52 protein-coding genes, 1 pseudogene and 1 riboswitch (1 of these 54 running past the window's edge) are annotated in these 57,671 nt (G+C 27.2%); of the genes and pseudogenes, 46 read left to right on the top strand and 7 right to left on the bottom strand.

The features are described from left to right. The 10 genes and pseudogenes from cls to ABFX13_RS08575 form a co-directional block, all read left to right on the top strand. Positions 1–105: the 3' end of a cardiolipin synthase gene (gene cls / locus ABFX13_RS08625; protein WP_346044980.1), read on the top strand. Its footprint begins 1,386 nt before the window's first position; only the last 105 of its 1,491 coding nucleotides appear in the window; its start codon lies beyond the left edge, outside the window; its stop codon occupies positions 103–105. Positions 106–295: 190 nt separating this feature from the next. Then, positions 296–580 (top strand): co-chaperone GroES, encoded by a 285-nt coding sequence (locus ABFX13_RS08620; RefSeq protein WP_346044978.1) that lies wholly within the window; start codon positions 296–298, stop codon positions 578–580. Between the two features lie 20 nt (positions 581–600). Continuing rightward, entirely contained in the window at positions 601–2,223 is a 1,623-nt protein-coding gene (gene groL, locus ABFX13_RS08615; protein ID WP_346044976.1) for a chaperonin GroEL, read from the top strand. A gap of 194 nt (positions 2,224–2,417) precedes the next feature. Beyond that, positions 2,418–3,161: a nickel pincer cofactor biosynthesis protein LarB gene (larB, locus tag ABFX13_RS08610; protein WP_346044973.1), complete on the top strand. Its 744-nt coding sequence runs from the start codon at positions 2,418–2,420 to the stop codon at positions 3,159–3,161. A gap of 25 nt (positions 3,162–3,186) precedes the next feature. Then, positions 3,187–4,358: pseudogene (gene larC / locus ABFX13_RS14765) on the top strand (nickel pincer cofactor biosynthesis protein LarC). 63 nt (positions 4,359–4,421) lie between these two features. Then, positions 4,422–4,523, top strand: a riboswitch (purine riboswitch). A gap of 236 nt (positions 4,524–4,759) precedes the next feature. Beyond that, positions 4,760–6,223, top strand: a complete 1,464-nt coding sequence (gene guaB, locus ABFX13_RS08595) for an IMP dehydrogenase (protein WP_147547366.1) — start codon at positions 4,760–4,762, stop codon at positions 6,221–6,223. A gap of 3 nt (positions 6,224–6,226) precedes the next feature. Further along, entirely contained in the window at positions 6,227–7,765 is a 1,539-nt protein-coding gene (gene guaA / locus ABFX13_RS08590) for a glutamine-hydrolyzing GMP synthase (RefSeq protein ID WP_147547364.1), read from the top strand. A gap of 114 nt (positions 7,766–7,879) precedes the next feature. Further along, complete coding sequence (locus ABFX13_RS08585; protein WP_346044964.1) at positions 7,880–9,211, top strand: NCS2 family permease; 1,332 nt, start codon at positions 7,880–7,882, stop codon at positions 9,209–9,211. 359 nt (positions 9,212–9,570) lie between these two features. Then, a complete protein-coding gene (locus tag ABFX13_RS08580) occupies positions 9,571–10,968 on the top strand; it encodes an MFS transporter (protein ID WP_346044962.1) in 1,398 nt (465 codons plus the stop codon). 236 nt (positions 10,969–11,204) lie between these two features. Beyond that, positions 11,205–12,539, top strand: a complete 1,335-nt coding sequence (locus ABFX13_RS08575) for an NCS2 family permease (RefSeq protein ID WP_346044960.1) — start codon at positions 11,205–11,207, stop codon at positions 12,537–12,539. 78 nt (positions 12,540–12,617) lie between these two features. On the opposite strand, the gene rbr is transcribed toward ABFX13_RS08575, so the two are convergent. After that, positions 12,618–13,199, bottom strand: coding sequence for a rubrerythrin (gene rbr, locus ABFX13_RS08570; RefSeq protein ID WP_346044958.1), 582 nt, complete (start codon positions 13,197–13,199; stop codon positions 12,618–12,620). A 219-nt stretch (positions 13,200–13,418) separates the two neighbouring features. Here rbr and ABFX13_RS08565 point away from each other — a divergent pair, with 219 nt between their 5' ends. The 17 genes from ABFX13_RS08565 (at position 13,419) to ABFX13_RS08485 (ending at position 33,029) form a co-directional block, all read left to right on the top strand. Continuing rightward, the gene (locus tag ABFX13_RS08565) at positions 13,419–13,778 is read left to right on the top strand and encodes a hypothetical protein (RefSeq protein ID WP_346044954.1); all 360 of its coding nucleotides are present in this window, start codon (positions 13,419–13,421) and stop codon (positions 13,776–13,778) included. A 75-nt stretch (positions 13,779–13,853) separates the two neighbouring features. Continuing rightward, complete coding sequence (locus ABFX13_RS08560; protein WP_270647423.1) at positions 13,854–13,985, top strand: hypothetical protein; 132 nt, start codon at positions 13,854–13,856, stop codon at positions 13,983–13,985. Positions 13,986–14,223: 238 nt separating this feature from the next. After that, complete coding sequence (gene purE, locus ABFX13_RS08555) at positions 14,224–14,700, top strand: 5-(carboxyamino)imidazole ribonucleotide mutase (RefSeq protein WP_346045105.1); 477 nt, start codon at positions 14,224–14,226, stop codon at positions 14,698–14,700. A 5-nt stretch (positions 14,701–14,705) separates the two neighbouring features. Then, positions 14,706–15,401 (top strand): phosphoribosylaminoimidazolesuccinocarboxamide synthase, encoded by a 696-nt coding sequence (gene purC, locus ABFX13_RS08550; protein WP_346044952.1) that lies wholly within the window; start codon positions 14,706–14,708, stop codon positions 15,399–15,401. Between the two features lie 16 nt (positions 15,402–15,417). Continuing rightward, positions 15,418–16,788 carry an amidophosphoribosyltransferase gene (gene purF, locus ABFX13_RS08545; RefSeq protein ID WP_346044950.1) on the top strand — a complete coding sequence of 457 codons (1,371 nt, stop codon included), beginning with the start codon at positions 15,418–15,420 and terminating at the stop codon, positions 16,786–16,788. Beyond that, positions 16,782–17,810: a phosphoribosylformylglycinamidine cyclo-ligase gene (gene purM, locus ABFX13_RS08540; protein WP_346044947.1), complete on the top strand. Its 1,029-nt coding sequence runs from the start codon at positions 16,782–16,784 to the stop codon at positions 17,808–17,810. The genes purF and purM overlap by 7 nt, the downstream gene beginning before the upstream one ends. Further along, positions 17,804–18,397: a phosphoribosylglycinamide formyltransferase gene (gene purN, locus ABFX13_RS08535; RefSeq protein WP_346044945.1), complete on the top strand. Its 594-nt coding sequence runs from the start codon at positions 17,804–17,806 to the stop codon at positions 18,395–18,397. Before purM ends, purN begins: the two co-directional genes overlap by 7 nt. After that, positions 18,390–19,922: a bifunctional phosphoribosylaminoimidazolecarboxamide formyltransferase/IMP cyclohydrolase gene (gene purH, locus ABFX13_RS08530; protein WP_346044943.1), complete on the top strand. Its 1,533-nt coding sequence runs from the start codon at positions 18,390–18,392 to the stop codon at positions 19,920–19,922. Before purN ends, purH begins: the two co-directional genes overlap by 8 nt. 11 nt (positions 19,923–19,933) lie before the next feature. Further along, positions 19,934–21,187: a phosphoribosylamine--glycine ligase gene (gene purD / locus ABFX13_RS08525; protein WP_346044939.1), complete on the top strand. Its 1,254-nt coding sequence runs from the start codon at positions 19,934–19,936 to the stop codon at positions 21,185–21,187. Positions 21,188–21,248: 61 nt separating this feature from the next. After that, on the top strand, positions 21,249–25,061 hold the full coding sequence (locus tag ABFX13_RS08520; RefSeq protein ID WP_428833870.1) for a phosphoribosylformylglycinamidine synthase: 3,813 nt from the start codon (positions 21,249–21,251) through the stop codon (positions 25,059–25,061). 250 nt (positions 25,062–25,311) lie between these two features. Continuing rightward, the gene (locus ABFX13_RS08515) at positions 25,312–26,160 is read left to right on the top strand and encodes a hypothetical protein (RefSeq protein ID WP_346044934.1); all 849 of its coding nucleotides are present in this window, start codon (positions 25,312–25,314) and stop codon (positions 26,158–26,160) included. A gap of 20 nt (positions 26,161–26,180) precedes the next feature. After that, positions 26,181–27,413 (top strand): glycosyltransferase family 4 protein, encoded by a 1,233-nt coding sequence (locus ABFX13_RS08510; protein ID WP_346044932.1) that lies wholly within the window; start codon positions 26,181–26,183, stop codon positions 27,411–27,413. A 101-nt stretch (positions 27,414–27,514) separates the two neighbouring features. After that, a complete protein-coding gene (locus tag ABFX13_RS08505; protein ID WP_346044930.1) occupies positions 27,515–27,877 on the top strand; it encodes a C-GCAxxG-C-C family (seleno)protein in 363 nt (120 codons plus the stop codon). Positions 27,878–28,003: 126 nt separating this feature from the next. Further along, positions 28,004–30,016, top strand: a complete 2,013-nt coding sequence (locus ABFX13_RS08500; protein ID WP_346044928.1) for a sigma-54 interaction domain-containing protein — start codon at positions 28,004–28,006, stop codon at positions 30,014–30,016. Positions 30,017–30,312: 296 nt separating this feature from the next. Then, entirely contained in the window at positions 30,313–31,050 is a 738-nt protein-coding gene (locus ABFX13_RS08495; RefSeq protein WP_346044925.1) for a gamma-glutamyl-gamma-aminobutyrate hydrolase family protein, read from the top strand. 29 nt (positions 31,051–31,079) lie between these two features. Beyond that, positions 31,080–32,387 (top strand): APC family permease, encoded by a 1,308-nt coding sequence (locus ABFX13_RS08490; protein WP_346044923.1) that lies wholly within the window; start codon positions 31,080–31,082, stop codon positions 32,385–32,387. Positions 32,388–32,651: 264 nt separating this feature from the next. Then, positions 32,652–33,029, top strand: coding sequence for a LytR/AlgR family response regulator transcription factor (locus tag ABFX13_RS08485; RefSeq protein ID WP_346044921.1), 378 nt, complete (start codon positions 32,652–32,654; stop codon positions 33,027–33,029). Positions 33,030–33,056: 27 nt separating this feature from the next. On the opposite strand, the gene ABFX13_RS08480 is transcribed toward ABFX13_RS08485, so the two are convergent. After that, entirely contained in the window at positions 33,057–34,190 is a 1,134-nt protein-coding gene (locus ABFX13_RS08480; protein ID WP_346044919.1) for an AI-2E family transporter, read from the bottom strand. Between the two features lie 158 nt (positions 34,191–34,348). Between ABFX13_RS08480 and ABFX13_RS08475 the strand changes: the two genes are divergently transcribed. The 6 genes from ABFX13_RS08475 to ABFX13_RS08450 all read left to right on the top strand — a co-directional run bounded on the left by ABFX13_RS08475 (position 34,349) and on the right by ABFX13_RS08450 (position 42,496). Continuing rightward, positions 34,349–35,275 (top strand): ROK family protein, encoded by a 927-nt coding sequence (locus ABFX13_RS08475; RefSeq protein ID WP_346044917.1) that lies wholly within the window; start codon positions 34,349–34,351, stop codon positions 35,273–35,275. A 196-nt stretch (positions 35,276–35,471) separates the two neighbouring features. Beyond that, a complete protein-coding gene (locus ABFX13_RS08470; RefSeq protein ID WP_346044915.1) occupies positions 35,472–37,184 on the top strand; it encodes a sensor domain-containing diguanylate cyclase/phosphohydrolase in 1,713 nt (570 codons plus the stop codon). A 57-nt stretch (positions 37,185–37,241) separates the two neighbouring features. Beyond that, entirely contained in the window at positions 37,242–38,834 is a 1,593-nt protein-coding gene (locus tag ABFX13_RS08465) for a diguanylate cyclase (protein WP_346044913.1), read from the top strand. A 94-nt stretch (positions 38,835–38,928) separates the two neighbouring features. Beyond that, positions 38,929–40,653, top strand: a complete 1,725-nt coding sequence (gene hcp / locus ABFX13_RS08460; RefSeq protein WP_346044911.1) for a hydroxylamine reductase — start codon at positions 38,929–38,931, stop codon at positions 40,651–40,653. A 174-nt stretch (positions 40,654–40,827) separates the two neighbouring features. Beyond that, positions 40,828–41,091 carry a hypothetical protein gene (locus ABFX13_RS08455; RefSeq protein ID WP_147547307.1) on the top strand — a complete coding sequence of 88 codons (264 nt, stop codon included), beginning with the start codon at positions 40,828–40,830 and terminating at the stop codon, positions 41,089–41,091. Between the two features lie 541 nt (positions 41,092–41,632). Next, entirely contained in the window at positions 41,633–42,496 is an 864-nt protein-coding gene (locus ABFX13_RS08450) for an ROK family protein (protein WP_346044907.1), read from the top strand. A 138-nt stretch (positions 42,497–42,634) separates the two neighbouring features. Here the strand turns inward: ABFX13_RS08450 and ABFX13_RS08445 are convergent, their stop codons facing one another. Further along, positions 42,635–43,084, bottom strand: a complete 450-nt coding sequence (locus ABFX13_RS08445; RefSeq protein ID WP_346044905.1) for a MarR family winged helix-turn-helix transcriptional regulator — start codon at positions 43,082–43,084, stop codon at positions 42,635–42,637. 270 nt (positions 43,085–43,354) lie between these two features. Here ABFX13_RS08445 and msrB point away from each other — a divergent pair, with 270 nt between their 5' ends. From msrB to ABFX13_RS08405, 8 genes are all read left to right on the top strand, one after another. Then, positions 43,355–44,308: a peptide-methionine (R)-S-oxide reductase MsrB gene (msrB, locus tag ABFX13_RS08440; protein WP_346044902.1), complete on the top strand. Its 954-nt coding sequence runs from the start codon at positions 43,355–43,357 to the stop codon at positions 44,306–44,308. An 84-nt stretch (positions 44,309–44,392) separates the two neighbouring features. Next, entirely contained in the window at positions 44,393–45,058 is a 666-nt protein-coding gene (locus tag ABFX13_RS08435; RefSeq protein ID WP_346044900.1) for a Bax inhibitor-1/YccA family protein, read from the top strand. A gap of 53 nt (positions 45,059–45,111) precedes the next feature. Continuing rightward, complete coding sequence (locus ABFX13_RS08430; RefSeq protein ID WP_346044898.1) at positions 45,112–45,573, top strand: metallophosphoesterase family protein; 462 nt, start codon at positions 45,112–45,114, stop codon at positions 45,571–45,573. A gap of 71 nt (positions 45,574–45,644) precedes the next feature. Further along, the gene (locus ABFX13_RS08425; protein WP_346044895.1) at positions 45,645–45,998 is read left to right on the top strand and encodes a hypothetical protein; all 354 of its coding nucleotides are present in this window, start codon (positions 45,645–45,647) and stop codon (positions 45,996–45,998) included. An 83-nt stretch (positions 45,999–46,081) separates the two neighbouring features. After that, positions 46,082–47,173 carry a putative NPN-dependent ornithine cyclodeaminase gene (locus tag ABFX13_RS08420; RefSeq protein ID WP_346044893.1) on the top strand — a complete coding sequence of 364 codons (1,092 nt, stop codon included), beginning with the start codon at positions 46,082–46,084 and terminating at the stop codon, positions 47,171–47,173. Between the two features lie 262 nt (positions 47,174–47,435). Further along, complete coding sequence (locus tag ABFX13_RS08415) at positions 47,436–48,275, top strand: DUF5685 family protein (RefSeq protein ID WP_346044891.1); 840 nt, start codon at positions 47,436–47,438, stop codon at positions 48,273–48,275. Beyond that, entirely contained in the window at positions 48,265–48,711 is a 447-nt protein-coding gene (locus ABFX13_RS08410; protein WP_346044889.1) for a tetratricopeptide repeat protein, read from the top strand. Before ABFX13_RS08415 ends, ABFX13_RS08410 begins: the two co-directional genes overlap by 11 nt. A 12-nt stretch (positions 48,712–48,723) precedes the next feature. Further along, positions 48,724–49,215 carry a hypothetical protein gene (locus ABFX13_RS08405; protein ID WP_346044887.1) on the top strand — a complete coding sequence of 164 codons (492 nt, stop codon included), beginning with the start codon at positions 48,724–48,726 and terminating at the stop codon, positions 49,213–49,215. Between the two features lie 68 nt (positions 49,216–49,283). Here the strand turns inward: ABFX13_RS08405 and ABFX13_RS08400 are convergent, their stop codons facing one another. Both ABFX13_RS08400 and ABFX13_RS08395 read right to left on the bottom strand, forming a co-directional pair. After that, the gene (locus ABFX13_RS08400) at positions 49,284–50,069 is read right to left on the bottom strand and encodes a hypothetical protein (protein WP_346044885.1); all 786 of its coding nucleotides are present in this window, start codon (positions 50,067–50,069) and stop codon (positions 49,284–49,286) included. 22 nt (positions 50,070–50,091) lie between these two features. Then, positions 50,092–50,820 carry an HAD family hydrolase gene (locus ABFX13_RS08395; protein WP_346044883.1) on the bottom strand — a complete coding sequence of 243 codons (729 nt, stop codon included), beginning with the start codon at positions 50,818–50,820 and terminating at the stop codon, positions 50,092–50,094. Positions 50,821–51,021: 201 nt separating this feature from the next. Here ABFX13_RS08395 and ABFX13_RS08390 point away from each other — a divergent pair, with 201 nt between their 5' ends. The 3 genes from ABFX13_RS08390 (at position 51,022) to ABFX13_RS08380 (ending at position 52,887) form a co-directional block, all read left to right on the top strand. Beyond that, a complete protein-coding gene (locus tag ABFX13_RS08390) occupies positions 51,022–52,104 on the top strand; it encodes an immunoglobulin domain-containing protein (RefSeq protein WP_346044881.1) in 1,083 nt (360 codons plus the stop codon). 80 nt (positions 52,105–52,184) lie between these two features. Then, the gene (locus ABFX13_RS08385) at positions 52,185–52,550 is read left to right on the top strand and encodes a YtxH domain-containing protein (RefSeq protein WP_346044879.1); all 366 of its coding nucleotides are present in this window, start codon (positions 52,185–52,187) and stop codon (positions 52,548–52,550) included. Between the two features lies 1 nt (position 52,551). Then, positions 52,552–52,887: an ANIS5 family metal-binding protein gene (locus tag ABFX13_RS08380; RefSeq protein WP_346044877.1), complete on the top strand. Its 336-nt coding sequence runs from the start codon at positions 52,552–52,554 to the stop codon at positions 52,885–52,887. Between the two features lie 140 nt (positions 52,888–53,027). On the opposite strand, the gene ABFX13_RS08375 is transcribed toward ABFX13_RS08380, so the two are convergent. Beyond that, positions 53,028–53,552: a hypothetical protein gene (locus ABFX13_RS08375; RefSeq protein ID WP_346044875.1), complete on the bottom strand. Its 525-nt coding sequence runs from the start codon at positions 53,550–53,552 to the stop codon at positions 53,028–53,030. 211 nt (positions 53,553–53,763) lie between these two features. On the opposite strand from ABFX13_RS08375, the gene ABFX13_RS08370 reads away from it, so the two are divergent. Together ABFX13_RS08370 and ABFX13_RS08365 are read left to right on the top strand one after the other, a co-directional pair. Then, positions 53,764–54,138 (top strand): ArsR/SmtB family transcription factor, encoded by a 375-nt coding sequence (locus tag ABFX13_RS08370; RefSeq protein ID WP_346044873.1) that lies wholly within the window; start codon positions 53,764–53,766, stop codon positions 54,136–54,138. A gap of 25 nt (positions 54,139–54,163) precedes the next feature. Further along, entirely contained in the window at positions 54,164–56,530 is a 2,367-nt protein-coding gene (locus tag ABFX13_RS08365) for a heavy metal translocating P-type ATPase (RefSeq protein WP_346044870.1), read from the top strand. A gap of 89 nt (positions 56,531–56,619) precedes the next feature. Here ABFX13_RS08365 and trhA read toward each other — a convergent pair whose 3' ends face one another. Beyond that, a complete protein-coding gene (gene trhA, locus ABFX13_RS08360) occupies positions 56,620–57,267 on the bottom strand; it encodes a PAQR family membrane homeostasis protein TrhA (RefSeq protein WP_346044868.1) in 648 nt (215 codons plus the stop codon). Between the last annotated feature and the right edge of the window lie 404 nt (positions 57,268–57,671).

Genomic DNA, 57,671 nt, shown 5'->3' with positions numbered 1-57,671 from the left:
GATATTGAAAATAGTGAAGAAATAAAATTAAAAGATTTTGAAAATAGACCATTTATAAAAAAATGGGTAGAATCTGTGGCAAGACTATTTTCTCCTATTTTATAAACATATTATACGAGGAGTTTTGTCAATACAAACAAAAATTCCTCGTATAAAAAATGTATAAAATCTGGTTAAAACTATTGAAAAATAAAAAAGTTTGAGATATTATAAAGTTGTTAGCACTCTAGTAAGTAGAGTGATAAAAAGCTAATAAAAAAATTTACATATATAAATTTCATTAGGAGGGATAATTATGAGAATAAGACCATTGGCTGACAGAGTAGTTATAAAGAAAATTGAAGCAGAAGAAAAAACTGCAAGTGGTATAGTTTTACCTGGGGCAGCTAAAGAACAACCTCAAATAGCTGAGGTAGTTGAAGTAGGACCTGGTGGAATGGTAGATGGAAAAGAAGTTAAGATGGAATTAAAAGTAGGAGATAAAGTAATATTTTCTAAATATGCAGGATCAGAAGTTAAATTAGAAGGTCAAGAATATACAATATTAAAACAAAGTGAAATATTAGCAGTAGTTGAATAATATTAGGGGAGGTATATAAAATGGCTAAAGAAATAAAATTCGCTCAAGATTCAAGATCAGCTTTAGAAGCTGGTGTAAATAAATTAGCAGATACTGTAAAGGTAACATTAGGACCTAAAGGAAGAAATGTTATATTAGATAAAAAATTTGGAGCACCACTTATAACTAATGATGGTGTTACTATAGCTAAAGAAATAGAATTAGAAGATAGATTTGAAAATATGGGAGCTCAATTAGTTAAAGAAGTTGCTACTAAAACTAATGATGTAGCAGGAGATGGAACTACAACTGCAACAGTTCTTGCTCAAGCTATAATAAGAGAAGGATTAAAAAATGTAACTGCAGGAGCTAATCCAATATTAATTAGAAAAGGAATACAAAAAGCTGTTGAAGTATCAGTTGAAGAATTAAAAAAACAATCAAAAACTATAGAAACTAAAGAATCTATATCTCAAGTTGCTTCTATATCTGCTGGAGATGAAGAAGTAGGTAATTTAATAGCAGAAGCTATGGAGATAGTAGGTAAAGATGGAGTTATAACTGTTGAAGAATCTAAGACTATGCATACTGAATTAGATGCAGTTGAAGGTATGCAATTTGATAGAGGATTTGTTTCAGCTTACATGGTAACTGATGTTGACAAAATGGAAGCTGTATTAAATGATCCATATATATTAATAACAGATAGAAAAATAACTAACATACAAGATATATTACCTGTTCTTGAGCAAATAGTTCAACAAGGTAAAAAATTATTAATAGTAGCTGAAGATGTAGAAGGAGAAGCATTATCTACATTAGTAGTTAATAAATTAAGAGGAACATTTGAAGTAGTTGCTGTTAAGGCTCCAGGATTTGGAGATAGAAGAAAAGCTATGCTTGAAGATATAGCAGTACTTACTGGAGGAACAGTTATATCTGAAGAATTAGGATATGATTTAAAAGAAGCAGACTTATCTATGTTAGGTAGAGCAGGATCTGTTAAAGTAACTAAAGAAAATACTACAATAGTAGATGGTGCTGGAGATAAAAAAGCTATAGAAGATAGAGTAGCTCAAATAAAACATCAAATTGAGCAAACTACTTCTGAGTTTGATACAGAAAAATTAATGGAAAGATTAGCTAAACTTGCTGGTGGAGTTGCTGTTATAAAAGTTGGAGCTGCAACAGAAGTTGAAATGAAAGAAAGAAAATTAAGAATAGAAGATGCTTTAAATGCTACAAGAGCAGCTGTTGAAGAAGGTATAGTTGCTGGTGGAGGTACTGCATTAGTTAGTGTTATCCCAGTTGTAGATAAATTAATAGAAGAGCTTGAAGGAGAACTTCAAGTTGGAGCTAAGATAATAAGAAGAGCTTTAGAAGAGCCATTAAGACAAATAGCTATTAATGCTGGTCTTGAAGGAGCTGTTATAATACAAAAAGTTATAAATGAAGATGCTGAAGTAGGATTTGATGCTTTAAATGAAAAATACGTGAATATGATAGAAGCTGGTATAGTTGATCCAACTAAGGTAACTAGAAGTGCATTACAAAATGCTGCATCTATAGCAGGCGTATTTTTAACTACTGAAGCTGCTGTTGCTGATCTTCCAGAAAGTGAGCCAGTGCCTGGAATGGGTGGAGGAATGCCTCCAATGATGTAGGTTGATTAATAGTAAGTTTTGAAATATTACTATTTAACTTGTTGTGGTAAAAGAAAAATAAAAAGAGATAATTTGGAATTAATTTTCAAATTATCTCTTTTTTATATGAGGATATTATATGAAACTGGGTGGCTGGAAAAGGTATGCTTAGTGTGTTAAAATTATTATTAAACAACCAATAATAGGGGGAACTTATGGATATTAGAAATTTATTAGAGAAAGTAAAAAATGGTGATATAGATATAGATTTAGCTATTGATAAATTAAAAGATTTACCTTATGAGGATATAGGATATGCAAATATTGACCACCATAGGCAAATAAGAAATGGATATCCAGAAGTTATATATTGTGAAGGAAAAAGTGATGAACATATATTAGGAATTATAAAAAGAATGAATGAAAAAGGTTCTAATATATTAGGAACTAGATGTAGAAAAGATACTTATAAAAAGATAAGAAATATATATCCTAATTGTGAATATGAAGAGTTATCTAGAATTTTAAAGATAGAAAATAAACCTATAAAGAATATAGGCAAAGGTAAAATTGTAGTTGTTACAGGAGGAACTTCAGATATTCCTGTTGCAGATGAAGCATACTATACAGCTAAATTTTTAGGAAATGAAGTAGAAAGGGTTTATGATGTTGGAGTAGCAGGGATACATAGATTATTAAATAAATTGAATATACTTAAGTCAGCTAGGGTATTAATAGTTATAGCAGGTATGGAAGGGGCACTTCCAAGTGTTGTAGGAGGATTAGTTGATGTACCTGTTATAGCAGTTCCAACATCTGTTGGATATGGAGCTAATTTTGGTGGGATTTCAGCTCTTTTAACAATGTTAAATAGCTGTGCATCAGGTATATCTGTAGTTAATATAGACAATGGATTTGGAGCTGGTTATTTGGCTGCTACTATAAATAAATTAGATTAACACTAATTAAATGGGAGTGTAAATTATGTTAGAAGAAAGAGTTTTATATTTTGATATAGTAAATGGTATTTCTGGTGATATGACTATGGCTAGTTTAATAAATGCAGGAGTTCCATCAGAAATATTTTTAGAAGAAATGAATAAGCTTAATCTAGATGATGAGTTTAGTATAGAAATAGATTATAAAAATGAAAGTGGTATAGTAGGGACAAAAGTTAATGTAATAGCAAAAGAAAATCATGATCATAGACACTTAGTAGATGTATTTGAAATTATTGATAATTCATCTTTAAAGGATAGTATAAAAGACAGAGCTAAAAAGATATTTATGACTGTAGCAGAGGCAGAAGCTAAAGTACATGGAACAACTATAGATAAAATACACTTTCATGAAGTTGGAGCTATTGATTCTATAGTTGATATAGTAGGCTGCTCAGTATTAATAGATTTATTAAATATAGATAAGATATATTCAAGTTCTGTACCTGTTGGTTCTGGTACTGTAAAGTGTGATCATGGCATTATGCCAGTTCCAGCACCTGCTACAATTGAGATACTAAAAGGAGTTCCAATTAAATTAAATACTGTAAATGGTGAATGTACAACTCCTACTGGAGCTGCAATAATAAAAACTTTATGTGATGAATTTGTAGATGTATTAGAATTTGAGGTAGAGCAAGTTGGTTATGGAATAGGTCATAAAAAATTTGAAATGCCAAATATGCTTAGAACTATAGTTGGTATAAAAAAAAAGAAGAATTAATTTATGAAATTAATGCAAATATAGATGATATGTCTTCTGAGATTTTTTCTTATTTATATGAAAAGTTAATGGAAGATGGAGCTTTAGATGTATATACACAAAGCATATATATGAAAAAAAACAGACCTGCAATCAAGTTATCTGTGTTATGTAATGAGATAGATTTAGACAAATTTATTGAAACGATATTGATAGAAACGAGTACCTTTGGAGTTAGATATCATATATATAATAGGGAAACTCTTTTAAGAGAGTTTGATAAAATACATTGTGAATATGGAGATGTAACAGTTAAAATAGGATATTATAAAAATAAAATTGTAAAAGTTACTCCTGAATATGAGGAGTGCAAAATGATAGCTAAAAGGGCTAATATATCCATAAAAACTGTATATGATAGCATAAACTGTTCAATAAAAAATAAATTCATATAAAAATGTTGACACAAGTAATAAAATTTGATAAATTAATAAACAACTTATTACAACGTGTATACAATATCGCAAATAAAAATCACTCATATATACTCAGAAATATGGTCTGAGAGTCTCTACCGAAGTACCGAAAATACATCGACTATGAGTGAAATTATTATAACAAAGTTCTATCATCGTAAGTAAATTTGTAGGCTGATACTAAATCCCTACAGGTTAGCTATAAATAAATGAACTTTGGGAATCTGTATAGTAATTTCACTTATATTAAAATAAGAAATTATTATACAGATTTTTTTTATATTTTTATAAGTTTAATATTTAATAGTTTTAAGCATAAAAATTTTTAATTATATAAAAATAATAAGTAAGCATAAAAAATAAAGAAGGGGGCAACTGATATGGCAAAAATATTAAAAGAAGGATTAACTTTTGACGATGTACTTTTAGTTCCTCAAAAGTCAGAAGTTTTACCTAAAGATGTTAACACACAAACTCAATTAACAAAAACTATAAAATTAAACATACCATTAATGAGTGCAGGTATGGATACAGTTACTGAATCTAAAATGGCGATCTCAATGGCAAGACAAGGTGGTATAGGAATAATACACAAAAATATGTCTATAGAAGAGCAAGCTCTAGAAGTTGATAAGGTAAAAAGAAGTGAAAGTGGAGTTATAGTTGATCCATTTTACTTATCAAAAGACCACACAATACAAGATGCTGATGATATAATGGCTAGATATAAAATATCAGGTGTACCTATAGTTGATGATAATAATAAGTTAATCGGAATAATAACAAACAGAGATATTAAATTTGAAGATGATTTTACTAAAAAAGTGGACGAGGTTATGACTAAAGAAAATCTTGTTACTGCTAGAGAAGGAATAAATTTAGTAGAAGCTCAACAAATATTAAAACAAAATAAAATAGAAAAATTACCTATAGTTGATGAAGAAGGTCATTTAAAAGGACTAATAACTATAAAAGACATAGAAAAGAAAATACAATATCCAAACTCTGCTAAAGATGCTCAAGGTAGATTATTATGTGGAGCAGCTCTAGGAATAAGCGCTGATTTAATGGATAGAGTAGAAGCTTTAGTAAAAGCTAATGTTGACGTAGTTGTACTTGATAGTGCACATGGACATTCTATGGGTGTTATAAATGCACTTAAGAGTGTTAAAGCGAAATACCCAAATTTACAAGTTATAGCAGGAAATGTTGCAACTGCTAAAGCTACTGAAGATTTAATAAAAGCAGGGGCTGACTGTGTAAAAGTTGGTATAGGACCAGGATCTATTTGTACAACAAGAGTTGTTGCAGGTATAGGTGTTCCACAAGTAACAGCAGTTATGGATTGTGCTGAAGTTGGACATAAGTACGGGGTACCAGTAATAGCTGACGGAGGAATAAAATATTCTGGAGATATAGTGAAAGCATTAGCTGCAGGAGCATCTGTATGTATGATGGGATCAATGTTTGCTGGAACTGAAGAAAGTCCAGGAGAAACTGTATTATACAGAGGAAGATCATATAAAACATATAGAGGAATGGGATCTATAGGAGCTATGGAAAAAGGTTCTAAAGATAGATACTTCCAAAATGATGCTAAGAAATTAGTTCCTGAAGGTGTTGAAGGAATGGTGGCATATAAAGGTAAAGCTGAAGATATAGTATACCAAATGATAGGTGGTATAAGAGCTGGCATGGGATACTGTGGAGCACCTACTATAAAAGATTTAATGGAAAATGGTGAATTTATAAAAATAACAGCAGCTTCATTAAAAGAAAGTCATCCACACGACATAACAATAACTAAAGAAGCACCAAATTACAGCACTCAAGGGGAGGTATAAAATATGAAAAAGCAACATGAATTAGTTTTAGTAATAGATTTTGGGGGACAATATAATCAATTAATAGCAAGAAGAGTTAGAGAAAATAACGTATATTGTGAAATATTACCTCATACAACAGATATCGAAGTAATAAAATCTAAAAATCCAAAAGGTATAATATTTACAGGAGGACCTAATAGTGCATATTTAGAAGAGTCTCCTAAGATAAGTAAAGAAATATTTGAGCTAGGAGTACCTATACTTGGAATTTGTTACGGAGTTCAATTAATGGCTCACTTACTTGGTGGTAATGTAAGAAAAGGTAACAACAGTGAAAAAGAATATGGTAAGACTTCTATAACATACAATGCTTCAAGTATATTTGAAGGTATAGATACAAACACTGTTTGGATGAGTCATACAGACTTAATAGATACTCTTCCTGAAGGATTTGAAGTTGCTGCATATACTACTGATTGTCCAGTTGCTGCGATGCATCATCCTGAGAAAAAATTATACGGAGTTCAATTCCACCCAGAAGTTGAACATTGTCTAGATGGAGATAAAGTTTTAAGAAACTTCTTATATAATGTTTGTGAAGTAAGTGGAGACTGGACAACAGATTCATTTATAGAAGAAAAAATAAAAGAAATAAAAGAAACTATAGGTGATAAGAAAGTACTTTGTGCATTAAGTGGTGGAGTTGATTCATCAGTTGCTGCTGTACTTGTTCATAAAGCCATAGGAGACAACTTAACTTGTGTATTCGTTGACCATGGATTACTTAGAAAAAATGAAGGTAATGATGTTGAAAGAATATTTAGAGATAAATTTGATATGAACTTAATAAGAGTTAACTGTGAAGATAGATTCTTATCTAAGTTAAAAGGTGTAACTGAGCCTGAAGCTAAGAGAAAAATAATAGGTGAAGAATTTATAAGAGTATTCGAAGAAGAATCTAATAAATTAGGAAAAATGGATTTCTTAGTTCAAGGAACTATATACCCAGACGTTGTAGAAAGTGGACAAGGAGAGGCTGCTACAATAAAATCTCACCATAATGTTGGTGGAATACCTGAAGATATAGAATTTAAAATAGTTGAACCTTTAAGAGAATTATTCAAAGATGAAGTAAGAAAAATAGGTTTAGAACTTGGAATAGATTATGATTTAATATATAGACATCCATTCCCAGGTCCAGGACTTGGAATAAGAGTTATAGGTGAAGTAACTAAGGAAAAATGTGATATATTAAGAGAAGCTGATGCTATATATATGGACGAGCTTAAGAAAGCTGGCCTATATAGCAAGATATGGCAAGCATTCGCAACTTTACCAGATGTAAAAACTGTTGGAGTTATGGGAGATGAAAGAACATATGCTTATTTAGTAGGTATAAGAGCTGTTACTTCTTCAGATGGTATGACTTCTGACTGGTATAAGATGCCATATGACGTATTAGAAAGAATATCTAATAGAATTGTTAATGAAGTTGATGGAGCTAACAGAGTAGTTTATGATATAACTAGTAAGCCTCCTGGAACTATTGAATGGGAATAAGAAGTTTATTCAAACACTTTATTAATAAAATATAAAAAAATAAAAAGCCTAGGCTTTTTATTTTTTTATATTTATAACAATTAATACTAAAATTATCAGCATCGGAGGAGCAATATGCAAAATACGAGTTCATCTAAAGTTAATAGTACTTTAGAAAAAATTTTCAAGTTAAGCGCAAATAATACGAGTGTTAAAACTGAGGTTTTAGCAGGAGTAACAACTTTTATGACTATAGCATACATATTAGTTGTAAATCCTAATATACTTGGACAAGCTGGTATGGATAAAGGCGCTGTATTTACAGCAACGGCAATAGCATCAGGTATAGGGTGTTTTATAATGGGATTACTTGCTAACTATCCTATAATCCTAGCGCCTAGTATGGGAATAAATGCATTCTTTACTTACACTGTAGTATTAGGAATGGGATATACTTGGCAATTTGCATTATGTGCCATGTTTATAGAAGGTATTATATTCGTATTATTAACAGTAACTAATGTTCGTGAAAAAATAATAGAGTGTATGCCGGATGTTTTAAAACATGCAATTACAGCTGGAATAGGATTATTTATAACATTTATAGGGCTTGTAAATGCAGGAATAGTGCAGCAAGGAGGAGCAATAATATCTTTAGGGAATATAAAATCTCCTGTAGTTTTACTTGCAATAATAGGTTTAATGATAGCTGCTACACTATTAGTAAAAAATGTAAATGGAGCATTTTTAATATCTATAATAATAACATCTGCAATAGGTATGCTATTTGCAATAGTACCTATGCCAACTGGTGTAATTGATGTACCACCATCTATACAACCTGTATTTATGAAAGTATTTGATGTAAGTCGTAGTCAAATATTTAGTTTAGATATGTTAGTTATAGTTCTTACATTATTATTCGTTAATATGTTTGATTCAATTGGATTTTTATTAGGAATAGCCCAAAGAGCTAATTTATTAGATGAAAATGGTAATATGCCAAATGTAAAAAAAGCATTATTAGCAGAGTCTGTTTCTACAACGATATCTTCAGTTTTAGGAACATCAACTTTAGCGACTACTGTAGAAAGTGGATCTGGAATAGCTGTAGGAGGAAGAACAGGTTTAACGGCTTGTATTACAGGAATTTTATTTTTTATATCACTGTTTTTCGCACCATTATTTGTATCTATACCTGCACAAGCAACAGCTCCAATACTTATACTAGTAGGATTTTTAATGGCAAGTTCTATATTAAAAATTAATTTTGAAGATTTTACGGATGCTATACCAGCATTTATAACATTTGTAATGATGCCCTTATCATATAGTGTAGCAGATGGAATTATGTTTGGTATAATAGCTTACACTTTCTTAAAATTAGTTAGTGGAAAAAAAGAAGAAACAAAAATTTCAATGATTATATTAAGTGTAATATTTATTTTAAAATTTGCATTTTTATAATATGATTAAAATCTATAAGTATATGTTAGTATGCTTATAGTTTTTTTTGATATTAAAAAATAAAAATAAAATTAAAAATATGATAAATATTTTATTTAAAATATAAAAAAATATAGTGTTTATCTTATAAATATAAAATGTATTTATAGAGGATATGATAATTAATATCAGTTTAAAAATCTTAGTTTCAATTCAGTATTTTCTTTATATTTAAAATTAAGAATAAGATTGTTAAAAATAAAACTATATTTTGAATATAATATATTTTTACGTAATGTAATAATTATGTAAACAAAAAACGCGAGGTTTTTGTCAAATATTGTTATATAATTATATAAAACAACTAAGGGGTGAGTTCTATGGAAGAGAAGTTAGTTGGTATAATTACAAGTAATGACAAGAATTGGGACAGCAGATGGAAATATAATTGTGCCATATTTATTGTTAGTTACATTTTTATGGGAGCTGTTACAGGTATAACAAATGATTCATATATATCATACCTAAATTTAACAGTACCGAATGTTGTAAAGGCTTTACCAATGTATACCTCAATAGCAACTTTCATCATGGCAATGACACTTTTATTAGTTCACAAATTAGGGTATAAGAAAATTATATTATTTGCACCAATAGCATTAATAGGTGCGCTACTATCTTGTATTTATAGTAGTAATGCGAAAGTAATTCTAATCTCAAACATCTTAGTTAACATAGGGGCTGGTATGTTCGACTTCATATATCCTCTAATGTTTACATCATACACACCAAAAGAAAAAAGAATTTCAATGTTTTCAAGAGTAATGTATTGCAACTTAATAAGTCAATCACTTTTAACATTTTTAAATGGGAAAGTGGTTGTTTGGAAATTTAGTAGATATTTAGGAATTGATTATAATCAAGCTTCAACTTTATCTGAAAATGCCAGTAAATTAAATTCAACTCAAATGAGTTATTATATAAATTCATATAGATTTGCTTTATGGATCGCAATAATATTTACTGTTTTAGCATTAATTTGTTTAGTTTTTTTAAGAGAAAGAGTTGAAGATTATAGAGAATCAGAAGAAGAGATAATTGCTAGAAAAGCAGAAAAGAAATTTGATTTTAAGATATTTCTTAATAAGCATATAATAATGTGGGTTGTAATATTTAGTATAATACGATTTGGAGCATTGCTTATAACTCCATACTTCCCAATATATTTAAATAACTTTTTACATATAAGTAGGGGTACAGTTTCAACAATAATTACATTACAAACTTTAGCTATGGTACTAGGATTTCTTGCTGCGCCATATTTAGAGAAAAAACTTGGATCTATAATAACTATATCAGCATCTATGATGCTATGTATACCACTTATGATAATAATGGCAAATGGAGCTATGCTTGGAGGAAACATAGCATGGATAATAGGAGGAGTTTTATTTTTAAGATCTGGATTTGCTAATGCATCAAATCCTATACAGCAATCACTGCCACTTACATTTGTACCTAAAAATTTGGCTCCAGCATATAGTTCATTTATACTTGTATCAAACTCTATAGTCGGTATATTTGCAGGTATATTTGCTAGATACTCATTATTAAAAACTGATGCAGGTTATGGTAGAGCATATTATATAGCAAGTGCGTTGTATTTTATAGCTTCAATATTATTATTGATTATATTTACTAAAAAGTATAATAGAGGGTTAAGTGAAAGTGAAATTAAAGAGCATGAAGTTAAAGAAGAGATTGTAGAAGCTAATTAAAAAATTATTATAAATAAACTATCTTGAGATATTAGATGTTATAAAACAAATATTTTAAGATAGTTTATTTTTTATTGTAGTAAATATCAATAAAATACGAATATAAAATAAAAATAATATTAAAATATTCGTAAAATAACTTGAAAAAGTATCCGTCATAAAATATAATTAGGGTATAAGGTTGGTAAAATACGAACGAAATTATAATTATATTTTATAAAAATAGGAGGAAGGATATGCAGATAGCACAAACTTCAAAGGGAAATAAATCTATTTTAGATAGGGTTTTTAAGTTAAGCGAACATAATACAACTGTTAAGACTGAAATTATAGCAGGAATAACAACATTTATGACAATGGCTTATATATTAGTAGTAAATCCTAGTGTATTAGGGGATGCTGGGATGAACAAAGATGCTGTATTTGCTGCAACTGCTATAGCAGCATTTATAGGAAGTTCTGTAATGGGACTATTAGCAAATTACCCAATAGCACTTGCGCCAGGTATGGGACTAAATGCATTCTTTGCATATACAGTAGTTTTACAAATGGGTTATAGCTGGCAATTTGCTTTATGTGCAGTTTTAATAGAAGGTTTAATATTTATCTTATTAACAGTAACTAATGTAAGAGAAAAAATAATTGACTGTATACCAAAAGTTTTAAAGCATGCAGTTACAGCAGGTATAGGATTATTTATAGCTTTTATAGGATTAGTAAATGCAGGAATAGTTGAAGGTGGAGGTGCGATATTACAATTAGGTAATATGCAAAGTCCAACGGTTTTATTATCTATAGCAGGTTTAGTAATAGCAGCTGTATTACTTTCTAAAAATGTTAAAGGTACATTTTTACTAGCTATGGTAGTTACTACTGCAATAGGAATTGTTGCTGGATTAGTTCAATTACCTTCAGCTATAGTTTCATCAGTACCATCTTTAAAACCAGTATTTTTACAAGTATTTTCAGTTCCAGTTAATCAAATATTTAGTTTAGATATGATAGTAGTAGTATTTACATTCTTATTTGTAGATTTATTTGATACAGTAGGGTGCTTAGTAGGAGTAGCATCTAAAGGAAATATGTTAGATGAAAATGGTAAATTACCAAAAGCTAAGCAGGCACTATTCGCAGATGCTATAGCAACTACAACAGGATCATTACTTGGAACTTCAACTGTTACAGCTTATGTTGAAAGTGCTTCAGGTATAGGAGAAGGTGGAAGAACTGGATTAACTGCAATAACAACAGGATTATTATTTTTACTTTCATTATTCTTTGCTCCGATATTTACTGCAATACCAGCACAAGCAACTGCTCCAGTACTTATATTAGTTGGAGTTATGATGGCAAGTTCATTACTTGAAATAGATTTTAGCGATTTTACTAATGCAATACCAGCATTTTTAACATTTGCAATGATGCCTTTAGCATATAGTATAGCAGATGGTATTATATTTGGAATAATATCATTTACAATATTAAAGTTAGCTACAGGAAAGAAAAAAGAAGTTAATTTATCGTTAATATTACTTTCAATAATGTTTATACTAAAGTTTATATTATTATAATATAGTATTTAAAAAATAAAATAAAAAAAGGTTAAATACACATTTTAATATGTATTTAACCTTTTTTTATACTTAGTTTTAGAAGTTTTCTGCTCTTACTTCATAGTATCCTTGTGGGTGTTTGCAAGCTGGACATACTTGTGGAGCTTCATTTCCAACATGAACATATCCACATACTGTACATATCCATTCTTGTGGTTCAGATTTTTCAAATACTGTTTTTTCTTCTATATTTTTAGCTAATCTTAAAAATCTATCTCTATGATGAGCTTCTATTCCATGTATATGAGTGAAAGAAGCTGCTATTTCCTCAAATCCTTCTTCTCTAGCTTCAGCAGCGAATTTTAAGTAAAGAGTATCTTCTTCATCTTCCCCTTTTGCTGCAAATTTTAAGTTTTCTAAAGTACTAGCCATTCCTACACCATATGATCCAGTTACTTGAACATCTTCTCCAGTAAAATCATTTAATAAGTATCTAAAAAATATTTTAGCATGCATTTCTTCATTATGAGCAGTTTCATCAAATACATCACCTATTTGAACAAATCCTTCTTTTCTAGCTATTTTAGCATAGAATTGATATTTGTTTTTAGCTTGTGATTCTCCTGCAAATGCATTCATTAAATTTTGTGCTGTTTTAGTTCCTTTTAAAGATTTCATCTTTAATTCATCTCCCTAAGTATAAATTATAAATTTTAATTATTTTATATAGATACCACATAAAATTAAATTAAAACAATTTAATTAGATTTCTTATATTTTCGTAATTTTAAGAATTAGTGAAAAATAAAATTATTTTATTAAGCTGTTACTGAATGAAAATGAGTTAACTTGTGAACTATATTAGATAGTAAATTTTTCATAATATGGAGGTAACCTATGAAATTATATAGTATTTTAGTAACTAGTATATTTCTTTCAGGATTTTTAATTATAGGTTGTGCTAGTAGTTCAGACAGTGATAAAAATTATAATAAAGAAAATTTAAAAGAAACATCAATTAATAATGTAGATAAGAAACTAAGCAAAAAAGAGGCTAGTGATTTAGTAAAAAAATATTTAGAAGATAAAAATTCTTATATACCCAATTTCATAGAAGTGGACAATGTTGATGGAGATAAATATATTGTTCATGCCTATGATGTTATAACAAATAAAGAGGAGAGTCATATAGCTACAAGTGGGTGGTTTGAGGTTAATATGTATACTGGAGAAATAGTTGATATAATGAATCAGTAATATTTTTAAAATTTAGAAAAATATAGATGTTAGGAATATAATAATATATATAATATATTTTAATAGGGTGATAATATGAACACAAATCTTAAAAAGAAATTCTTGTTTTGGGGAATTGATTTTGCCTATGCTATTGTATTTGGATTAATAATAGGTGTAGATTTTGGATTTGATGTAAGTAAAAGGTTGAATAAGTTTTTAGGATAATATAATGATTTTATAGAAGTCACATATTTGCTATAAATATTTTTGATAGCAAGTATGTGACTTTTTTTATTTAATTTATAAGATTAAAAGCTTATATAAAAAACTCGAACAAAAAATAAATATATGGTTGATAAAATACGTATAATAAGATACTATTTAAATATAAAGTTCGTTATATAATACGTATGTTTTAAAATATCAAAAAATATTAAGTACGTAAAAAGAGGGGGGAGTTATGATGAAAATAGCAGTAGTTATGGGTTCAAAGTCAGATTATCCAAAGTTAGAAAAAGGAATTGAGATTTTAGAAAAGTTCGGAATAGAAATTACAACACGAGCATTATCAGCTCATAGGACACCGAATCAACTAATGGCATTTTTAAAAGAAATAGAAAATGACACAGATGTAATAATAGCAGCTGCAGGAAAAGCAGCACATTTACCAGGAGTATTAGCATCACATACTTTAATACCGGTTATAGGGTTACCAATAAAGTCATCTACAATGGATGGTTTAGATTCACTTCTTTCAATAGTTCAAATGCCACAAGGAATACCTGTAGCTACTGTAACTATAGATTCTGGAGTAAATGCAGCATTAATGGCTGCTCAGATAATGAGTATTAAATACCCAGAAATTAAAGAACAATTAAAGAACTATAGAAAAGAGATGGAATTAAAAGTATTAGAAGATGATCAAAATTTAAGGGGGTAATCAAAATGTTATTATATGAAGGAAAAGCAAAACAAATATTTAGTACAGAAAATGAAAATGAATATCTAGTTTACTACAAAGATGATGCGACAGCATTTAATGGTGAGAAAAAAGCTTCAATAAATTCAAAAGGGATATTAAACAATAAAATATGTACAGCTATGTTTGAAATGTTAGAAAAAGAAGGTATAAACACTCACTTTATAAAAGGTATTTCGGATAGAGAAATGATAGTTAAAAAAGTTGAAATTTTACCACTTGAAGTAATTGTAAGAAATATAACAGCAGGTTCATTTTGTAAAAGATATGGAATAGAAGAGGGTATAGTTTTAGAAGAACCAATATTTGAACTTTCATATAAAAACGATGATTATGGAGATCCAATGCTAAATGATGATCATGCAGTAGCTATGAAACTTGCAACTAGAGAAGAATTAGCATTTTTAAGAGAAGAAACTTTAAAAATAAATGAAATAATGAAGAAATTTTTCTTAAATATGAACTTTAAGTTAGTAGATTTTAAATTAGAATTTGGAAAAGATGTAAATGGGAATATAATACTAGCTGATGAAATATCTCCAGATACTTGTAGACTTTGGGATGTAGATACAAATGAGAAATTTGATAAAGATAGATTTAGAAGAGATTTAGGAGATTTAGTAGAAGGATATACTGAAGTTCTTTCTAGAATAGAAAATTAATCAGGGGGATATTTAAATGTGCGGTGTGGTAGGAATATGCTCAAATAAAGATATATCAAAAGAATTGTATTACTCATTATACTCTATACAGCATAGAGGTCAGGAAAGTTGTGGGATATCAGTTTTAAATAGAAACCAAATAAATTTTAAAAAGGATATGGGACTTGTAGGAGATGTTTTTAAATCTAGCGAGCTAGAAAAACTAAAAGGAAATATAGGAATAGGGCATGTAAGATATTCTACAGCTGGAGGAAGTAGTTTATCTAATTGTCAGCCATTAGTAGGAAGATGTAGAAAGAGACAATTATCTATAGCACACAATGGAAATCTTGTTAATGCAAATTATTTAAGAAACATGTTAGAAGAAGAAGGATATATGCTTCAATCAAATTCAGATACAGAGGCTATACTTTGTATACTAGCAAGATATTATAAAGGGGATATAGTTGAAAGCTTAAAAATAACTATGGATTATATAAAGGGTGCTTATTCATTAGTCATAGCAAGTAGTGAAAATGAACTTGTAGCTGTTAGAGACCCTCATGGATTTAGACCATTATTATTAGGGAAAAAAGATGACACATATATAGTAGCCTCTGAAGACTGTGCAATTAATATATTAGGAGGAGAAGTTTTAAGGGATATTGAGCCAGGAGAGATTGTAGTAATAAAAGATAACGAACTAAAATCATATCACTATAGAGAAAACTATAAACCAATAAAAGCAAGTTGCATATTTGAACATATATATTTTGCTAGAAATGATGCAACTATAGATAATGTTAATGTATATGAGTTTAGAGTAAAGTGTGGAGAAATTTTAGCTCAAGATGAAAATATAAAAGCAGATATAGTTGTTCCTGTACCTGACTCTGGATGGGCTGGAGCTATAGGGTATTCAAATGCTAGCAAAATTAAACTTACAGAAGGACTTGTTAAAAATAGATATGTTGGAAGAACATTTATAAAACCTACTCAAGAAGAAAGAGAAATAGGAGTAAAAGTAAAATTAAATACACTAACCAATGTAGTAAAAGATAAGTCAATTGTTTTAGTAGATGATTCAGTAGTAAGAGGTACAACTTCAAGACAAATTGTTAAATCATTAAGAGATGCGGGAGCTAAAGAAATACATTTAAGAATAACTTCACCTGAAGTAACTCATTCTTGTTACTATGGGATAGATACTCCACATCGCTCTAATTTAATAGCTTCAAAATATGATTTAGAAGAAATAAGAAATTATATAGGGTGCGATACACTTAAATTTTTAAGTATAGAAGGAACTTTAGAAGCAACAGAAAATAAATCAACTTTCTGTAAGGCATGTTTTGATGGAAAATATCCAGTTGAAAAAATCGATGAGGGGGAACTTGTATCATGTTAACTTATAGAGATTCAGGTGTAGATATAGATGAAGGAAATAGAGCTATTGACCTTATAAAAAATAAAATAAAAGGGACTTATGACAATAATGTTATAGGTGACTTAGGAAATTTTAGTGGATTATATAATTTAAAAGACTTTATGAGCATGGAAGAGCCAGTACTTCTTTCATCCACTGATGGAGTTGGAACTAAACTAAAACTAGCTCAGATGCTAAATATTCATAATACAGTAGGGATAGACTTAGTAGCTATGTGTGTTAATGACCTTATATGCCAAGGTTCTAAGCCTTTATTTTTCTTAGATTATATAGCTACAGGTAAGTTAGTACCTGAAAAAATAGATGATATAGTTTCGGGAATAGTTAAAGGATGCAAACAAGCAGGATGTGCACTTATAGGTGGAGAAACGGCTGAAATGCCTGGAATGTATTCAAAAGAAGATTACGATTTAGCTGGATTTTCAGTTGGTATAGCAGACAAAAGTAAAATAATAAGTGGTCAAAATGTTAAAGCAGGAGATACTTTAATAGGAATAGCCTCAAGTGGAATACATAGTAATGGATATTCATTTATAAGAAAGATTTTCTTAGAAGAATATAAATATGAATTAGATCAGTATATAGAAGAATTAGAAATGACATTAGGGGAAGCACTTCTTGTACCAACTAAGATATACGTGAAACTTGTTATAAATTTAATAAAAAAATATGACTTAAAAGCAATAGCACATATAACAGGTGGTGGAGTTATAGAAAATATACCTAGAGTAATACCAAAAGGCTTAGGTGTAAATATAAATAAAAATTCTTGGGAAAAGCCAGCTATATTCAAAATGATAGAAAACTTTAATTCTATAGATGAAATAGAACTACACAAAAGTTTTAATATGGGGATTGGACTTGTAATAGTTGTAGATTCAGATAAATCAGAAGAGATAACTAAATTTATAAATGAAGGGGAAGATAAAGCTTTTATAATTGGTGAAGTTGTAGATAGCCATGAAGGAGTAAAGCTATGCTAAACATTGCAGTTTTAATATCCGGAGGAGGAAGCAACTTACAAAGCATTATAGATGGTTGTGAAAGTGGATATATAAATGGAAAAGTTAAGCTAGTTATATCTAATAAAGATGGAGCTTATGGTTTAGAAAGGGCTAGAAAACACAATATAAAAGCTATAGTTGAAAAAAATGAAGATGAAGTTATTAAATTATTAAAGAGAGAGAAAGTTGCTTTAATAGTTCTTGCTGGATATTTAAAAATTATAAGTCCAAACTTTGTAAAAACTTTTAGAAATAAAATTATGAACATTCATCCATCATTAATACCAGCTTTTTGTGGAGAAGGCTATTATGGGAAAAAAGTTCACAAAGCTGTTATAGATTATGGAGTAAAATTAAGTGGTGCTACTGTACATTTTGTTGATGAAGGTGCAGATACAGGGCCTATAATAATTCAAGAAAGTGTAGAAGTTAAGTTTGATGATACACCAGAAACTTTAGCGTCAAGAGTACTAGATGTAGAACACAAAATTCTTAAAAAAAGTGTAAAACTATATTGTGAAAATAAATTAACTGTTAATGGAAGGGGAGTAATTATAAATGACTAGAAGGGCATTAATAAGTGTAACTGATAAGACTGGGGTAGTAGAATTTGCTAAAAATTTAAATGATTTAGGATATGAAATAATATCTACAGGAAATACATTTAAAACTCTTAAGGAAAAAGGATGCAAAGTTATACAAATAGATGAAGTTACAAACTTTCCAGAAATACTTGACGGAAGAGTTAAAACATTAAATCCATATATACATGGAGGAATACTTTATAAAAGAGATAATGAAGACCATGTTAAAACTGTGAAAGAACATAAAATAGAAGCAATAGATTTAGTTGTTGTTAACTTATATGATTTTGAAGGTAATTTAAAAAATAATAAAGAACATGATGTAATGATAGAAAACATAGACATAGGTGGACCATCAATGATAAGATCTGCGGCTAAAAATTATAAAGATGTTTTAATAGTAGTTGATGTTAAAGATTATGATTTTATAATAGAGAGCTTAAGAAATGGAGAAATATCATTAGAGGATAGAAAAAAATTAGCATATAAAGCATTTGCAACCACAGCAAGATATGATACTTTAATATCTAATTACTTTAGAGGAGAATTAGATGATAAATTTCCAGAATATCTAACTATGACTTTCCAAAAAGAAGATAGTTTAAGATATGGTGAAAATCCCCATCAAGAAGCAGTACTTTATGCTCAATCTAATGCTAAAAATCCAATATTAAACTATGAACAATTAAATGGAAAAGAACTTTCATTTAATAATATAAATGATTTACATGGATGTTTAGAAATAATGAGAGAATTTAAAGATAGTAAAAATGTAGTTTGTGTAGCCGTAAAACATACTAATCCATGTGGAGTTGGAATTGCAAATAATAGTTTTGATGCTTATAAAAAATGTTATGAGGCTGACAAGGTTTCAATATTTGGAGGAATTGTAGGATTTACTTCAACTGTAGATGAGGAAACTGCTAAAAAATTAAATGAAATATTTTTAGAAATAGTAGTAGCTTACGACTTTACAGAAGAAGCCCTTGTAGTTTTAAAACAAAAGAAAAACTTAAGAGTATTAAAGCTTTCAAATATAGAAGATAGTCTTCAAAGATTTGATTTAAAATACTTAGATGGAAAATTATTAGTTCAAGACAGAGATGAAAAATTAGTTAATGAATATAAAAATGTTACAGTAAATGAAGCTGATGAAAGAATGAAAAAAGATATGGAATTTGGAATGAAAATAGTTAAAAATATGAAATCAAATGCTATAGCTATAGTCAAAGATGGGCAAACATTAGCACTTGGATGTGGTCAAACATCTAGAATATGGGCATTAAAAAATGCTTTAGAAAATAATAAAGATAAAGATTTTAAAGGAGCAGTACTAGCATCGGATGCATTTTTCCCATTTGATGACTGTGTAACTTTAGCTAGTGAGTACGGTATAAAAGGTATAGTTCAACCTGGAGGATCTATAAAAGACCAAGACTCAATAGATGCTTGCAACAAAAATGATATGGTAATGGTGTTTACAGGAATAAGACACTTCAAACACTAGGAGGGAAATATATGAGAGTTTTAGTTGTAGGTTCAGGAGGAAGAGAACACGCTATATGTTATAAGTTAAGTCAAGAAAAGAAAGTTGAAAAAATTTATTGTGCACCTGGAAATGCTGGGATTAGTAAAATTGCTAAATGTATAGATATAAAAGATGATGATATAAATAAACTTCTAAGCTTTGCTAAAGAAAATGAAATTGATTTAACTATAGTAGGTCCTGAAGCTCCCTTGGTAGAAGGCATAGTTGATGAATTTGAAAAAGAAAATTTAAAGATATTTGGACCTAATAAGGAGTGTGCAAAACTTGAAGGGAGCAAAGCTTTTTCAAAAGAATTTATGATAAAAAACAACATTCCAACTGCAAAATATAAAGAATACACAAATATAGATAAAGCTATAAAAGAGATTGATTTATTTGGATATCCAGTAGTTATAAAGGCTGATGGATTAGCAGCTGGAAAAGGTGTAATAATAGCACAAAATCATGAAGAAGCGGTAAGTTCTTTAGAAGATATGATGAGTGATAAAAAATTTGGAAGCGCTGGAAAAAAAATAGTAGTTGAAGAATTTTTAAAAGGAGTAGAAACTTCTATACTTGCTTTCGTTGATAATAATACAATTGTCCCAATGGAAAGTGCAAAAGACCATAAAAAAGTATATAACAATGAAGAGGGGCCAAATACTGGAGGAATGGGAACCTTCTCTCCAAGTAATATATATGATGATGAGTTATCAACAATAGTAAAAGAAGAAGTTTTAGACAAAACATTAAAAGGGTTTAAAGAGGAAAACTTAAATTATAAGGGAATATTATTTATCGGTCTTATGATAACAGAAGATGGACCTAAGGTTCTTGAGTATAATGTTAGATTTGGAGATCCCGAAACACAATCAGTACTTTTAAGATTAGAAACAGATTTAATTGAGATAATCGAATCTATTTTAAATAATAAACTAGATGAAGTTAAAATAAAATATGATGAAAAACATGCAGTATGTGTAATGCTAACTTCAGGTGGATATCCTGAAAACTATGAAAAAGAAAAAGTAATAAAAGGACTTGAAGATTTAGATGAAGATATAGTTGTTTTTCACAGTGGAACAAAAATATTAGATAACCAATTAGTTACAAATGGAGGTAGGGTTATTGGCATAGCCACAAAAGGAAAGTCTCTTGAGGAAGCAAGTAAAAAAGTTTACTCAAATATTGAAAAATTAAATTTTGAAGGAATGCATTACAGAACGGATATAGGAATTTCATAAGAAGCTATGACTTATATAATGAGAGACTAAACCAATTCATTTAATGGGGGTAAATACTATGATGTCTATCACTAACTTAGCATCTTCTGTAAGAAGAATATTAGTTGAGAAAAAGCAAGGATTTGACTTAGAAGCCAAGCATCTAAAATTTGATTTAGAAGAAAGTTTGAATATAGATACAATAGAAAATTTAAGGATTTTAAATAGATATGATATAGAAAAAATAGAAGATGAAGTATATGAAAAAGCAATAAATACTGTATTTTCAGAGCCTAATACAGATGATGTATATAAAGAGTATGTAGAATTAAGCAAAGAAGATAGAGTATTTGCTATAGAATATTTACCTGGCCAATATGACCAAAGAGGTGATTGGGCATCTCAATGTATACAAATTATTAACGAAGGAATAAGACCTATTATAAATACAGCAAAAGTTGTAATTCTTACAGGAAACATAACCGATGAACAATTTAAGAAAATAAAAACTTATTGTATAAATCCTGTAGATAGTAGAGAGGCAATATTAGAAAAACCTAAAACTTTAGAAGTTGATACTGAAATACCAACATCAGTAGATATATTAGAAGAATTTATAAATTTAGAAGAAAATCAATTAAAAGATTTAGTGAATACTTTAGGTCTTGCAATGACTTTTGACGATTTACTTCATGTACAGAAATATTTTAAACAAATAGAAAATAGAAATCCTACAATAACAGAAATAAAAGTTTTAGATACTTATTGGTCAGATCATTGTAGACATACTACTTTCATGACAAAAATAGAGGATATAGTTATAGAAGAAAGTAAATATACAAATGTAGTAAAAGAGGCTTATGATCTTTATTTACAATCAAGAAAAAATGTTTACGGTGAAACAAATAGAGATGTTTGTTTAATGGATATAGCAACAATAGCTATGAAAGAATTAAGAAAGATAGGAAAACTAGAAGACTTAGATGTAAGTGAAGAAATAAATGCTTGTAGTATAAATGTTGATGTTGAAATAGATGGGAAAAAAGAAGAATATTTAGTAATGTTTAAAAATGAAACACATAACCATCCAACAGAAATAGAGCCATTTGGAGGAGCTGCAACTTGTTTAGGAGGAGCTATAAGAGATCCACTTTCAGGTAGAAGTTATGTGTATCAAGCAATGAGAGTTACAGGAAGTGCTGACCCTAGAACTTCCTTAGAAGATACATTAGAAGGAAAGTTAATGCAAAAGAAAATAACTACTCAAGCTGCTAATGGATATAGTTCATATGGAAATCAGATAGGACTTTCTACAGGTCAAGTTACAGAATTATATGATGAAGATTTTGTGGCTAAAAGGATGGAGATAGGGGCAGTGATAGCAGCAGCACCAAAAGAAAATGTAATAAGAGAAACTCCAGAAAGTGGAGATGTAGTTATATTACTTGGAGGAAAGACTGGTAGAGATGGATGTGGAGGAGCAACGGGTTCTTCAAAAGAGCATAGTGAAGAATCTTTATTTACTTGTAGCGCTGAGGTACAAAAAGGTGATGCTCCAAATGAAAGAAAGATACAAAGATTTTTTAGAAATAAAGAAGTAGCTCAAATGATAAAAAGATGTAATGATTTTGGAGCTGGTGGGGTTTGTGTAGCTATTGGTGAGATAGCAGAAAGTATAGATATAAACCTAGATTTTATTCCTAAAAAATATGAAGGATTAGATGGAACAGAGTTAGCTATATCAGAATCTCAAGAACGTATGGCTGTAGTTATAAAAAAAGAAAACATAGAAAAGTTTATAAATATGGCTAGAGAAGAAAATTTAGAGGCTACTTATGTTGCTGATGTAACTGATAGTAAAAGAGTTAGAATATTTTGGAATGGAAAAGCTATAGTAGATATGGCTAGAGATTTTATAGAAACTAATGGAGTTAAACAAACTACCAAGGTTAGAGTTAAAGCTATAGATGATATAAAAATAAATAATAAAGTAAAAGAAAATAAATTTGAAGTAGTAGATAAAGAAATAAGTTTAAAAGATAAGTTTGTAGAAACTATGACAGATTTAAATGTTTGCTCAAAAAAAGGACTAGTTGAAAAGTTTGATAATACAATCGGAGGAAATACAGTGTTATTACCATTTGGAGGTAAATATCAAGCTACTCCAACTCAAGGAATGGTGGCAAAAATTCCTGTTCTTAATGGAGAGACAGACACATCTACTATAATGACATATGGATATAACCCTAAGATAGGAAAGTACAGTCCATTTCATGGAGCTTTATATGCAGTAGTTGAATCTGTGTGTAAAGTTGTGGCTATTGGGGGTAATTTTAGTTCAATAAGACTTACTCTTCAAGAGTATTTTGAGAAATTGGGGATAAGTGAAGTAAAATGGGGTAAACCATTTTCTGCATTACTTGGGGCATATTATGCACAAAATAAATTAGGAATACCAGCAATAGGTGGAAAAGATAGTATGTCAGGGACTTTTAAAGATATAGATGTACCACCAACATTAGTTTCTTTTGCTGTTGATACTGTGGATGCAAAACAGGTCTTATCCCCAGAATTTAAAAATTCTAATTCTACAGTAATAATGTTATCAACAAAGGTATTTGAAAATAAAGTAATTGATTTTGAGGAATTAAAGAAAAACTTATCTAAAGTAACTGATCTTATAAAAAGTGAAAAAGTAAGCTCAGCTTACTCAATAGGCTATGGTGGAGTATGCGAAGCAATATGCAAAATGAGTTTTGGAAATAAAATAGGATTTAGGTTTAATGAATCTATTAAAATAGATGAAAGTATATTATTTGGGGCATCTTATGGAAATATAATACTTGAATTAAAAGGTGATGATAAAGAAGTTTTAGAATCATTAAAAGGATACAATTATAAGATATTGGGAAATACAGTAAAAGAAAAATCTATATTTATAGAAAATGAAGAAATAGATATAGATTTTATATACAATAAATACTGTGAAGTTTTAGAACCAATATTTCCAACAAGGGTTGAGACGATTAAAGAAAAAATAGAAACTATAAGTTTTATAACAGACACTAAAGACAGTAAATCAGGAATAAGTTTGGCTTCGCCAAAGGTATTTATACCAACTTTTCCAGGAACAAATTGTGAATATGATTCAGCTAGAATATTTGAGAAAGCTGGAGCAAAAACTTCTATAAAAGTATTTAAGAACTTAACTGATAAAGATATAGAAAGTTCTATAGATTCTATGGTAGAAGAAATAAAATCTTCACAAATAATAATGTTACCTGGAGGATTTAGTGCGGGAGATGAGCCTGACGGCTCAGGAAAATTTATAGCTACAGTATTTAGAAATCCTAAAATAGCTGAAGCAGTTAATGAATTTTTAACTAAACAAGATGGATTAATGCTAGGGATATGTAATGGATTCCAAGCACTTATAAAATTAGGTTTAGTACCATATGGTGAAATAATGGATATAGATAAAAATTGTCCTACACTTACCTATAATAAAATAGGAAGACATCAAGCCAAAATGGTTAACACAAGAATAGCATCTAATAAATCTCCTTGGCTATATGGTACAGAAGTTGGAGATATTCACAGTATAGCAGTTTCTCATGGTGAAGGAAGATTTGTAGCAGATGAAAAAACTTTAAAACAATTAATAGCCAATGGTCAAATAGCTACTCAATATGTTGACCTTGAAGGAAATGCAACCTATGATATAGAATTTAATCCAAATGGATCTACTTTTGCAGTTGAAGGTATAACAAGTATTGATGGAAGAATTCTTGGGAAAATGGGGCACTCAGAAAGAATTGGAAATCAAGTTGTTAAAAATATATTAGGAGAAAAAGACCAAAAAATATTCGAATCGGGAGTTAAATATTTTAAATAATAAAAAAAGACTATTTCAAATTACTTGAAATAGTCTTTTTTTCACTATAAATTAGTTTATATAAAAATAAAAAATATATACTATGGAACATATAAAGGAAAGTTAACAATTTATATAGAATAGACTAAATTAAAGGTAAATCTTTAAATATTAGGGAATTAATATAAAATGATACTTTTTTACACATTTTTCGACAAGTTTTTTAAAATTTATATGGTAATATAGATGTGCCATAGATGGAGGATGTCATATGGAGATTAAAATTTGTGATACTTTATGTTATAAAGGAAGTGCAAAGTATAATGAAGATATAGTAGGTGTTAATCCGTTTGGAGCTTGGGTACTAGATGGAGCTACAGGACTTAATAATAAAAATTTAGTATCTGATAAAAGTGATGCTAATTGGTATGTAAACTGGTGGAATAAATATCTACATCAAAATATACATAAAGAAATTACACTAAAAGAAATTATGGCTGATGGAATAAAATTAATTAGTGATGAGTACTATGGTATTGTAAATAAAGATAAAATAGAAAAATTGGATACTCCTTCAAGTTCTATTTCTATTATAAAATTTTATAAAGATAAAATAGAATATTTTTTACTAGGAGATTGTGCACTTCATTTGAAACAAAAAGACAAAGTAAAAATTATAAAAGATAGAACTTTATGCTATTTAGATAAATTAGTATATGACGAAATGGAAAGTTTGCCTAATTTAAGTAAGCTTTCTTATGAAGAAATTAAAAGTAGAGTTATGAAAACAATTATAGCTAATAGATTAAAAAAGAATACAAAAGATGGATATTGGATTTTAGATTTTGATAAAGAAGCTATAGATAACTCAATAAATGGGTTTATATATATAAAAGATAATATAAAACTTATGTTAACTAGTGATGGTTTTTCATGCATTAGTGATAGATACAATGAAATAGAAGAACAAGAACTTTTAAATAATGTAGAAGAAAGTGGAATTGGCAATATTTATAATAAACTTAGAAAAATAGAAGAAGATGATTATCTTACGACTAAATTTCCAAGATTTAAAATAAATGACGATTCTTCATGTATTTATTTAGACATAAATTTTTAAATCATTAATAAGGGGGATATATGAATATACTACATATAATAACGCAAAAACCAAATAGCACCGGCAGTGGAATTTATATGAGTGGAATGATAAAAGGGTTTAATGTTTTAGGGTATAAGCAAGGAGTAATAGCAGGTATTGATAAAAATGATTCTAGAAGATGTTTTGATGAGAATATAAGTTTTTATCCTGTAATTTATAATACAGAAAAATTACCTTTTAATGTTGTAGGTATGAGTGATATTATGCCTTATGAAAGCACTGTATATAGGTATATGAATTTGGATATGGTAAATAGATTAAAAGAAGTTTTTAAATATAATTTAGAAAAAGCAATAAATGAAATAAATCCAGATTTAATAATCTGTCATCATTTATATCTAATAACTGCTTTTATAAGAGAAACAGTAAAGGATATTCCTGTTGTAGGGGTATGTCATGGGACATGCCTTAAACAAATAAAAAGTCATGATTTAGAAAAGGAATATATAAAAGATAACATAAGTAATTTACATATGATATTTTCACTTCATGATGAACAGAAAAAAGAAATAATTGATATTTTTAATATAGATGAGAATAAAGTGTTTTCATTAGGAAGTGGATATGATGAAAATATATTTTTTAATAAACAAATAAATAATGATATTATAAATATTACGTTTGCAGGAAAGATTTGTAAACTCAAAGGAGTAGAATCTTTGATAAAAGCTTTAGATAAAATCGATTATAAAAAAGAAATTATAAATGTAAATATAGTCGGAGATGGAAGTAATAAAGAAGAGTATGAAAGTATAATTAAACTTTCTAAAAGATGTAAAATAAATATAAATTTTCTAGGGAAAATTAAACAAACAGATTTAGCTAAAGTATTTAGAAATACTCATATATTTATATTACCGTCATTTTTTGAAGGTTTACCACTAGTGGTAATAGAAGCTTTAGCTAGTGGATGTAACGTAATTACCACTAATATACCTGGGATAAGTGAATGGATTGGAGAAGATATAAATACATCAGGAAAGATAAAGTATATTAATTTGCCTGATATGAAGGGAATTGGTTTGCCATTAGAAAGTCAACTTCCAGAATTTGAAAAAAATTTAGGTTTAGCGATAAATGAAATGATAGAAAATATACTTCAGTTTAATACAAGAAATAAAGCTTTAAATATGAATGATAAAACTTGGTTAGGACTTTGTAAAAAGTTAGATGAATTTATAAATACAAGAGAAGAAGTTTATAATGTTTAATATTTTTACATCAGATATTAAGTAAATGAGTTAATATATATTATATAGGTTATTAATTAAAATTTACTTTGAAAATTTTATATAGAGTGGAGGAAATATAAATGACAAAACCATCATTATATCATCAACAAGGATACAATTGTGCAGAATCTATAATAAAATCATATAACGAGGAACATAATACAGATATACCAGTTGCATTAGGTAGTGGTATGGGCACAGGAATGACAGTTGGAAGTCTTTGCGGAGCTGTAAATGCAGCTATATTAGTATTGGGATATTTAAAAGGAAGAGAAGATAGTTCTGAATCAAATGATGCTAGACAATATTCTAGAGAATTAATGAATAAAGTTAGAGAAAGATATAATAGTGAAATATGTAGAGATTTAAAGAAGAATAAAGTTAGTTGTTCAGAGATAATTGACTTTGCATATGACGCATTAAATGAAATAGTAAATAACTAAATATTTATTAATTTTAATAAAAACTTTATTTAAATAAATTCATTAAAAAGGGATGGCATTAGTCATCTTTTTTTTAATTTAAAGAATTTACATACAGTTACTTAGGTTTAAAAAAGGAGATATAAGATGAAAACTATAGGTGTAGTTACAGATGGATTATCTAAATTAGAGGTTTTTTTAAATAATAATATAAAGATGATTTTTAAAGATACGGTAAAAATTAATAATTACTTTTTTAATAATTTAGAAAAAGGAAAAGTAATAAAAGATGATGTAGTTCTTGTCATGCTTAGAGAAAGGTATATAAAAATAAAAGATTATGTAGATGATAGTAAAAAAATAATTATTATAAATAGAAGTGTTAAACAAAATGATATTTATAAATTATTTTCATTACCAAAAGATATAGATGTATTAGTTGTAAATGATAATGAACAAACTATACTTGAAACTATATCAATTTTGTATCATATAGGAATAAATCATTTGAATTTAATTCCTTATAATAAAGAAAAAGAATATAAAAATATTAAAGTTTGTATAACTCCTGGAGAAGTTAATTTAGTTCCAAGTTATATAGATGAAGTAATTGATATAGGACATAGATTTATTGATATATCTACTTTTTTACAAATAATAACTAAATTGAATATAGATGATAAAGATATAACAGAGAGACTAATAAAATATTCTGAGGATGTTATAAGTCTTCACTCTGGTGTAAACCATACATATAAAAATTTAACAGTAGAAAATGATGAATTAAAATCTATTATAAATTTATCTAAAAATGGAATGATATTAATTTCTAATGATGGATATATAAAAGTGTGCAATGAAAGTGCTAAAAATATATTGGATATAAAAACAGATATAGTTGGAAAAAGTATTAAAAATTTAGATAATAAAGAAATAGTTTCAATTTTGGAATTAAAAAGTTCAGATGATGAGGTATTTAAATTTAGAAATAAATATATAACTGTAAATAGATACAATATAAATAGTTTTGGAAAAGATATAGGAGTGTATTTTTGTATACAAGAAATAACATATATAAAGAAGTTAGAACAAAATTTAAGCAAAATTCTTAGAGATAAAGGACAAGTTGCTAGGTATACTTTTGATGATATAAAAACTAATTCTGAAAATATGGAAAATACTAAAAATCTAGCTAAGAAAATTTCTAAATCAGATTACACTGTATTAATAACTGGAGAAAGTGGTACTGGTAAAGAATTATTAGCTCAGTCAATACACAATGAATCTAATAGGAGTAATCAACCATTTATAGCTATAAATTGTGCTGCAATGCCTGAAAATTTACTTGAAAGTGAATTGTTTGGATATGAAGAAGGTGCATTTACAGGAGCTTTAAAAGGTGGGAAAAAGGGTTTGTTTGAACAAGCACATAATGGGACTATATTTTTAGATGAGATAGGTGATATGCCTATGTATCTTCAAATTAAATTACTTAGAGTACTTCAGGAAAATCAAGTTATGAGGGTTGGAGGTCAAAGTGTAATAGATGTTGATGTTAGAGTTATAGCAGCTACTAATAGAGATTTATTAAGTATGATAAAAGAAGAAAAGTTTAGATCTGACTTATACTATAGAATAAATGTATTACCTATACATATTCCACCTTTAAGAGAGAGAAAAGAAGACATAAACATGATGCTTAAACATTTTATAAATAAAGATATAAATATAAGTGAAGAAGTACAAGATATAATAATTAATTACAACTGGCCTGGAAATATAAGAGAACTTAGAAATATAGCTATGTATATAAACACTATGGCTTCAGGAGAAAAAGTTCTTTTAAGTGATTTACCACATAATTTGAAAAATATAAGAAAAGATTATAGTAAAGAAATTAGTTATATAAAAGATAAAACTTGTATTGAAAAAACTGTTGAAGTTATGGAATGTATTAAGAGGCATAGTTTACTAAATAAATCTTCAGGAAGAATAAGTATATTAAAAGATCTTACTGAAAACAATGTGTTAATTACAGAAGGTGAAGTTAGACATATATTAGAAGTACTTAAAGATATAAACCTTATAGTATCAGGGATAGGTCGAAAAGGTAGTGAGTTAAATAAAAAAGGATTAGAAATACTTGAAAATATAAAATAGGTTATAAAATAGGTTTAGTAATTAACCTATTAAACCTATTTTATACAATTATAAAAAATAAATTTATTAGATTATTGTGGTTTTTATGTGAAACGTTTGCATTTTAAAATTTAGTAAATATACTAAAAATGCTACTGTATAAGCATATATATTTGAATTTTTAAAATAAAATAAGTTTGAAGTTTTAGTATTGGCATAATAGTTGCTATTATAGTTAATCATAAATAAAGATTAGATATATCTAATCCTTATGTATTAAACGTAAATTTTATATAACGATTGGAGTGCATTTAGCTATGAAAAGCAACAAAAAGCCAATAATAGGAATTACAGGAAGTTTAATAATTGATGAAGGAGGAATGTTCCCAGGATATGAAAGAGCATATGTTAATAATGATTATATACAATCTGTAGCAATGTGCAAGGCAGTTCCTTATATAATCCCAATGGTTTATGATGATGAACTAATAAAAGAACAAGTAGAAAATATAGATGGACTTATATTATCTGGAGGACATGACATAAATCCATTAAACTGGGGAGAAGAACCTCACCAAAAATTAGGTGGCATTTTACCTAAGAGAGATACTTATGATTTCAAGTTATTAAAATATGCATTAGAAATGAAAAAACCTATCTTAGGAATATGTAGAGGAGAACAAGTTATAAATGTATTTGGTGGAGGTAGTTTATATCAAGATTTATCTTTAATAGATGGATGTTATATAAAACACAATCAGGGACATTTATCTAATGTATCTACACATACAGCAATTATAAAAGAAGGCACAAAATTATATGAAATTTTAGGTGAAAAAGAAATCCATGTAAATAGTTTCCACCACTTAGCTGCAAATAAAATAGCTAATGGGTATATAGTTTCAGCATTATCTAAAGACGGAGTAATTGAAGCTATAGAAAAAGAAGGAGAAGATTTTGTAATAGGAGTTCAATGGCATCCAGAAATGATGACTAGAGATTATCCTATAATGCAAAAGTTATTCCAAGCATTAGTAGATGAAGCAATTAAGTAAATAATATAATAAATTTATGGAGGAACACTATGGGAGATAGTAAAAAATTAGGATTTTGGAGTATTGTTCTTTTAGGGATTAACTCAATTATAGGTTCTGGTATATTTGGATTACCAGGAGAAGCATATAAAATGATAGGACCTGCAAGTATAGTAGTATTAGTATTTTGTATGGTACTTGCAATATCTATAGCCCTTTGCTTTGCAGAAGCAGGTAGTTGGTTTGATGAAAATGGAGGACCTTATCTTTATGCTAAAGAAGCATTTGGTGATTTTATAGGATTTGAAGTTGGATTTATGAAATGGGCTATAGGAATGATAGCTTGGGCAGCAATGGCAAACTTCTTTGCTATAACAATATCTACTGTTTGGCCACAAGCGGCAGATCCATTTACTAAAAATGTTATAATAGGTGTAGTTTTAATTGGACTTGGAATTGTAAATATAATGGGTGTTGAAGCATCTAAAGTTTTAAATGATATAATAACAGTTGGAAAACTTGTTCCATTAATATTTTTTATAGCAGTTGGTATATTCTTTATAAAAGGTAATAATTTTACACCATTTGTAATAGTGCCAAAAGGTGAAGCTACAACTACTGCATTTGTGGCAGCATCTATATCATTATTTTATGCATTTACAGGATTTGAATCTTTAGCAGTTGCAGCCAAGGATATGCAAAATCCTAAGGAAAACGTTCCGAAAGCATTGATGACAGTAATGGCAATAGTATCAATAGTATATATCTTTGTACTAGCAATAAGTGTGGGTATATTAGGATCAGACTTAAGTGGAGCTGCTACACCAGTTGCAGATGCAGCAAAATCAATGGTTGGTAATGTAGGAGTTTATATAATAACAATAGGAACTGTAATTTCTGTTGGAGGTATAAATATAGCAGCATCTTTCCTTACTCCAAGATCAGGGGTTGCATTAGCAGAACAAGGATTAGTTCCTAAATGTATAGCTAAAAATAACAAAAAAGGAGTTCCATATATAGCTATAATAATAACTGTTGTTGGAACACTTTTAATAGCTTGGTCAGGTTCATTTAAATTCTTACTACAAATAAGTGTTATATCTAGATTTATACAATATATACCTACTTGTATATCTGTATTAGTTTTTAGAAAAAAATATAAAGATAAAGAAGTTAAGTTTAAAATACCAGGAGGAGCTTTTATTCCTATATTTGCAGTAGCAATAAGTGTGTGGTTATTAATAGAAGCTGGAATGAGTGATCCGATGAAAATTGTTTGGGGATTAGGTGGATTACTAATAGCAGTACCATTCTACTTCTACATGACTAAAATATATAAAGAAAAAAATTGTAATTAAATTTATAAATAAAAACCTATTTTTAAAGTAAAGTTTTAGATTACAAAAAAACTTACTTAAAAGTAGGTTTTTTAATTTTAAAAAATATATATAATTTTACTCAATGTAGAAAATGAAGTTATTAGATTTATAGACTATGACTAATGTACACTTACTATATTTTAATGTATATAGAATAACCCATACGCTAAATTCATAGTATATGGGTTATTTTATTATTATGATAAAATATATTAAAGCTTAAATTTGATAAGGAGAATTAATATGCTTAAAATAGCTTTATGTGAAGATGAGCAATTGCAAAGGGAATCAATTAAGAATTATATAGATATGTCGCTTTTAAATAGAAATTACGAGATATTTGAGTTTAAAAGTGGGGAAGAATTAATAGCTAATTATCCGCAAAAACTAGATATATTATTTCTTGATATACAGATGGATAAAATCAATGGAATGGATACAGCAAGAAAAATAAGAACGTTTGATAATAATGTTGAAATTATTTTTATAACTGGAATTTGGGATTATGTTCAAGAAGGATATGAAGTAAGAGCATATAGATATATTATAAAACCTATTGATTTTAATAGTTTTGAAACACAGATTAACTTATGTATAAAAGAGATAGAAAATCAGAGCTAATATAAACAGCCCTGATTTTTTTATGTGTTAAAAATGTATGTTTTTTTCTTTAAGTTTTTTATTTATATGTCTTGAAGCTAATGTATAAATTACACTAAAAAGAGGAACACCTATTAAAATTCCTAAAACTCCGAATGTAGATGAACCTATAAATATAGGAACTAATATCCAAAATGAAGATAATCCTATAGAGTTACCAACGACAAAAGGATAAACTAAGTTACCTTCAATTTGTTGAATTATAATAATCATTATTATAAAGTATAAAGCTGTTATAGGTTTTACCATAAATATTATGAAAGCTGCTATAGCACTACCTATAAATGTACCAAATATAGGTATTAAATCTGCTATTGCAATTATACAACTTACAAGTATAGCATAAGGCATATTAAAAATAGTCATACCTATAAAACATAGTGTTCCAAGAATCACTCCATCCATACATTGGCCAGCTATGAATCTTGAGAATTTAAAAGATACAAGATGAGATATTTCTATAAGTTTCTTAGCATAAGATTCACTTAAAAATGCATATGCAAATTTTTTACATTGAATTAAAAGTTTTTCTTTACTTAAAAGAATATAAATTGCAATTATAAAACCTATAACAAAATTTGTTATGGCTGATGTAACACCAAATGTAATCGATAATATATTTGATATAAAATAATTTGCAAATTTAATAACAAAATTTGAAACTTTTTCAACTCCAGATAAAAGACTTGAATGCATACTACTTGATATATTTATATGAGATAAATAGTTTGGAATATAAGTTTGTAAAGAATCTATATATTGAGGAACTTTACTTACCAAACTAGAAGTACTTTTAACTAATTGAGGAACAACGAAATTCACAAAAGCACTAATAAATATAAAAAGTATTATTAATGTAAGTATTAAAGACAAAATCCTAGATATTGTTTTAGTATCTTTAAGCTTTGACTTTTTTAAAGTTGGATTTATTAACTTACTTTCAAAAAGTTTCATAGGAATATTTATTAAAAATGCAATTGCTATACCTATTATAAAGGGTTTTAATACAGAAATTGATTGAATTAATATATTTCCAATAGATTTTATATTTAAAAGCAAAAAAGCTAAAACAACTATATAAGTTGATATTATGAATTGATTTTTTAATTTGAAATCTTTCATAGAAATCAAAACTCCTTTCAAAAAATATAATTATATAAACAGTATACAGCTAAATAATAAAAAATTATATACTGATTGGATTTAGTTTAGAATAGATATTTATAAATATATATACTAAAATTAATTGTATCAAACAATAGGTTTGGGGGTGGAATAAATTGAGAAATTACTTAGGGATTGATATAGGTGGAACATATATAAAATATAGTTTATATAATGAATATGGAACAGAAGTTGAAAGAGGAAAAGAATATATAAAAACACCCAAATACGACTTATTAAAACTTATAAAGATTATTAAGCTTATAGTTAATGAATTTGAACATGTAGATGGAATAGGACTTAGTTTACCTGGATGTATAGATTCAGAAAATGGATATGTTAAAGATGGAGGATCTATAAGAGCTTTAGATAGATTAAATATAAAAGATATATTAATAAATGAACTAGGAATAAATGTTGAAGTTGAAAATGATGCAAATTGTGCATTATTGGCTGAAAAGTGGATTGGAAATGCAATGGAATATGAAAACTTTATATGTATTACAATTGGAACGGGCATAGGTGGAGCTTTGTATATAAATAATAAATTAGTTAAGGGAAATAACTATTTTTCTGGAGAATTTGGATATATGATTGTTGATAATTTATATGATAAATATAAGTTAAAAACTTTAAATAAAGATACGTCTACGATTACTCTTATTAAAGAAATTGCTAATAAAAAAAGACTAAATTATAAAAATTTAGATGGTGTTGACATTTTTGACATGATAAAAAATAAAGATGAAGAAGCTTTAAATATATATAGAAGATGGATAAGGAGATTGGCTATTTGTATATACAATATTGGTTTTATTATAGACCCAGAAGCTATTTTAATTGGAGGGGGAATAAGTAATGAATCTAAATTTATAAGTGATATAAAATTAGAACTAAATAAATTATCTATAGAGTTAATAAAGGAAACTGGGAGATTTAACAGTTTAGTAAATAAATGGAATGTAGGATCATGTAAGTATAAAAATGATTCTGGAAAAATAGGTGCAGTATATAATTATATAGTTAGAAATTCACCTAAATAGATAAGCTTATTAAATTAAATTTTATAGTATTTTGGATTAAGTAAAATATACATTTGATATTAGAAACCATTAAACTTCATATAATCGATAGACTTACATATATATATAATTTAAAATTATGCTAAAATAAAGGTAATGAATAATAATACTCCAAGCCACGTAAATATATAATAGATCACATAACGGGAGGAATATTATGGGAAATAAGTATATTCAGCAAATTTTAAATAACATACCTTTTCCTATATGGATAAAAGATTTAGAAAAAAGCACTAAATATACAAACTGTGAATTTAATAAACTATATAAAATAAATCTAAAAAATAAGAAAGAAGATTACAAAGAAATTTGTAATAAATGTTCTAGTCAGAAATTGTGTTATGAAACAATAGATAGAGTGATAGAAAAGAAAGAATTATGTGGATTTGAAGTTTCTATAGGCAATAAAATAACTAAATGTTATATGAAACCTTTTTTCGATGAATATGAAAATGTAGTAGGAATTATGGGAATACTTATAGATATAACTAATATAAAACAGAAGGAAAAATATTATGAAGAAAGAGAAAATTTGCTTCGTACAATAATAAATACTATACCAGGATTTATATTTTATAAAGGAAAGGATTTTAGGGATAAAGAAGATAATAAATTAGATGTAGAAAAAAATACTTCTAAAGGTTATATTTTATCAAAAGAAGTTGATAGAAATTTTTTAGAAGAAGATAAAAAAATTAAGGTATATGAAAGAAGAATAATTGATTCTAAGGGGAACTTAAAGATAGAAGAAATTACGAAAACTTCAGTTATAAATGAAGATGGACAAGTTATAGGAATTTTAGGATTAGTAAACGATATTACTGAAAAAGTAGAACTTAAAGAAAAACTTAGAAAAAATAGATATATAGATAATTTAACAGGTGTATATAATAGAGCTTGTTTTGATGAAAAGAAGGAAGAATTAAATAATAGTAAATATATGCCGATTGGTATTATAGTGGGAGATGTAAATGGATTAAAAATTTTAAATGATACATTTGGATATTTAGAAGGAGATAAATTTTTAATAGAAATTGCCCAAATACTTAAATCTATAGTAAGTAAAAAGAACTTTATATTTAGATGGGGTGAGGATGAATTTGTAATTCTTATTCCAAATTGTGATGAATCTAGATGTGAAAAAATAATTAATAATATAAATAGTGAATGTAAAAATTATAAATTTGATTTAATAGAAATGAGCATATCATTAGGTGCATCTATAAAACACTCTTTGAATGACGATATATATGAAAAGTTAAAAGAAGCGGAAGAAAAGTTACATAGACAAAAATTTTTAAAAGAAAAAAGCATTAGAAGTTCTATAATATTTTCATTATGCCAATCTTTACATGAAAAAAATGTGGAAACACAAGCACACACTCAAAGATTAATCAAATACTCTATTGAAATAGGCAAACATTTAGGATTTACAACTGCTCAATTAGATGAACTTGAATTAGTTACCAAGCTTCATGATATAGGTAAAATTGGAATTAGTGAAACTATATTATTAAAAAAAGGAAAACTTACTGAAGAAGAATTTAAAGAAATAAAAACTCACACAGAAAAAGGATATCGAATACTTCAGGCATCAAATGAATTATCTAATATAGCCAGAGGGGTTTTAACTCATCATGAGAGATACGACGGAAGAGGATACCCTTTAGGTTTAAAGGGTGAAGAAATACCTATAATGGCTAGAATCGTAAATGTAGTAGACTCATATGATGCTATGATAACTGATAGGGGATACAATAAAGTAAAAACTAAAGAGGAAGCTATAGAAGAAATTGAAAAATGTAAAGGGAAACAATTTGATCCGAATATAGCAGATATATTTATAAATATATTAAAAAAAGGAAGTTAGGATGAAAAATTTAAATCAATAGGATATTTACAATTAAACGTCCTAGTGAGGTGATATATGAAATATAATAAAAAGATACTATATTTAGTTATATTTATATTTTTTGTAATTATATGTTTATTAGGTCATAGAGTAGTTGACCTTAGCAACCTTGAATCTAGGGAAAGAGATACAATAAACAAAGCAAAATTACAAATACAAAAGGGGAATTATGATTTAGCAGAAAAAAATTTAGAATACATTTTAAATGATAAGCATAAATTTAAAACTTTAAGTAAAGATGATAAATTCGATGTTTTAAATTACCTAGGAGTTATAAATACACTTCAAGGAGAAACAGTTAGTGCATTACTAATGTATGAAAAAGCTGATAAATATGTAAGTAAGATAAATAAATATAAGGTAGAGATGAATACTGCGATTGCTTATAGGCAAATTGGTGAGTATTTAAAAAGTGCAGAAATATTAGTGAAAATAATAACATCAAAAGATAAAGCTGATGGAGAAAATGCACATGTAAAAACATATTCATTGTTAAATCTAGCAGAGATATATTTACAAATTGGAAATACTGAAGAATACAGTTCAATACTTGAAAAAGTAGAAGATTACATATATAATTCGTCAAAAGAGCATAGAGATGATTTGTTAATTATATATTATTCAGACTTAATTATAAGAGATATATATAGAAATAATCTGGATAAGGTAGATTATTATTTTAATGAGATAAACAAGTTAAAAAATAAAAATAATGAAGTATATTATACTGAAAATAATATGTTTAAAACTAGAGCATATGCTATGTATTATGAAAAAATTGGTGAAGTAGAAAAAGCTATAAAATGTTTTGATAAACTTGAAGAATATGCTCAAAAACAAGGAGATACATTTATTGCTCAATTTTCAATTAGAAAAAGAATTGAAATATATAAAAAACTTGGAGATAAAGAAAAATATAATGAGTTATTACAAGAGTTTTATAATAAAGATCAAGAGATACTAGATATAAATGATAAACAGTATGACTTTCATTTAAATAATAAAATTTTAGAACAAAGCAATATTGGTGCTATGAAAAAAACAGTAGTATTATTTATACTTATTGATTTAATTCTTATAGCCGTAGTTATATTTATATATGAAAAGATGAGAAAGTCAAAAACAGACTCTATGAGAGATGCTTTATGCAATACATACAATAGAAGGTATCTTGAATCATATAAAATAAAAGCGAGGAAGGGTGATTTTCCTCTAACGGTTTTAATGATAGATGTTGATTACTTTAAATTATATAATGATAATTATGGGCATCAAAAAGGTGATGAAGTATTAAAATGTATATCAAGAGTTCTAAAAAGTAGCTGTCGTAGAAATGATATTGTGTTTAGGTATGGTGGAGAAGAATTTTGCGTTGTACTTAAAAATACTATTAAAGAAGAAGCTATTGCTTTAGCTCAAAGAATAAAAGAAAATGTAGCGAATGAAAAAATTAAACATGAATATTCTAAAGTAGATGATTATATTACCTTAAGTATGGGGATTACTACAGTATATTCAAAGGAAAACCTTAGAAAGTCTATAGCTTTAGCAGATAAAGCGCTTTACATGTCTAAAGAAAGTGGACGAAATAAATACACTTATATATAAAAAGTATAAAAACGTAACTTAGGTTACGTTCTTTTTTTTTATTTGTATATATAATGAGTACATAAGATAAATACGAAAAACTGGAGGAAATATTATGGAAAATAAAATGTTTTGTTTTCAATGTCAAGAAACAGCAGGTTGCACAGGATGTACTAAATTTGGTGTTTGCGGAAAGTCACCAGATTTAGCAAGAATGCAAGACCTTTTAATATATACAACAAAAGGATTATCAGAAGTTACTACAAGACTTAGAAGTGAAGGTAAAAAAGTCGATGGACAAGTAAATCACTTAATAACTATAAACTTATTTACAACTATAACAAATGCTAACTTTGATGATGCAATATTCTATGAAAGAGTAAAACAAACTTTAGCAACTAAAGAAGAGTTATTAGCTACTTTAAACAATAAAGAAAATTTATCAGAAGCAGCATTATGGAATGCATCAAGCAATGAAGAAATGGATGCTAAGGTTTCTATATTAGCTAAATTAAAGAATGCTATACTAGGAAGCGGAGAAGAACAAGTAGCAATAGATGCTATATTAGATGAAAAATCTACTAAGGTTGGAGTCTTAGCAACTAAAGATGAAGATATAAGAAGTTTAAGAGAACTTATAATATATGGATTAAAAGGTATGTCGGCATACATGAAACATGCTAATGCATTAGGCTATGATAGCGAAGAAGTAAATGCATTTATGCAAAGTACATTAGCTAAAACATTAGATGATACTTTAACTGTAGATCAGTTAATAGCTTTAACTTTAGAAACAGGTAAAGTTGGAGTAGATGCTATGGCTTTACTTGATAGTGCAAATACAGGAACTTATGGACATCCAGAAGTAACTAAAGTTAATATAGGTGTTAGAAGAAATCCAGGTATATTAGTATCAGGACATGACTTAAAAGACTTAGAGTTATTATTAAAACAAACTGAAGGAACTGGAGTAGATGTATATACTCACTCTGAAATGTTACCAGCACATTACTACCCAGCATTTAAAAAGTATTCTCACTTTGCAGGAAACTACGGAAATGCTTGGTGGAAACAAAAAGAAGAGTTTGAAAGCTTTAATGGTCCAATATTAATGACTACAAACTGTATAGTACCTCCAAAAGATAGCTATAAAGATAGACTATATACAACTGGAGCAGCTGGATATGCTGGATGTACTCATATAACAGGAAATTCGGAATCTGATAAAGACTTCTCAGTTATAATAGAACAAGCTAAAAAATGTGAAGCTCCTAAAGAAATAGAAACTGGAGAAATAATAGGTGGATTTGCACATAATCAAGTTTTCGCACTTGCAGATAAAGTTGTTGAAGCGGTTAAAACTGGAGCTATAAAGAAATTCTTCGTTATGGCAGGATGTGACGGAAGAGCTAAATCAAGAAATTACTATACAGAATTTGCTAAAGCCCTACCAAAAGATACAGTAATATTAACTGCTGGATGTGCTAAATACAAATACAATAAATTACCATTAGGTGATATAAACGGAATACCTAGAGTTTTAGATGCAGGTCAATGTAATGACTCTTACTCATTAGCATTAATAGCATTAAAACTTAAAGAAGTATTTGAATTAGAAGATATAAATGAATTACCAATAGCATTTAATATAGCTTGGTATGAACAAAAAGCTGTAATAGTATTATTATCACTATTATACTTAGGCGTTAAGAATATACATTTAGGGCCTACATTACCAGCATTCTTATCTCCAAATGTTGCTAAAGTTTTAGTTGAAAACTTTGGAATTGGTGGAATAACTAATGTTGAGGACGATTTAAAAATGTTCTTAGAGAACTAAATTAAGATTTAAAAAAGAGATATCTAATCAAAAGATATCTCTTTTTTATTATAAAAAACTTTAAAGTACTTTGTTAATATTGATTTTCCATTTGTAAATTTTCATTATTAAGTATATTAGTAAGTAGTAATAAATATAATCTAGTATGAATCAATCTACATATGGAGGTACTTTATGAAAATTGTTGCTAAATCTATAAAGTCTAAAAGAACGAATGTAAGTAACATACCAAATACATTTGCATTTACTTTTGTTAGAAATTGGTTGTCAGATAAAAATCATGCAAAAGAAAGAGAACAATATTTTATAGGAAATCTATCTTCCCAAGAAGTTAATTTAATTATGAGGGAGATAAAATGGTTAGCTAAAACTTATAAAAATTTAGATATTATAACTATTGAAGATAGTAAGGGAAGTATTACACAGGTAGTGCTATAATAGTTGTTTTTATGATTATAGTTTAGATATTTTATTTAATGGATAGTAATAGATAAGTTGATAAAGATATAATAAAAGAAGGTATCTTAATTTAAGATACCTTCTTTTATTATATCTTTACACTATAGTTCAAAGCTGAACATTTATTTCTTACATATTTACTATTAAATGTAAGATATCTCAACAAAACAAATAAAATAAAACAAAGTCAGGAGTATGATATGTAATCTATCACACAATGTTCAAACATTAAAGATGTACTGAACACTTTAATTATATTCCTAATGTATAAATTTGTAAATAGTAAAAAAACTAACAATATATAAATATTTATTTCATTTTCTATTTACTATATAAAGAAAATATATTATAAAATTTCTGAATTTTTAAATTGATAGTAAAAATAAGTTTTGGAAATTTAATAAAAAGGAAATAAGTTTTAATGTATAGAATAAAATTATAAATATATTTATTTGTAAAATAAGTAAGTTTATTAAAATAAACTGATAGTTAAAATTAATAATATGTTAAGGGGGAGTATATGAGTAAATACATTTGTTTAGATATAGGTGGAACATATATAAAGTATGGAGTGTTAACTCAAGAAGGCAAATTTTTATCAAAAGGTAAGAATCCAACAATAAAAGAAAATCAACATATATTAGATAATATAAAAAATATAATCAGAAGTTGTAAAAAAGATTATGATGTAAAGGGAATTTGTATATCAAGTGCTGGTATAGTTGACAGTAAAAAGGGGAAGATAATATCTGCTACATTAATACCTAATTATTCAGGCTTAAATCTTAAAGAAGAATTAGAAAAAGAGTTTAATATAAATTGTGAAGTAGAAAATGATGTAAACTGTGTAGGTATTGCTGAAAGTTTTATAGGCGAAGCAAAAAATACTTCATCAAGTGTATGCATAACAGTAGGCACAGGTATAGGAGGATGTATAATAGTTGACAATAAGATTTTAAATGGATTTACCAATAGTGCTGGGGAATTAGGATATATGCATATAAAAGACTCTAGGTTTAGTAAAATTGCGACTACAAGTTCTTTAGTAAATAGAGTGTCAAAATTAAAAAATAGAAAAATTTCTGGGGAAGAAATATTTGAGTTAGCAAAATGTGGAGATGATATTTGTATTGAGGAAATTGATAATATGCTAGAAAACTTAGCTATAGGAATAGCTAATATTATATACATAATAAATCCTGAAGTTGTAATTTTAGGTGGAGGGATAATGGAACAAGAGGAATATATAAAAGAAAGGTTATATAAACACTTAAAAGAAAAGGTAGTAAATGAAATTTTAGAAAACACAAGCATAAAATTTGCAAAAAATCAAAATGATAGTGGAATGATAGGAGCATTAAAGAACTATATTAAAAAAAATTAAAAATTTATTAAATAAAATTGAAAAAGATTAATAATTGTTTTTATTGGAATTTACGTTTTAATCAATAGCTAAAACTATATGTTATATAAGTAAATCTAATAATTTACAATTATTAATCTAATTAATAAAAATATAAAATTATTTAAGTTCATCATTTGCATTTTTAAAATTTGTACTTATTTTTCTAAGTAATCTTAAAAATTCTTTTTTCTCCTCTTCAGTTAAACCTGTATAAGCAGTTTCTTTTACTTGTGAGGAAATAAAGTCAAACGTATCTTTTATATCAAAAGCTTTATTTGTTAAGCTTATATAAGTTACTCTTCTATCTATGTCACATTTCTCTTTTTTTATATAACCTAAGCTAATTAGCTTATTAACTAAAGCTGTAACAGTAGATTTATCTTTACCAATTTTCTTGGCAATTTCTTTCATAGTTAATCTACCATCACTTTCATAAAGTGCTGTGAGAATATTACCGTGAGTTGGAATTAAATCATTTAAGTTATTCTTTTTTAATTTATTATCTATAAATCTAATCATATTAGCTTTTGTTCGGCTAATAAAATATACAATGTATTTATCGTTCAAAATAACACCTCCATAAACAGGGTTAAATAAATTCATATATTATAATACCACATTATGAGATATACAAACTATATATTTATAATCAGGGAATTACCTGTATGAAAATACTATAAATAGTAGTTTGAAATTTTTAGTTATTGTTTATAAGAAGATAATTGATAATTATAAAAATATGATTTTCACAAGGTTAGTATTTAAAGCAAAAGGGAATAAATAGAATTATAAATAAAAAGGAAAATAATAAAAATGTAAAAGTGAGGAGGGTATTTTATGAAAAAGTTAGCAACTTTTGCTGGAGGATGCTTTTGGTGTATGTTCAAACCATTTAGTAATTACGAAGGAATTGAAAAGATAGTAGCCGGATATACTGGTGGAGAAGACGAAAACCCTAACTACGAAAAAGTTTGTCAAGAAATAACAGGACATTTAGAAGCTATACAATTGACTTATGATGATGAACTTGTAAATTATGAAGACTTACTAAATATATTTTGGAAACAAATAGACCCAACTGATACAGGAGGACAATTTAATGATAGAGGAAATAGATATAAAACTGCTATTTTCTATCATGATGATTTACAAAAAGAATTAGCATTGAAATCTAAAAAAGAATTAGAGGGAAGTAACTTATTTAAAAATCCAATAGTTACTAAAATATTACCTGCACAAACTTTTTATATAGCTGAAGAATATCATCAAGATTATTATAAAAAAGAACCTATACATTATGAAATGTATTATAAAGGATCTGGAAGATATGATTTTATAAAAACTCACTGGGATAAAAATAATAAAGATAGAGAAAATCTTAAAAATAAATTAAGTCCTATACAATTTGAGGTTACTCAAAATGATAAAACAGAGCCAGCTTTTAACAATGAATATTGGGATAATAAAGAAGAAGGTATATATGTAGATGTAGTAAGTGGAGAAGTATTATTTACATCTAAAGATAAATTTGATTCAGGATGTGGATGGCCAAGCTTTACAAAACCTGTAAGTAAAAATGTTTTAAGAGAAAAAAGTGATTTCTCTCATGGAATGTATAGAACAGAGGTTAGAAGTACTAAGGCAAATTCACATTTAGGTCATGTATTTGATGATGGTCCAAAAGAAGATGGTGGACTTAGATATTGTATAAACTCAGCAGCTCTTAGATTTATACCTAAGAATAAAATGAAAGAAGAAGGATATGAAAGTTATTTGAATTTACTGAAATAGCCTTAAATTTGTAACTATAATTTAACTTTATTTGGGTATAAAAAAGTTATAATTATTTTACAAACTATAAGGGAAGTGAATTAAATGAATAAAACGGAATTTAATCCAATGGCTGAAGTATTTAAATACTTAGCTATATCAATATTGTTTTGTTTCATAGGATATGCATTTGGAAATGCATTTATTCCAGAGAGTATAGTTATGGTAGCTAATTTTATATTTATATTTGTAGTATTAGGATTATTAATTTTATGTTTATTATCAAGAAAGGGAATTATACCAGATAGATTTAGTATGAACTGGGTATATTTATTTACTTTTATAGATGGAATATTACTATATCCAATACTTCAAATGTATATAAGTGGTCTAGGTAGCCAGACAGTAATAATAATTTTATTAGTTACAGCTTTAATATTTTTTGTTTTATCTATGGTAGCTAAAAAAGAAACTAGCGATAAATATTTAAGACTAGGAAACATATTACTAATTGGGTTAGTAGCTTTAATATTATTAAGTATAGTGTCTATATTTGTTCAATTTAAAACATTTAATATATTAGTTTCAGTATTTAGTGTAGTAATATTCTGTGGATATATACTATATGATGTAAGCTTGATAAAATATGAAATAGTTAGTGGAGATATAAATGATAGTAAAGATTTATCAATGCATGTGCTTAACTTATACTTAGACTTTATAAATATATTTTTAGATTTATTAAATTTAGTATATAATTTTAGAGATTAAAATATACCCCTTACCATTTTGGTAAGGGGTATATTTATAGGATGGTGAAATTTATGATAGTAGGAATAATTTCTGATACTCATGGATTGTTAAGAAAAGAAGTAAAAGATAATTTAAAAGATTGTGATTTGATAATTCATGCAGGAGATATAGGTAATATAGAAGTAATAAAAGATTTAAAAGATATATCTAAAGTAGAATATATAAAAGGTAACTGTGATAAAAAAGATGAGTTTAATGATGTTAAAGAAAGTAGTATAGTCGATATAGGGTGTGCAAAAATACTTATAGTTCATGATATAAAAACTATTAAAGATAGTTTAAAAAAACTGGGAGTAAATATAGTTACATATGGCCACTCACATAAAAATGAAACTTACAAAAAAGATGGAATACTATATATTAATCCAGGGTCAGTAGGACCTAAAAGATTTAAATTACCAACTACAATGGCAAAATTGAAAATAAACGATAAAGATATAATAAATTCAAGTGTTGAGTTTATTAAAATATAGTATGAAAAATTGTGCATTGGTTATTAACATTTGATAAAATGATGTATATTACAATATAGGAGGACTTAGATATGAGTAAGTTTGATACTTTAATAAACAATTTAATAGAAAATGCACCTGAATTTATGCTAATAAAAGAAAACGAAGATACATATGTAGTATTAGATTATATAGTGAGTAGTTTAGATAATAAGGCTATGACTTGGCTTTTTAAAGTATATCTGGACAAAAATTTTAATATAATTGTTGAAGATAACCTTACAGATTATATTAAGGATAAATATAAAGATAAAAATTTAAAATTAATTAATTTAAATGGAAATTTATTTTTAAATAAGGATGTTATTAGTGTGATATTAGAAGAATTAGAATTATCTAATCAAGGGGAATATGATGAAGAAAATTTAACGTTTTCTTTGAAATAGACGCATCATAACAGATTAATGATATAATTATTTTAAATGGGTTAAATTAAGAATATATTATTTTATTATGGAGGACTTTAGAGATGACTTTTAAATTAAGAGAGTACAGAGAACCAGATTTTACACAAGAAAGATTTATTAATGCTCCAGATGCAAATTATGGAGTAGTTGAAAAAGATGGTGTAGCACCAGACAATTACCATGCAATGTCAATTTACCCAGAATATTTTAAAGTAAATGGGAAGTGGGTACTAGCTGAAGAAAGTAGAATGGACTGTGTACCGATAATAACAACTGATAATAAAATCGAAGTTGTAGAATTTAGAAGACTTAAAGTAGGAGATAAAGTAATTGTAGGAAGAACTGAGGATGCAGTAGATGGAATATACTTATATCCAAATGGATTCCAAAGTGAAGAGGAAGCAAAGGGAGATGTTTTTGCTTTTAGATCAGGTAGATCAAGAGAGACTTCATATACTAAAGACTATGAAAATATGTATGATTTATTAAGATATGAAAAAGAAAATGGATATATAGTTTGGGTATTAGGTCCAGCAGCTGTATTTTCAAAAGGAGCAAGAGATGCTATGGCGTCTTTAATAAACAATGGTTATGTTGATGCATTTTTAGGTGGAAATGCAGTAGCAACTCATGACTTAGAAGCAGGTATATTTGGTACTGCATTAGGTCAACATGTTTATACTCAAGAGTCAATAAAAGACGGACATTATCATCACTTAGATCTATTAAACAAAGCTAGAAGAGCTGGATCAATAGAAAAGTTAATAGAAAATGAAAATATAAAAGATGGTATAATACATGCTTGTATAAAAAATAATGTGCCAATAGTTTTAGGGGGATCTATAAGAGATGATGGTCCACTTCCAATAGTATATGGAAATGTATATGAAGCTCAAGATGCTATGAGAAGTCATGTCAGAAAAGCTACAACTGTAGTTTGTTTAGCGACTCAACTTCATTCAATAGCTGTTGGTAATATGACTCCTTCTTATAGAGTCGTTGATGGTAAAGTTAGACCTGTTAATTTCTATACTATTGATATATCTGAATTTGCTGTTAATAAGTTAAGAGATAGAGGTAGTTTAGAAGTTACTACTATGGTTACTAATGTTCAAGATTTTTTAGGAAAATTACAAGAAAATTTAGTAGATTAGTTTATATATTTAAGATAGAAGCTATAGGAATTAATAGTTTGATTTCTATAGCTTTTTTTTATTAATAGAAAGTTAGATTTTGATATAGAGTTATAATAGATACAGAGAATTAATATATATTAAATTAATTTGAATACTATTATATAACAATTGATATAATGATAAAAAATGTATATTATATAAAGAAAAAGATAATATATTTATAATAAATAATAGTTTATATATTATAAATATAATTGCATTTATACAAGAAAGGATAACTATGTTTGGATATGTTAGAATAAATAAGATGGACTTAACCTTTAGAGAATTTGATGTCTATAAAGGTTATTATTGTGGTTTATGCAAATATCTAAAACAAAACCATGGAGAGATTTCAAGGTTATCATTAAATTATGATATAACATTTTTAATACTTCTTTTAACTTCTGTTTATAGACCAAAATCTACTATAACTCAGGAAGTATGTATAGCAAATCCAATAAAAAAGAAGGCAAGAATTGTAAATGAAATAACTGAATATGCAGCTAGTATGAATGTTCTTTTAACATATTATAAGTTAGAAGATAATTTACATGATGATAAAGGAATAAAAGATATTTTAGCTTACTATCTATATAAAGGAAAGTTAAAAAAAGCCTATGAAAAATATCCTGAAAAGGCTGATTATATAAAAAATCAATTATTACTATTACAAAATTTAGAAGAAAGTAATAGTACGGATATAGATGCAGTTTCAAATACTTTTGGAAATCTTATGGGCGAAATTTTTGCTTATAAAAATGATAAGTATGAACATGATTTGAGAATTATAGGGTTTAATATAGGAAAGTATATATATATATTAGATGCATATGAAGATTTAGATAAGGATATTAAAAAAGGAAGATACAATCCTTTTATTGAATATGCTAACAAAAAAGAAGAATTAAGAAAAAGAGTAGATAAACTTATATCTATAAGCTTAGGGCATTTAGCACAGTCTATAGATAATTTACATATAAAGTTTAATATAAATATAATAGAAAATATAATTTACTCAGGAGTTTATCTTAGATATAAAAATATATTAAATAAAGGGTGTGAAGTTAATGTACAGTAATCCTACTTATAATGAAAAGTTTAATTTAGCTAAAAATTTTATTGATAATAAAGAATTTAATAAAGCCTATGATTTATTATCTTCTATATCTGATAAAAGTAGTGCTAAATGGTTTTATTTAATGGGAATTGCATCATTGAATTTAGGATATTATGAGCAAGGTGAAGAATATTTAAAAAAAGTAGTATCTTTAAGTCCAGAAAATAAAGAATATGAAGATGCTTTAACAAAATATAATCGTTATTATGATGATTATGATAGAAGAGCGAGACAATATAACAGAAGAAGACATAGTGATTTAGGTGGATGTTGTTGCTGTTGTTGTGATGATTGTTGTTGTTGCTGCGGAGATGATTTCTGTGAAGTTTGCACTCAATTATGGTGTTTAGACACAGTTTGTGAATGTTTTGGAGGAGATTTCATAACTTGTTGTTAAGGGTGATTAAATATGAGTAAGAAAATAGCATACACAGGGATATTATTAGCTTTAAATATTATTTTATTGTTATTATCTAATATAATACCTATAAATACTATATTTTTTATGGGGTTAGCTTCATTTTTGATATCAATAGTAATAATGGAATATGGATTAAAGCTAGGAATATTATTTTATATATCATCATTTGTGTTAAGCTTTTTAGTACTTTCTAATAAAGCTCAATGGCTAATCTATGTTTTTACATTTGGAATTTACGGATTGATTAAGTATTTTGTTGAAAAAGACAGACCTTTTTATATAGATATATTACTTAAATTAGTTTATGCTAATTTAATTATATTAAGTTTGTACTTTATGCTTAAAGGTATAATATATATTCCTGTGAATATATTTACTATATTAGTATTTCAATTTGCATTTTTGATATATGATTATGTTTATACTTTATTTATAGATTACTATGAACAAAGTATTAGAAAAATAATAAAACCAAGATAATAAAAACCACTCTTTTATTTCGATAAAAAGAGTGGTTTTTTATATATAATTTCCGGGGAAATTACAAATTATATTAAATTAAAATATTCTAGTTGAGGTTTTTCTAGTGATTTTCTACAAGGTTTGCAACAATATGTAGAACCTCCATCTTCAAACTTACCATTATCTTTATTAAAACTTACAGAAACCTCTTTTAAAACTCCTGATGTAGGTATGTGTGATCCACAATTTACACAATTTTCTATATTTAGTATATCCTCTAATTTTTTAGGAGTTACATCTTCTATTTCTTTATTACAGCTCGCACAAATAATAGTATCTAATTCCATTGGGTTAGATCTAACTATTTTTCTACCAATAGGAGAATAAGAACAAGTTGAAGATATTAACACTTTATATCCAAACTCGAATACATTTAAGTTACAATGAGGGCAATTATAAGAAACTCCGGAATAGTTAGTGACAGATTTATATTTACTAGTATCTACTAAATTTGTATTTTCATTAGATTTCTCTAAATCTTCCGTATATTTTTCACCAGTTAAGTAAGGTAAAACATCAGAAGCTTTTTCTGCACGAGCAACATCTATTAGATGTTTTTTTACAGATGAAAAAGCCTTGTTTTTAGAAGTGGAATCTAAGTCAAATTTATTTACCTCTACAGCATATTTTATTATAGATACAAAATTATATTTAGCTGCAAAGTATAGTGACATTTCATCAAAATTTTTATCAGAAGATTTTTCTAAAAAATCTAGCCACAAATCAGGATTATCTAAGTATAAAGTTTTACTTAGTGATTCTACGTCATCATCTAGTCTTTCCATAAATTTATTGTCTTTAATTAAATCCATTAAAACCTCCAAATTAAAATATTTATATGTCTAAAGTGTCTATAGAAGAAGGTAATTGATAAATTAAATCTTTTCTCTCTACTATTATTTTAGATATATTATTTATAGATTCATCAGATTTAATTTGATTAAGTAACTCTTTAGTTGGATTTATAGCTACGGGATTTCCAACTCTTCTAAGCATATTTATATCTCCGTTTGTATCTCCATAGGCATATGATTTAGACAGATCAATATTATACTTATCTACAAAATTATCGATAGCTATATTTTTACTAGCTGAGTCCCACATAGGAATAACTTCCCCATTAAATTTACCATCCTCAAATACATAAGTACTTCCAATAAAGTCAGTAGCTTTATATTTATTTGCCATTTTCGAAACCAGAAAATCAGGGCTTCCAGATATAAATATTACAACATGCCCTTGATCTAAGTGCCATTTTATTTGAGAACGAGTATATTTATAAACTCTATCTGATTTTAATTTTATAACTTGATCGCTAGTAAAGTGAATAGAACATAAATCCAATCCTTTTAAGGACTCTACGTATATATCACATACTTCAAATAAATAATCATCATAATTACCTTGTCTTTTATCCCAGTTTACAAAAGTATCTCTAGCATTAATTAGCCATACTTTTTCATCTATTATTTCATATTTTATAAGTTTTTTGAAGTGTTCAACCATTAATGAATCTCTATATAGAGTACCATCTATATCAAAGAATGCTGCAATTTTTTTCATATATATCACCTCAACTAATACGTTTTTTCTTTTATCTATTATATTATAAAATTTCCATGTAGTTGTAAAAATATAAGAAATAATTTAAAATTAATTTTTAAATGGGTATATTCTAAAATATGCTAATTAAACTTAGTAAATATAGTTGATAATAGATTTATATCTAAATAGTACATATTTTAAGGAAGGGTGTTTAATAAAATGGATTTCATTTTTGCTAAAGTAACCAATTCGAGATTAATGGGTAGCATGGGTCTTATAATAGGCTGGGAAGACAATAAAGATATATTATATCAATATTACTTGATAGATGCAGAAGGATTAGGGATAGCTGATTATGTAAGTTTAAGAAATGCCTCATATGAAGAGTTAAATAGAGAACAAGAAAGGTTAATGGGTGGATTAGGCTCAGATAGAATACAGCTTACAAAAAAAGAGGCATTAAGTTTAGTTAATTATTATGGTAAAAAGAACTATTACTGGGAAAAGGAATTGCCAGGAGATGTTGATGAATATATTGATTTTATAGATAATTATGAAGCTGAAGTGGATATATTTGATTTATATCCTAAGCTATGCAAAAAAATAGATACCGATATAGAATTTATAAACTATATGACTATGAGATTTATAGCATGGGATAAAGATAGTTTAAAATATTTTTCTAATAATGAAGATATAGCTAATATGCACATAACCAATATAAATGGTGCTTTACTTAAAAATAAGGTCATAAAAAAAGATGATGATATGTACATATGCGATGTTTTATATGAAGATAACGATGGATATTATACATGTAAACTAGCATTTCATATAACTTATGAAAACGATGAATATAAAATAAATTCATTAATGTTTACTGACAAAGAAAGTATTTTTGATTTTGAGGTATTTGATGAAATATCAAAACCTGAGTATATAGCAATTTACGATTTAAATAATAAGGATGAATTTGTAGATAAGTTCTACAAACAAAATCCATTTGTTCTTAGAAGTGATTTAGATTTAGGCGTTTTATTTACTAGATTTAATTTTGACAATAATCATGTAAAAGAAGAAACTTATGTTATTAACAATGATTTAAGTGCATTGTATTACCAAATGAATGATAAATTCTTTGTGGCTACATACAATGAAAAAGACAGACTGTATATAAATAAGCTACTTCAATGTAATTTTAAGAACTATGTAACATTAGATGAAGAATTATTCTTCGAACAAAATGTATTATACGAGTTTGTAGAATCTGAATCTGAAGATTTTTATGACTTTTTAGATTAAACTAACAATATTTTACAAAAATAGTTAGAAATATTACAGTTTGGGTATAAAGTGAATATAAGAACTTTGGAGGGGATATTATGAACTTAACAAAAAAAATAGAACAAAGAAAAAAAGCTAAAAGAGTGGCTGAAAGAAATAAAAAAATGAAAATAGCTACTGTTGGAATGGTTGCAGGAGTAACAGCAGGAGCTTTAGGTGGTATATTATTAGCACCTAAAGCAGGAAAAGACACAATTGCAGATATAAAAGATAAATCACAACAAGTAGCAAATACAGTTAGTGAAAAATCACAGTTAGCTAAAGCTAGAGTTAATGAAAATGTAAATGAATCAAAGAAAAGAATAAAAGAGTATTTACAAAATAAGAAAAATAAAGAATTAAATTTAGAAAATACTGAAGAAGAAATAGATAAATTAGAATCAAGTGAAACAGTAGAGGCGTAGTATGTATATAAATATAAATGTATTATACTTTATAGCTACATTATTAGGGTGTATAGCATTAATATACATAATATTTACTTTGAAAAATTTAAATGATTTTATAAAAAATTTAAAAGACTTGGTATCTTCTAATTCTAAAAATGTATCAACTACTATAACAAAACTACCAGAAGTAGCAGAAAATTTTACTGAAATAAGTGATAATTTAAAAGACGTAACAGAAGTTATTACTGATACAACTGCTGATTTTATCGTAGCAAAAGAACGTGTTAAATCTAATGTAGAAATAGCAGCAGATATATTAAGTATTATAAAAAGTGTTATAGCAAATAAATAAAGAAAAAAAGCCCTTAGCAATATGCTAGGGCTTTTTCCATGTATTTATAATATTGGGGGAATATTATGAGGAATACATTTATATTATGACCCCAATCTAAGTAATTTATACATGAAATAAAAAATAATTTTTAAAATTAATTACATTTCTTCTTCATCAAATTCTTCTATATTTATATTAGGCATACCAGGCATATTACCCATCATAGGCATACCAGGGATACCACCCATCATAGGCATACCAGGCATTTGCTTCATAGGATCTGGATAGCCATTATTCATAGAATCCTGCATCATTGTAGGATCTATTCCCATATTGTTCATAGGGTTTAAGTTATTCATAGGGTTCATATTAGGTGCACAACCCATCATTTGCATTATCTGAATCATTTGCATATACATTTGCATTAGCATACTAGGGTCTATACAACCCATCATAGGATTCATCATATAAGGGTTCATATACATCATAGGATTGTTTTGAGAAGAATTTGTATACTGCTCAGTTTGACTTTCAGTGTTATTTTGATTTTTATTATTCTGATAAGGCATGGAATTCATCATATAAGGGTTCATATATATCATAGGATTTACATAAGGCATAGGATATATATACTTGTTATCCATGTCAGAAAACATAGGGTTCATGTAATTATCAAAACTCATAAACTTGACCTCCTGGATTAAAAACTTTTCGAATCTTATTTGAAAAACACTTTATTATATATATATAAGAAAAAAGGCTTTATTATGTGCATTTAAAATTAAATTTATATAATTAAGTTGCAAAAATATGGACATATACATATAATATATTATATATGAACAATTGTTCATATATAATGATTTAGATAAATCCAAGGAGGAATTAATTAATATGTGTGATATAGGTGAAATAAGAGATTGTATATGTGAAGAAGTACATGAAGAAGTTGTATGTAAGGCTAAAGAAAAGATGCCAGAAGATGAAACATTATATGATTTAGCTGAATTATTTAAGGTGTTTGGGGATACAACAAGGATAAAAATTTTATATGCATTGTTCTCGAGCGAGATGTGCGTATGTGACATAGCTGATTTATTAGGTATGACGCACTCTGCTATATCACATCAATTAAGAGTTTTAAAGCAAGCAAGATTAGTTAAATTTAGAAGAGAAGGAAAGATTGTATATTATTCATTAGATGATAGCCATATAAGTCAAATTTTTAATTGTGGATTATCTCATATACAAGAAATTTATAATAAATAAATTAACATAGATGGGAGGATATATTATGAGTACAGATGTTCTCATTAAAAGAGAGATAGTATTAGAAGGATTAAACTGTGCACATTGTGCAGAAGTTATAAATGAAAAAGTAAACAAGTTAGAAGAAATAGAAAGTGCTAACCTAAACTTTATCAATAAGATATTAACTTTAAATATAATATCAAGTTTTAATCAAGATGAAGTTATAAATAAAGTAATAAAAATAATAGATGATACAGAACCAGGGTTAAATATAAAAGTAAAAGAACCTAAAATGAAGTCTAAAAAGAAAGAATTAGTATTAAATGGACTAAATTGTGCACATTGTGCAGAGGTTATCTGTGAAAAGGTGAATAAGTTGAGTGAAATAGAAAATGCTAACTTAAACTTTATCAACAAGGTGTTAACAGTTAATTTAGTTTCTGGAGCTAACTCTAAAGATACAATAGAAAAAGTAATAAAAATAATAGATGACACAGAACCAGGTCTTGATATTGAATTAAAAGAAAATAAATTTTCTAAGGGTAAAAAAGAAATCAAGACTGAGGATAATGATAAAAAAGAGTTAATTAAACTTGTAATAGGAACTTTAGTTTATCTATTTGGAATATATGAAACATTTACTGGTATTAAGTCAAGTATGAATACAATTGTATTTATAGTTGCTTATATAGTAGTAGGTGGAGATGTATTATTAAAAGCGATTAAAAATATAGGTAAAGGTCAAGTATTTGATGAAAACTTCTTAATGTCTATTGCTACAATAGGAGCATTATCAATAGGAGAATCTGCAGAAGCTGTAGGAGTTATGCTATTTTACAAAATAGGTGAGTTCTTACAAGGGAAAGCAGTAGGTAAGTCTAGACAGTCTATATCTGAACTTATGGAGATAAGACCTGATTATGCTAATTTAAAGTTAGGATCTGAAATTAAAGAAGTTTCACCATATGATGTGGAAGTTGGAGACATAATAATTGTAAAGCCAGGAGAAAAGGTGCCTTTAGATGGTACTGTAATATATGGATCTAGTATGGTAGATACATCTGCATTAACTGGAGAATCACTACTTAGAGAAGTAGGAAAAGGAGAAGATGTTTTATCTGGATTTATAAATAAAAATGCAGTTTTAACTATAAAAGTACAAAAAGAGTTTGAAGAATCTACAGCATCTAAGATACTTGATTTAGTTGAAAATGCAAGTAGTAAAAAATCTAAAACTGAGAATTTTATAACTAGATTTTCAAAATACTATACACCAATAGTCGTATTTTCAGCATTAATAATAGCTTTAGTTCCACCTATTATTATACCAGGCGAAAATTTCAGTAATTGGTTTTATAGAGGATTAGTATTCTTAGTAGTTTCTTGTCCTTGTGCATTAGTTTTATCTATTCCATTAAGTTTCTTTAGTGGTATAGGTCATGCATCAAGACAAGGTATCCTTATTAAAGGAAGTAGCTACTTAGAGGCTTTAAGAAGTGTTGACACAGTAGTATTTGATAAAACTGGAACTCTTACAAAAGGTGTATTTGATGTAACTTGTGTAAAACCTGTAGGTATAAGTGAAGATGAATTATTAAGATATGCATCAATTGCAGAAATAAATTCAAATCACCCTATAGCTAAATCTATTGTAAAACACTATAAAGGTAATGTTGATTTAGACAAGATAAAAAATTATGAAGAAATAGCAGCTCATGGAATAAGAGTAGATTATGAGAAAGAACATATATTAGCTGGAAATGAAAAATTAATGATGAATCAAAATATATTCTTCTCTAAAGCTAATGAAGTTGGAACAGTGGTATATATAGCTGTTAATAAGAAGTATAGAGGGTATATAGTAATATCTGATAAAATAAAAGAAGATTCTAAGGCTTGTATAGAAGGGCTTAAAAATATAGGTATAAAACAAACAGTTATGTTAACTGGAGATAACCAAGCAGTAGCTAATGATATAGCAGGAAAATTAAATTTAGATAAAGTTTATGCTAATTTACTTCCTACTGATAAGGTAGAAAGATTAGAACAGTTATATGAAGGTAAAAGTGACAAAGAGAAAATTGCTTTTGTTGGAGATGGTATAAATGATGCTCCAGTTCTTGCAAGAGCAGATGTAGGTATTGCTATGGGAGGATTAGGTTCAGATGCTGCTATTGAAGCTGCAGATGTTGTACTTATGACAGATGAACCAAGCAACATTGTTAAAGCTATCGAGATAGCTAAAAAGACTAATAAAATTGTATGGCAAAATATTGTTTTTGCATTAGGTATTAAAGTAATAGTTCTAGTATTAGGAGCTGGAGGTATTGCTAATATGTGGGAAGCAATATTTGCAGATGTAGGAGTTGCATTAATTGCAGTACTAAATGCAATGAGAGTTATGAAATAGTTATATAATTTTAGATTGTTAAATGTAAATAAGTTTTTAAGTTAAAAGATAAATTTAAGGACTGATTCTAGAATGAATCAGTCCTTGTTTTATATTACGTATTTAAAAACACAGTAAAAATGTGTCAGGCTTCCTAACATAACAAATATATGGAATATATCATGAAATCCTAAATATTTAAAATTTAAAAATTTTGGTTTAAGTCCATAAATTATTCCACCTATTGTGTAAAATATACCACCTAGTGCTAGATAGAAAACACCTTGAGGAGATATAGCTTTAGCTAAAGGGCCTATTATAAAAATAGATATCCATCCCATTCCTATATATATAGAAGTTGAAAGCCATCTAGGACAATTAAACCAAAGCATTTTAAATAATACCCCAGCAATAGCTATTCCTGATACTACACAAAAAAGTGCGATACCACTAGTTTCTTCTAATGCTATTAAGCAAAATGGCGTATATGATCCTGCAATTAAAATGAAAATCATTGAATGATCAAGTTTTCTTAAAAAATTAATTACTTTATCAGATGATACTACTAAATGATAAGTAGCAGAAGCTGAGTATAAAAGAATCATACTTATCCCAAAAATTATAACTGCAGTTAAACTCATAATAGTAGGGTCATTCATTGTTGTTTTTATAACTAAAGCTAATAAACCAACAAAGGAAAGTATAGCTCCAGCTAAATGAGTAAAACCACTTACAGGCTCTCTAAGGTAAACACCCAATTTAATTCCTCCTTTTATTAACACTATAAATTTTTATATTTGAAGTTATGTCCGATATATATGTGTCTAAAATATTTTATCATATTTATAGAGAATTTATGTTAAATGTGTAAATTATTTATTAAGAAATAATATTATTTAAAATTTTTAAAAAGTGAGCTATAATGTAGATATATAAAGAAGTATACGGCTTTAAATATTACTTAATTTATAAGTTTAAAAATAAAAAATAAAAAAACTTTAAAAAAAGTATTGACGATATTGATTTAAGATGATAAAGTATTACTTGTCCTTAAGAAAAGGGCAAAGACAAAATGAACTTTGAAAATTAAACAGTAGGTTAATTATAAAAATTCTTTTTAAAGAATTAAACAACAAACAACCAAGCCAGATATTCAGATAAT

Source organism: Paraclostridium tenue (genome assembly GCF_039521565.1).
In the GTDB taxonomy this organism is placed as follows: Bacteria; Bacillota; Clostridia; order Peptostreptococcales; family Peptostreptococcaceae; genus Paraclostridium; species Paraclostridium tenue.
The sequence above is the reverse complement of the archived record's forward strand: the minus strand, read 5'-3'. Positions and strand labels throughout refer to the sequence as shown.

Bases quoted from the DNA above. Each gene is read 5' to 3' on its own strand.
- ABFX13_RS08620 (WP_346044978.1), top strand. From the start codon at position 296: ATGAGAATAAGACCATTGGCTGACAGAGTAGTTATAAAGAAAATTGAA.
- groL (WP_346044976.1), top strand. From the start codon at position 601: ATGGCTAAAGAAATAAAATTCGCTCAAGATTCAAGATCAGCTTTAGAA.
- larB (WP_346044973.1), top strand. From the start codon at position 2,418: ATGGATATTAGAAATTTATTAGAGAAAGTAAAAAATGGTGATATAGAT.
- guaB (WP_147547366.1), top strand. From the start codon at position 4,760: ATGGCAAAAATATTAAAAGAAGGATTAACTTTTGACGATGTACTTTTA.
- guaA (WP_147547364.1), top strand. From the start codon at position 6,227: ATGAAAAAGCAACATGAATTAGTTTTAGTAATAGATTTTGGGGGACAA.
- ABFX13_RS08585 (WP_346044964.1), top strand. From the start codon at position 7,880: ATGCAAAATACGAGTTCATCTAAAGTTAATAGTACTTTAGAAAAAATT.
- ABFX13_RS08580 (WP_346044962.1), top strand. From the start codon at position 9,571: ATGGAAGAGAAGTTAGTTGGTATAATTACAAGTAATGACAAGAATTGG.
- ABFX13_RS08575 (WP_346044960.1), top strand. From the start codon at position 11,205: ATGCAGATAGCACAAACTTCAAAGGGAAATAAATCTATTTTAGATAGG.
- rbr (WP_346044958.1), bottom strand. From the start codon at position 13,199: ATGAAATCTTTAAAAGGAACTAAAACAGCACAAAATTTAATGAATGCA.
- ABFX13_RS08565 (WP_346044954.1), top strand. From the start codon at position 13,419: ATGAAATTATATAGTATTTTAGTAACTAGTATATTTCTTTCAGGATTT.
- ABFX13_RS08560 (WP_270647423.1), top strand. From the start codon at position 13,854: ATGAACACAAATCTTAAAAAGAAATTCTTGTTTTGGGGAATTGATTTT.
- purE (WP_346045105.1), top strand. From the start codon at position 14,224: ATGAAAATAGCAGTAGTTATGGGTTCAAAGTCAGATTATCCAAAGTTA.
- purC (WP_346044952.1), top strand. From the start codon at position 14,706: ATGTTATTATATGAAGGAAAAGCAAAACAAATATTTAGTACAGAAAAT.
- purF (WP_346044950.1), top strand. From the start codon at position 15,418: ATGTGCGGTGTGGTAGGAATATGCTCAAATAAAGATATATCAAAAGAA.
- purM (WP_346044947.1), top strand. From the start codon at position 16,782: ATGTTAACTTATAGAGATTCAGGTGTAGATATAGATGAAGGAAATAGA.
- purN (WP_346044945.1), top strand. From the start codon at position 17,804: ATGCTAAACATTGCAGTTTTAATATCCGGAGGAGGAAGCAACTTACAA.
- purH (WP_346044943.1), top strand. From the start codon at position 18,390: ATGACTAGAAGGGCATTAATAAGTGTAACTGATAAGACTGGGGTAGTA.
- purD (WP_346044939.1), top strand. From the start codon at position 19,934: ATGAGAGTTTTAGTTGTAGGTTCAGGAGGAAGAGAACACGCTATATGT.
- ABFX13_RS08520 (WP_428833870.1), top strand. From the start codon at position 21,249: ATGTCTATCACTAACTTAGCATCTTCTGTAAGAAGAATATTAGTTGAG.
- ABFX13_RS08515 (WP_346044934.1), top strand. From the start codon at position 25,312: ATGGAGATTAAAATTTGTGATACTTTATGTTATAAAGGAAGTGCAAAG.
- ABFX13_RS08510 (WP_346044932.1), top strand. From the start codon at position 26,181: ATGAATATACTACATATAATAACGCAAAAACCAAATAGCACCGGCAGT.
- ABFX13_RS08505 (WP_346044930.1), top strand. From the start codon at position 27,515: ATGACAAAACCATCATTATATCATCAACAAGGATACAATTGTGCAGAA.
- ABFX13_RS08500 (WP_346044928.1), top strand. From the start codon at position 28,004: ATGAAAACTATAGGTGTAGTTACAGATGGATTATCTAAATTAGAGGTT.
- ABFX13_RS08495 (WP_346044925.1), top strand. From the start codon at position 30,313: ATGAAAAGCAACAAAAAGCCAATAATAGGAATTACAGGAAGTTTAATA.
- ABFX13_RS08490 (WP_346044923.1), top strand. From the start codon at position 31,080: ATGGGAGATAGTAAAAAATTAGGATTTTGGAGTATTGTTCTTTTAGGG.
- ABFX13_RS08485 (WP_346044921.1), top strand. From the start codon at position 32,652: ATGCTTAAAATAGCTTTATGTGAAGATGAGCAATTGCAAAGGGAATCA.
- ABFX13_RS08480 (WP_346044919.1), bottom strand. From the start codon at position 34,190: ATGAAAGATTTCAAATTAAAAAATCAATTCATAATATCAACTTATATA.
- ABFX13_RS08470 (WP_346044915.1), top strand. From the start codon at position 35,472: ATGGGAAATAAGTATATTCAGCAAATTTTAAATAACATACCTTTTCCT.
- ABFX13_RS08465 (WP_346044913.1), top strand. From the start codon at position 37,242: ATGAAATATAATAAAAAGATACTATATTTAGTTATATTTATATTTTTT.
- hcp (WP_346044911.1), top strand. From the start codon at position 38,929: ATGGAAAATAAAATGTTTTGTTTTCAATGTCAAGAAACAGCAGGTTGC.
- ABFX13_RS08455 (WP_147547307.1), top strand. From the start codon at position 40,828: ATGAAAATTGTTGCTAAATCTATAAAGTCTAAAAGAACGAATGTAAGT.
- ABFX13_RS08450 (WP_346044907.1), top strand. From the start codon at position 41,633: ATGAGTAAATACATTTGTTTAGATATAGGTGGAACATATATAAAGTAT.
- msrB (WP_346044902.1), top strand. From the start codon at position 43,355: ATGAAAAAGTTAGCAACTTTTGCTGGAGGATGCTTTTGGTGTATGTTC.
- ABFX13_RS08435 (WP_346044900.1), top strand. From the start codon at position 44,393: ATGAATAAAACGGAATTTAATCCAATGGCTGAAGTATTTAAATACTTA.
- ABFX13_RS08430 (WP_346044898.1), top strand. From the start codon at position 45,112: ATGATAGTAGGAATAATTTCTGATACTCATGGATTGTTAAGAAAAGAA.
- ABFX13_RS08425 (WP_346044895.1), top strand. From the start codon at position 45,645: ATGAGTAAGTTTGATACTTTAATAAACAATTTAATAGAAAATGCACCT.
- ABFX13_RS08420 (WP_346044893.1), top strand. From the start codon at position 46,082: ATGACTTTTAAATTAAGAGAGTACAGAGAACCAGATTTTACACAAGAA.
- ABFX13_RS08415 (WP_346044891.1), top strand. From the start codon at position 47,436: ATGTTTGGATATGTTAGAATAAATAAGATGGACTTAACCTTTAGAGAA.
- ABFX13_RS08410 (WP_346044889.1), top strand. From the start codon at position 48,265: ATGTACAGTAATCCTACTTATAATGAAAAGTTTAATTTAGCTAAAAAT.
- ABFX13_RS08405 (WP_346044887.1), top strand. From the start codon at position 48,724: ATGAGTAAGAAAATAGCATACACAGGGATATTATTAGCTTTAAATATT.
- ABFX13_RS08400 (WP_346044885.1), bottom strand. From the start codon at position 50,069: ATGGATTTAATTAAAGACAATAAATTTATGGAAAGACTAGATGATGAC.
- ABFX13_RS08395 (WP_346044883.1), bottom strand. From the start codon at position 50,820: ATGAAAAAAATTGCAGCATTCTTTGATATAGATGGTACTCTATATAGA.
- ABFX13_RS08390 (WP_346044881.1), top strand. From the start codon at position 51,022: ATGGATTTCATTTTTGCTAAAGTAACCAATTCGAGATTAATGGGTAGC.
- ABFX13_RS08385 (WP_346044879.1), top strand. From the start codon at position 52,185: ATGAACTTAACAAAAAAAATAGAACAAAGAAAAAAAGCTAAAAGAGTG.
- ABFX13_RS08380 (WP_346044877.1), top strand. From the start codon at position 52,552: ATGTATATAAATATAAATGTATTATACTTTATAGCTACATTATTAGGG.
- ABFX13_RS08375 (WP_346044875.1), bottom strand. From the start codon at position 53,552: ATGAGTTTTGATAATTACATGAACCCTATGTTTTCTGACATGGATAAC.
- ABFX13_RS08370 (WP_346044873.1), top strand. From the start codon at position 53,764: ATGTGTGATATAGGTGAAATAAGAGATTGTATATGTGAAGAAGTACAT.
- ABFX13_RS08365 (WP_346044870.1), top strand. From the start codon at position 54,164: ATGAGTACAGATGTTCTCATTAAAAGAGAGATAGTATTAGAAGGATTA.